Origin of the sequence: Agromyces binzhouensis (assembly GCF_004135055.1) — a bacterium.
Lineage (GTDB): Bacteria > Actinomycetota > Actinomycetes > Actinomycetales > Microbacteriaceae > Agromyces > Agromyces binzhouensis.
Map to the genome: position 1 here is coordinate 1 of NZ_SDPL01000003.1, position 47014 is coordinate 47014.

Genomic DNA, 47014 nt, shown 5'->3' on the forward strand with positions numbered 1-47014 from the left:
CGCGACCCCGCGTCGCGGGCGAGTCGTCGACCGTCGTCGCCGCGGCGATGCGGCGATGACCTGCGGCGAGCAGCCGCTCCACCGCCGTGACGGCCACCCCCACCTCGTCGGGCGCGATGGCCGGCACCCGCCAGCCGGGCTCGGGGACGGCGTCGACGAGGACCACCGGGACCCCGGCGACATCGTGCGGTTCGGCGACCGACTGGTGGAACATCCGGGCGAGCAGGATGCCGTCGACCCGCTGATCGACGAAGGACCGGAGCAGCCTCGACTCGTGCTCACCGTCACCGCCGGAGTCGGCGACGACCAGCAGGAGCCCGTGCTCACGGGCGACATCCTGCGCGCCCTCGATGATGCGTCCGGCGAACGGCGTCGTCGCGATCCGGTCGCTCGCCAGGCCGATCACCCCAGTGCGCCGGAGTCGGAGCCCACGCGCCTCGCGGTTGGGCGCGTAGCCCAGGATGGCCGCCGCACGGAGCACGCGCTCGCGGGTCTCGGGCGCCACGGTCCGGGTGCCGGAGAACGCGTGCGACACCGTGGTGGGCGACACGCCCGCGGCTCGCGCCACGGCCGCGATGCCCGGTCTGGGGCGCGTGAGGTCGCGCTCGTCTCCGGATCCGCTCAGCGTCAGGCCTCCTGCTCCGTCCCGCTTCCCTCCCGACGGTAGATCATGGCCGACCATGCCACGAATCCGACCGCGCCCCAGCGACCGCCGTGCCTCAGCCGCGGCCGTGACGCCGCAACGGGAACACGCCGAGCGTGCCCGTGGAGGCGCTGACCTGCAGCGCATCACCGGTCGGATGGAGCGTCGCAGCGAACAGGCCCGCCGGAGACGAGAGCTCGAGCACGGTCCCGTCGATGATGATGCGAAGCCGATCCGAAGCGGGCACGGTCCACTCGTCGTCGCCGATCGTCACGACCGCGGACCCGGCGGCGCGGACGACCCGGAGCAGGCGATCCGACCCGCATGAGACGCTCAGGTCGCCGTCGGCGGCATCCCATTCGACGTCGGCGGCGAGTCCTGCGACCCGGCCGTCGACGGCCGGGTCGCCGCGGTGTGCGGCCACGTCCGGGTGGGGCGCCGCCACGAGGGCACCGTTCGACGCCGAGAGCCGGTAGGGAACGCTGTGCGCCCCCGCCCAACCTGCCTGCTCGTCCGCGACGCCGCGGATCCAGAACGAGAGGCACGGCCGGCCCTGCGCGTCGAAGAAGAGGGATGGCGCGTAGAAGCCCTCGCCGTAGGTCATGCGCCCCCAACCCGCGACGTCGAAGCGCCCGTCCCGGTACGCGCCGACCGCGTAGCCGGCGTAGTGCAGCACGTCGGCATCCCACACCGACGAGACCATCACGTCTACCCCATCGACCTGGAAGAACTGCGGGCATTCCCAGAGCGCGCCCATCCAGACCGGCTCGCGCTCGCTCGTCGAACGAGCGAGCGCCACCCCGTCGTACGTCCACGATCGCAGGTCCGGCGACGTCCAGGCCAGCGCCATCGCGGTGCCGTCACGGTGGGCGGCGCCGACGAACATGCGCCAGCCGGATGCTTCGCGCCGGACGAAGGGGTCGCGGAACGCGATGAGGTCGAGCCCGTCGGGAGCCTCGACCACGACGTCGCCCTTCCGCCACTCGAGCCAGTCCGCGTCGACCGGATGGGCCGCGCGGATGCGGCCGATCCCGAAGTCCGGAACCGACGTCGCGGTGTAGAAGATCACCGTCTCATCGCCGTCGACCACGAGGCATCCGGTCCAGATGCCGTCATCGCCGTCGCCCGGCGCGATCGCCACCGACGTCTCCGTCAGCGACAGCAGGTCGGGTCCGGTCGCGTGGCCCCAGTGGCAGTTCGGCGACCACGACGTGCGGTCGGGCACGTACTGGAAGAACGCGTGGTATTCGCCGTCGCGATAGGTGATCCCGTGCGGGTCGTTGATCCAGCCGCTCCGTGCGGTGAAGTGGAGGTTCGGTCTCATCTCGGGCTCACGTCGTGCCGAAGCGGCGGAGGATTGCATGCAGCAGTCAGACGGACGAGCGGATCACCGGCGGACACGCGACGGCGAGCCTGCCGCCATCCGGCACGGGCTCGAGGCCGAGCAGCAGGCGAACCCCGAGCACGCCGAGCTCGTAGTGCGGAAGCGCGACCGTCGTGAGCGGCGGGCGCAGGTGGGCCGCGATGACCTCCTGGTTGTCGAAGCCGACGACCGCGACATCCGACGGGATCGAGAGGCCGCGGTCTCGCAGGCCGTCGTAGAGCCCCATGGCGACGCGGTCGTTGTGGCAGAAGACGGCGGTCGCGCCCGTGGCGAGGACGGCCCCGGTCACGTCGTAGCCGCCCTCCTGCTCCGGGCGAGCGTCGAAGACGAGCGTCTCGTCGAAGGGAATGCCCGCGGCGTCGAGCGCCTCACGGTACCCCCGGAGCCGACCGTCGTGCGCCGGAGACGGCGTGGTCGTGTTGACGATGGCGATGCGCCGATGGCCGGCGTCCAGCAGCAGCCGCGTCGCGGAACGCCCGCCCTCCACCTCATCCGGCACGACGGCGGGCGCCTCGCCCGCTTCGGAGAAGCAGTCCACCAGCACGACGTCGGTCTCGAGCAGTGCCCGAGGGATCTCGGCAGCCCGGTGGTACCAGGTCGAGTAGAGGATGCCGCGGACCTTGTGTTCGAGCATCATCCCGATCGCCTCGTCCTCGGCGGCGCGGTTTCCCTCGGTGTTCGCGACGAGCAGCACGTAGCCGTGCTTCCAGGCCTCGTCCTGCGCGCCATGGATGATCTGGCCGGCGAAGGGAGTGGTCGCGATCGCATCGGCGACGAGGCCGATGAACTTCGAGTGGCCGCTCACCAGGTTCTTCGCGAGTGCGTTCGGCCGGTACCCGAGCTCGTCGATGGCCCTGCGCACGCGCTCGCGGGCGGCCTCGCCGATCCGGGCGTTGGGATTGTCGTTCACCACGTGCGAGACCGTCGCCACCGAGACGCCGGCGACCTTCGCGACATCCCGCATCGTCACCGGATGGGACGACCGCCCGTTCTCGGCCGTCATCGGCCGCTCCGCCTTCGGATTCGCATCCGTCATCCCTTCGTGGCCCCGCTCTCCAGACCGTAGATCATCGCCTTGTTCAACACGAGGAAGACGAGCAGCAACGGCGTGATCGTGACGCAGACGGCGGCGAACGTCGCCGTCCAGTCGACGTTGCCCATCGCGCCGATGTAGTTCTGCAGCCCCAGCGGGATCGTCTTCAGGCCGTCGGAGAGCACGAACGTGTTGGCGAAGATGAAGTCGTTCCAGATGAAGATGCTGTTGACGAGCACGACCGTCACGATGGTGTTCACCGACAGCGGGAAGGTGATCTGGCCGAAGATCCGGTACGGCCCGGCACCGTCGATCGACGCCGCCTCATATGTCTCGCGCGGGATGTACTCGTAGAACGACGAGAACAGGTAGATCGACATCGGCAACGAGAACGCCGCCAGCGGGATGATCATCGACTGGTAGGTGTCGAGCAGGTCGACGGAGGAGTAGTCGATGAACAGCGGCACGAGGGCGATCTGCACCGGCACGATGATGCCGATGAGGAACAGCGCGCGCACGAACCGGCTCAGCCGGAATCCGAGGACCTGGAGCGCATACGCGGCCATCATGCCGAGGAGCACGATGAGCAGGTTCGACCCCAGCGTGACGATGAGGCTGTTCAGGATGTTGAGGCCGAGGTTCCCCGTCTCGAACGCGCGAACGTAGTTGTCGAAGGTGATCTCGGTCGGCAGGGCGAACGGGTTGCCGCTCGCGAAGTCCTGCTCGGTGCGGATGCTGGTGATGAACAGCCATGCGAGCGGGTAGACCTGCACGACCACGATGAGCCAGATGACGACGCTCGCGAGCGTGCGGTGCACGTTCAGGCGTTGACGACGCCGTGGCGACGCCGGTCGCGACGACTCGGGCGTCGTCGACGGCCCGGATGCCGGGGAGAGAACGGTGGCGGTCATGCGTCGGCCTTCCGTCGGAGCAGGAGGATGATGAGCCCGACCGCGATGAGGCACTCCACGACGATGAACACCGAGATGGTGCTGGCGTACCCGTAGTCGGTGTGCGTGAACGCGGTCTTGTACATGTAGGTGGTGAGCAGCTCGGACGCCTGCCCGGGGCCGCCGTTGGTGAGCAGGTAGGGGATGTCGAAGCCGCGCAGCGCGTACGTGCTCGCCATGATCGTGGTGGTGATCCAGACCGGGCGGATGTAGGGGAAGCGGATCTTGGTGAACACCTGCCACCAGTTCGCGCCGTCGAGGCGGGCGGCCTCCTCGAGCTCCTGCGGCACGGCGAGGAGTGCGGCGTAGATGATCAGCATGTACAGCCCCGTGAATCGCCATCCCTCCGGGATGGAGACCGCGGCGAGCACGGTGTCGACGTCGGACAGCCACGCCTGCTGCAGCCCTTCGAGGCCGACCCAGGCGAGCAGCTGGTTGAGCAGCCCGACCGGCTCGAGCGAGTAGATCCGCTGGAACAGGAACGCGATGGCGACCGTCGAGATGACCGCCGGGAGCAGGTAGAGGGTCTTCACGACCTCTCGGCCGCGCCGCAGCGATATGAGCAGGCTCGCGACGACGAGCGCGCCGCCGAGCTGCAGGATCAGGCAGATCGCGAGGTAGCCGAGCGAGTTGGAGAACGCCGTCCAGAAGACGTCGTCGCCGACGAACATGCGGGCGTAGTTGTCGAACCCGACGAAGCGCAGCGAGGTGATGCCGTCCCAGTCGAAGAAGCTGAGGAACAGCGACTGCAGGATCGGCAGCAGCACGGCCACGCCGTAGAGCAGCAGCGGCGGGATCAGGAAGACGAGGACGGAGGTCTTCGACCGGCTGGGGAGCATCGAGGTGCTCATGGGTGCCTCTCACTCGGATGGGTGGTCGGGATGGATGCGGTGGGGGCCGGGTGGGGGCCGCCCTCGCCCCCACCGCATCGGTTCACTCGAATGCGGCGGGACCGTTGCGCGCGATCGTGGCGTCCATCGTCTCGATGAACTCGTCGGGCGTGATCTCGCCCTGCACGAGGAGGGTCAGCTCCTGCTGCAGTCGCGTGTTGGACGCGGGGTCGAGCTGCGTGTCCCACGGCATCGCGATCTTCTCGCCGACGCCGTCCGCCTGCTCGACCGCGCGCTGGTACAGGGGCGTCGCGTTGTCGGGGATGGTGGTCTCGACGTTCGACGTGGGCGACAGCGCGCCGGTCGTGGCGTAGACCTCGGGGTAGCGCTCGAGGGCGAAGGCGAGGAAGTCGCGCACGAGCGGGTCGAACGTCTTCGCGCTGACCGCCATGCCGATGCCCGACGGGGTCACGTACTCGTTCTCCGCGGTCACCGCATCCGGGGTCATCGGCAGCGTGAAGTAGTCGATGTCGTCGCGCACGCCCGCGTCGAGGTTCTCGGTGGCGAGGTTCGCGAGCTCCCAGGTGCCGATGTTGTACACGGCGGCCTTGCCCGACGTAAAGAGGGCCTGCGCGTCGGCGTACCCCGTCGAGGAGAAGCCCTCGGCGAAGCATCCGGCCTCGCCCAGTGAGTGGAGCCACTCGACCGCGGCCTCGCCGTCGGGGTCGGCGAACGCCGCGTCGCCTCGCTTCAGCTCCTGCACGTACTCAGGGCCGGCGGTGCGGAACGGGTGGTACGCCATGTAGCGCTCGAGCGGCCACTGGTCCTGCCCGTCGAGGGCGATCGGCGTGACGCCCGAGGCGCGGAGCGCCTCGCACATCGCCGGGAAGTCGTCGAGCGACTCGGGGACCTCGACGCCGGCCTCCTCGAACAGGGCCGTGTTGTACCAGAAGAACTCGAGTTGGAACTCGAACGGGATCATGTACAGCGAGCCGTCGTCGAACCGCTGGTAGTTCAGCGCTGCCGGGCGGTAGTCGTCGTACAGGTCGAGGTCCTTCAGGAGCGCCTCGGCGTCGATCATGCGGCCCTGGTCGGCCAGCTTCTTCGCGAACGGCGTCGCGTCGGTGTCGAAGAGCTCGGGCAGCTTGTTCGCCGCCGCGAGGGTCTCGTACTTCTGGATGTAGGAGGGCCGGTCGGGCGTGGTGATGAGGTTCAGCGAGAAGCCCGGGTGCTCCTCGGCGTACTCGTCGGCGATCTGCTGCATGGCCGTGATCACGCCGCCGTCGGCCGGTCGCGAGAGCAGCCACGAGATCTCGCGCGGCTGGATCTCGCCCTCGGGGTCGATCTCGCCGGTCGCTGCGGGGGCGCCGCCGGAGCAGCCGCTGAGCACGAGGGCGACGGATGCCGCGGCGGCTACCGCCGCGGCCCTGATGCGGATGTGCGTCATGTCGTTCATCTCCATTGATTGAAGCCGGAATCGGGGGGAATGTGTTCAGTTGTCGGGTGGTGCGTCGTTCAGGTCGTGGCCGCCGCGACGAACGCGGCGGTACCGGACTCGTCGACCTCGGGCTCCGGGTCGGGACGGGTGCCGACGCGGCATCCCGTCACGACCGCGGAGCCCTCGCCGACGAACAGTCCCAGCCGACCTGCAGGGCGGTCGTAGAGCCGGGTACTGAGGCTGACCCGGCCGTCGAGCACCGCGACGCAGAGGTCGCCGTCGACGACGACCTCCACCGTGTGCTCGCCGGGCGGAAGGTGGCACGGCCGCTCGAGCTCGATGACGTGCGGCACGTCTCCGGAGACCTCCCACTGGCCGTCCCCGGTGCGTCGCCGGGGCCAGCGGTCGAAGACCATCCGGCCGCGCTTGGGCTCGAGGCGCAGCACGTAGCTCTCGTCGCCATCGGCACTCGCACGCAGGAGGATCCCGCACTCGGTGGTTCCGGGGGCGATGTCGAACGTGGCGGCCGCGTGGAAGGCGCTCGGAAGGTCTTCTCGCGAGATCACGGCCCGATAGCCGTCGTGAGCGTGGAGCGCGATGGGAGCCCCGGCGGACGCCTCGCCCGACCATTCGTCGCGGTCGACCCCGTCGAACTCGAGCACGTGCTCGTCGCCGAACGTCCGGGTGAGCTCGTTCGGCAGCCCGAACGCCAGGGTGCCGTCGGGATTCTGCCGGGCCTCGAGCACCGAGAGCGTGCCGGCCCACAGCCACGGGCCGTCGTCGCGCGCTCCGTCGCGGCTCGCGATCCAGCCGAAGAAGAACCTGCGCCCGTCGCGTTCGGCCGACTTCGCGGCGTAGTACGCACGGCCGTCGAGCGAGTCGTGCTCGGGGACCTGCCACGGCCCGTGGAGGCTGCGCGCCATCCGGTACCTCGTGGTGAACGACTCGGAGAACTCGGAGTAGACGAGGTACCACCAGTCTCCCCACTGGAAGACCTCGGGGCACTCGTGGGTGATGTAGCGGCGCGGGTCCCAGAAGGGCTCGACCGCTTGCCATGCGACGAGGTCGCGCGAGACGCACTGCGCGATCACGCCGCGGCGTCGCTCGGGACCGCCGACATGGCGCGCGGCGATGAGCATGCGCCAGAGACCGGCCTCCTCGTCGCGGAAGACGAAGGGGTCTCGCCAGTCGGCCGTCTCGTACCCGATCGGCGCGCCGAACGTGTGCTCGGGATGGCGCTGCCACGTCGCCATGCCGTCGACGCTGGTCGCGTGCATGACCAGCTGGAGCGGCAGCCCGTCGTCGCCGAGGTGGCGCGGGTTCTGCCCCGTGTAGAAGAGGTGGTGCACGCCGCCGGCGTCGCGGACGATGCTGCCGGTGTAGGCGTTGAAGTCCGAATCGTCGGCCTCGCCGGCTGCGAGCGCGACGCCCCGGTCGTCGAACCGAACGAGGTCGGTCGTGGTGATGAGGTTCCACGGGGTGCCCGGCTTCGGGGTGCGGCGAACCTCGTGCAGGTAGAAGAGGTGGAAGACACCGTCCTCCTGCCAGGGGATGACGTCTCCGACCCAGGCGTCGGTCGGGCGGAAGAAGACGGGCTCAGTCATCGGCGGTGATGTCCTTTGGTTAAGCGTTTGACCAAGACGATAACACGGCCTGAGCGCCTTGGTCAATCGTTTGATCACGCTTCCGGACTGATGCGATGCGGTGCGGACGGCGAGCGGGCACGCGCCACTGCGCGCGGCCGAGCCATCCGCACCGCCCCTGGGTCTCGTCAGGCCCGCTCGACCGGCAACCACAGTTCGGTGGTCGCGGTGCTGAAGTCCTCGGCACGCTCGAGCACGGCGACCATCGACGGGCCGGGTCGGAGCCGCCACGGGTTCGACGGGAACCAGTCGGCGGCGGTCGCCGCCCACGTGGCCTGAAGCGCGGCGGGGTACGGCCCCGACGTGCGGAACACCGCCCAGGTTCCGGCCGGGACCTCGATCGCGTCCAGGCCCTCGGGCGAGTCCGTGCCCTCGGAGACGGCGACGCCGTGGAGGTAGGTCAGTTCGCTGCCCTCGGCGTAGTCGGGGTCGACGTCGTCGCTGACCTGCAGCAGCCCCGTCGGGTCGGTGTCGCCGAGCGCCTTGAGCCGCCCGTGCTCCTCCGGCGGCAGGGAGGCGATGTGCGCCTGGATGTGCGGGTTCGGTCCGTCGTGGATGAGCGGCACGCGCGCGGCGTGGCCCACGAGTCGGAAGGCCGGTCGGTCGACGATGCGAGTGTCCATGGTGGTGTTCCCTTCGATGGTCAGGCGGAACCTGAGCTGCGGTTGACTGCGAAGGGGGCCGCCGTCTCGGCGCACGTCACCGGGGCCGACGCCGTGCACCGCGCGGAACGCGCGAGTGAAGGCCTCGGTCGACCCGTACCCGAAGCGCACCGCGACATCCAGCAGGTCGCGGCCCTCGAGCACGTCGGATGCCGCGACGGTCATCCGCCGCCGCCGGATGTACTCCGACAACGGCATGCCGGCGAGCGACGAGAACATCCGGCGCAGGTGGTACTCCGTCGTGCCGACGTCGCTCGCCACGCCGCCGAGGTCGATCTCGCCGGCGAGGTGCTCCTCGACGACCTCGACGAGCCGGTTCAACGCTCCGATCACGGCGACCCCCTTTCGACCTCCAGCCTGCTCATCGCGCAGGGAACGGACCCGACTATCGTGGTCCGATTCGATCGCGCCCGCCGACCCCACGACGGAATGCCTCGCCGCGCCCAGCGTTGGATCCCTGTATGAAGCGCATCGGTTTCCTCTCGTTCGGCCACTGGTCGAACTCCCCCGGTTCGAAGACGCGATCGGCGTCCGACGTGCTGCTGCAGTCGATCGACCTGGCGGTCGCGGCCGAGGAGGTCGGCGCCGACGGCGCGTACTTCCGCGTGCACCACTACGCGAACCAGCTCGCCAGCCCGTTCCCCTTGCTCGCGGCGGCGGGAGCGAAGACGAGTCGCATCGAGCTCGGCACGGGCGTGATCGACATGCGCTACGAGAACCCGCTGTACATGGCCGAGGATGCCGCCGCCGCCGACCTCATCGCGGGCGGCCGGCTGCAGCTCGGCGTCTCGCGGGGGTCACCCGAGCAGGTCATCGACGGCTACCGCTACTTCGGCTACGAGGCGCCCGAGGGATCGACCATGGCCGACGTCGCACGCAACAACACCGGGGTGTTCCTCAAGGTCATCGACGGTGCACGGTTCGCCGAGCCGAACCCGCGCCCCATGTTCCCGAACCCGCACCCGGGGCCGCTCGGCATCCAGCCGCAGTCGCCCGGCCTGCGCGACCGCATCTGGTGGGGCGCCGGCTCCGACTCGACCGCCGTGTGGGCAGCCGAGCAGGGCATGAACCTCATGAGCTCGACGCTCAAGGAGGACGAGTCGGGCGAGCCCTTCCACGTGCAGCAGCGCAAGCAGATCGAGGCGTACCGCGCCGCCTGGGCCGAGGCCGGGCACGAGCGCGAGCCGCGCGTCTCGGTGAGCCGCTCGATCTTCGCCATCGTGAACGACATGGACCGCGCCTACTTCGGCGGCGGCCAGCGCGACGAGTCCGACCAGTTCGGCGTGATCGACGACTTCCGCGCCGTCTTCGGCCGCAGCTACGCCGCCGAACCCGATGTGCTCATCGAGCAGCTGCGCGAGGACGAGGCGATCGCCGCCGCCGACACCCTGCTGCTCACCGTGCCCAACCAGCTCGGCGTCGACTACAACGCGCACGTGCTCGAGTCGCTCCTCACGCACGTGGCGCCGGCGCTCGGGTGGCGGTGAGCGGCGGCCGTCAGGGAACCTGATCGGCGGCGGCGTCCCCGCGCTGCCGGGTCGAGCCGCGCTCGTGGTACGCGAGGTCGAACGTCTCGACGATGGTCGCCACTGCACCCGCCTCCGCCGCGGGCGGGGGCCCTTCGAGCAGCGAGACCAGCAGGTCACCGGCGCGGCGACCGGCCTCGCGGGGCCGCAGGTCCAGGGCGCTGATGGGCGGCTGCACGATCGGCAGCGTCGCGCCGTCGACGTAGGAGACGATCTGGATGTCGTCCGGCACGGCGTGGCCGAGTTCCTGCAGGGTCGAGAGGATGCCGACGCCGAGGCCATCGGGCACGCAGACGATGGCGTCGACGTCGGGTCGGGCCGCCATGAGCCCGTCGACGATGCGGCGCAGCTCGGTCGCGCTCGGCACGCCGACGAGGGGCAGGAACGAGAGCTCGATCGCCTGCTCCTGGGACCAGGCGGCTGCGGCCTCGTGCACGGCCTGCACCCACATCTGGTCGATGTCGGGGATGAGGACCACGATCTTGGCGACGCCGCCGTCGCGCAGCCGGTCGAGGAGCAGTCGGGTCGCGGCGGCGTGGTCGGCCATCACCGAGGCGGTCGGTTCCGGCATGCCCGGCGGCACGAGCTCCGAGGTGACGACCGGCTTCCCGGTGGTGAGGATGGCCCGGGCGAGCGTGTCCTCGCTGTCGACGTCGGCCATCACGAAGCCGTCGACGTGCAGGCTGCGTGCCCTCTCGGGTGGGAAGTCCCCGGGGATCAGCGAGACGGTGAGCTCGCGGTCGTTGGTCGCCTCGACCACGCCGAAGGTGAAGTTCATGTAGTAGTCCATGAAGCGCAGGCCCTGCGGCAGCCAGAGGCCGATCGAGCCGGCGCGCGCGCGGCGGAGGTTCCTCGCGCCGCTGTTCGTGGTGAAGTTCAGCTCCGCGGCCACCGCGGCGACTCGAGCACGCGTCTCAGCCGAGACGCGACCCCCGCCGGAGAGCGCCCGCGAGGCGGTTCCCCGGGAGACTCCCGAGCGGTCGGCGACATCCTGCAGCGTCGGCGGGCGTGTGGCGACCATCGGATGCCTCCCCTCCTCGGTCGATCCTAACGATCGATCCCACGGCGAGGACAGATTTGCACAATCGATTGTGCATTTGCCGGAAGTGATGCAGACTCGGCTCATTCACCCCGCATCGTCCCGACGCGTTCGGGTCGGCATTCAACGAAGGAGTTGCTCGTGACGCTGGATTCGTCCCTCCTCGACGACACCCCCAAGGCCGGCGGGCTCAAGGCCGCCGCACTCGGAACATGGGGCGTCGTCTTCCTCGTCATCTCGGCCGCCGCGCCGCTCAGCGTGCTCGCGGGCGTCGGACCGCTCGCCGTGCTCATCGGCGGCGTCTCCGCGCCGCTCGTCTACGCGATCGCCGGCGTGGTCCTCGCCGTGTTCTCGATCGGCTTCCTCTTCACCGCCCGCAACCTCAAGCCCATGGGCGGCTTCTACACCTACATCGCGGTCGGCCTCGGCAAGATCGTCGGCCTCGGCGCCGGGTTCCTCGCGTGGGCGTCGTACAACCTGCTGCAGATCGGGTTGTGGGGCCTCTTCGGCGTCATGGCCGAGGGCATGCTGGCGCAGGTCTTCGGCATCCAGATGCCTTGGTACGTCGTCGCGGTCATCGGCGCGGTGCTGGTGTTCGGCCTCGCGGCCGCAGGGGTGGATGTCGGTGCCCGGGTGCTCGGCGTCCTGCTGGTGCTCGAGACGATCCTGCTCGCGATCCTGGCCTTCGGGATCCTGAGCCAGCGCGCCGGGGACCTCGGGTTCGCGACCTTCGCGCCGGAGAACGTGTTCACGCCGAGCATGTTCGCCATCCTCGGCTTCGGGTTCGCCGCCTTCATGGGCTTCGAGTCGACCGTGCTGTATCGCAACGAGACCCGCAACCCCACCCGCACCATCCCGCGCGCGACGTACATCGCGGTGGCGTTCCTGGCGCTGTTCTACACCGGCACGCTGTGGCTCGTCATCCAGGCCTTCGGCGACGCTGCGGTGCAGGGCGTCATCGCCGAAGACCCTGCCGCCTTCTTCTTCATCGCCATGGGACAGTACGTGGGCGAGTGGGGCGTCGCGGTGATGTTCGTGCTGATCGTGTCGAGCATCTTCGCCGGGCAGCTCGCCTTCCACAATGCGATCAACCGGTACAGCTTCGCGCTCTCGCGCGACGGCATCCTGCCGCCCCTGTTCAAGCGCACGAACCGCACGGGTTCGCCCTGGGTCGCTGGCCTGATCCAGTCCGTCGTCGCGATCGCGGTCGTGATCGCGTTCGGAGCAGCCGGCCTCGACCCGCTCACCCAGCTGCTCATCCTCGTGAACTCGCCCGGCGTGTACGGCATCATCACGCTGCAGCTGCTGGCCTCCGTCGCGGTGCTGATCTTCATCCTGAAGAACCGCCAGTTGGAGCGGAAGTGGTACGTGCTTCCGGCGGCGATCTTCTCGATCGTGTCGATGACCGGGCTGCTCGCCGTGCTCGTGGCGACGATCGACTACCTCACCGCGGCGGGCCCCGCCATCAACGCGATCATCCTCGCGGTCGTGCCGCTCATCCTCGTCGGGGGCGCCGTCTACGCCATGGTGCTCCGGTCGAACCGTCCGGACGTCTACGCCCGCATCGGCGGCGCGGAACAGCCGGTCGGCGAGCCGGCCGGTGCCGACGAAGCCGGCGCGCAGCCGGTCGGCAGCGAGCACGTCGAGGCGCGATGAGCACCGCCACGACCGCAGACCTCGTCATCCTGGGCGGCCGCGTCATCACCATGACCGGCGAGCCCCCCGCGCCCGAGGAGACGAGCGGCGTCGCGGTCGCCGATGGCCGGGTCACCGGCATCGACGGCCGCGAGAGCCTCGAGCGTTTCATCGGCGAGACCACGACGGTGATCGAACTGCCCGGTGGGGTCATCATGCCGGGCTTCGTCGACAGCCACATCCACCCCGTGCTCGGCCTGGACCTCACGCGCGGCGCGGACCTCTCCGGATGCCGCACGCTCGACGACATCCGGGCCCGCCTCGCCGCCGAGCTCGACACGCTCCGCGACGGCGACTGGCTCCTCGGCTGGGGGCTCGACCCGAATGCGTTCGAGGGTCGCGAGATCACGGGCCGCGTGCTCGACGAGATCGCGGGCGACCGCCCCGCGTTCATCCGGATGTTCGACGCGCACGCCGCCGTGGCATCCGCTCGGGCCCTCGAGCTGGCCGGCGTCGACGGCGGCGAGCGGTTCACCGACGGTTCGCGGGTCGTGACGGATGCCGCGGGCCGGCCGACCGGGTACCTGCTCGAGATGCAGGCGCTCGGGCTGGTCCTGCCGCTGATCCCCGAGCTCACCTTCGAGCAGAAGGCCGACGAGCTCTACGAGGTGCTCGCGCGGATGGCGCGTGCCGGGTTCACGTCAGGTCAGGTGCAGGATCTCGCGCCCGACGCGATCGAGCTGCTGCAGCACCTCGAGCGGACTCGCGAGCTGCCGATCCGCCTGCGGATGTCGCCGTGGTTCGAGCCCGGCACCGCGGTCGAGGAGGTCGACCGGCTCGCAGCGCTCCAGGGTCGCCGCGGGCGCCGGTGGGTCGTCGAGGGCGTGAAGCTCATGATCGACGGCACCGTCGACAACGGCACGGCGTGGTTGCACGAGCCCGACTGCTTCGGCGAGTCGACGGCATCCCTGTGGCTCGAGCCCGAGCAGTACCGCGAGGCGCTCACCGAGCTCGACCGCCGCGGCATCCCGACCACCACGCACGCGATCGGCGACGCCGGCATCGACTTCGTCGCGCGCGCGATCGCGAGGCTGCCCCACCGCAACGCGACGCACCGCATCGAGCACATCGAGACCATGACGGATGACACGCTCGAGCTCTTCCGTTCGGCCGGCATCATGGCGAGCATGCAGCCGACCCACTGCACGCTCTTCACGAAGGCCGACGGCAGCGACAACTGGTCCATCCGGCTCGGCGAGGAGCGCGCGGGTCGCGGGTTCCGCACCGCTGACCTCGTTCGGGCCGGGGTGCCGCTCGCACTCGGGTCGGACTGGCCGGTCGCGCCGTGCGACGCGGTCGGCATACTCGCCGACGCCGTGCTTCGGCGTCCGCACGACGACCCTGCCGCGACGCCCGTGCGCCCGGACCAGGCGCTCGACGCGGTCGACGCGCTGCGCGGATTCACCACCCATCCGTACACGACCGTCGGGCAGCGCGGCGGGGTGCTCGAGGTCGGCGCCGTCGCCGACCTCACCGTCCTCGACGTCGACCCGCTCACCGTCGATGCCGACGAGCTCGGGCGCGCACGGGTGCTCCTGACGCTCGTCGACGGTCTGGTCGTCGCGGATGCCGCGGTGGAGGCGCACTGATCCGTCTCATGTCGCGCCGACGGTGTCGCTTGACCCTCACACTGTGTCATGGTCGAACGTGGTCTCCACCATGTACACCATCGGAGAATTCGCCGCATTCGGACGCGTGAGCGTGCGGATGCTGCGCCATTACGACGCGATCGGGCTGCTCGAGCCGGCGCACGTCGACGAGCACAGCGGGTACCGCCGGTACTCGAGTGCCCAGCTGCAGCGGTTGCTGCGGATCGTCGAACTGCGCGGCTACGGGATCAGCCTCGACCGCATCGCGGTGGCGCTCGCCGGCGACGAGGTCGGGGGTCTGCACGACGCTCTGGCCGAGCGTCGCGCCGAGCTCGCGGCATCCGTCGCCGACGAAACCGCACGGCTCGCACGACTGGAGCGGCGACTCCGACTCCTCGAAGGAACAGAGACCATGAGCGACACCATCGAATACCGCACCGTCGAGCCCGTCACCGTCTACGCGACCAGCACGGTCGCGCACGGGATGGGTCCCGAGAACGTCGGTCCCGTCGTGGGCCCCGCGATCGCCCGGCTCGACGACGCGCTGACCTCCGCCGGCCGGCCCCTCATCGAGCCGGGCATCTTCTGGTACGAACCGATCGAGGGCAGCGACGACCTCACGGTGCACGTGTCGTACACGGCCGAGCCCGAACCGCAGCCGGGCGAGGGCTACGACGTCGTGACGCTGCCCGCCATCGCGACGATGGCCACGTTGATCCACCGCGGCGACATGACCGGCATCGGGCAATCGTGGAGCACGCTGGTGGACGGCATCGTCGCCGAGGGGTACCGGATCACCGGGCCCACTCGCGAGGTCTACGTCGTGGCCGACGGGCACGAGCCCAGCCCCGACTGGGTGACCGAGCTGCAGGCACCAGTCGAGCGCGAGGCCTGAGCCCCGCCCGCGTTCGGTTCCCATTCCCGGCCAGGGCTGGCATCATCGTGGCATGGCACCGTGGCCGAGGCAGATGAGATGACCTCACCGTTGCCGCTGGTCGGTCGGGACGCGGAACGCGCGCAACTCGACCGGCTGCTGCAACCGGACGGCCCATTCGTGGTCAACGTCACCGGGTCGGAGGGTGTCGGCAAGTCGGCGCTGGTCGAGCGCGTGCTCCAGCGCACCACAGGTCGCTTCGCCGACGTCCAGCACCTCGAACTGCGAACCGAGGGCATCGGCGACGTGATGCCGGCGGTCCGGAGCTTCACGGCCCGCATGCCGTTGTCGCTCCCCGGCGGGAACCGTGATCGGTCGTTGCTGGTGATCCATCGAGGCGATCCGCTCGCGTCGCAGGCCGAGTCGCTCGTGCGGCTCGCCGCACAGGACGGCGCCCTCACCATACTCGTCGAATCGGTGCCGGAACTCCGTGCGCCGGGCTGCGCCCCCGTGCTCGTCGGTCCGCTCGAGGCGGATGCCGCTGCGCAGCTGTTCCGTCAGGCCGCCGCGAGCGTCGGGGTCGACGTCGGCGACGGACCGGAGGTCGACGACCGCATCCGTCGGATCTGCTCGTCCGTCGACGGCAACCCGCTCGCGATCGAACTCGCCGCCTGCAGGCTGCCGTTCATTCCCCTGACCCACCTCGATCCGCTCCTGTCGGATCCCCGCCGTGCCCTCGACGTGCTCACCGCCCCGATCGGTGCGGGCGATCGCGCGCGCGGGGTGCGTGATGCGGTCCTGACGACCCACGAGATGTCCTCCGCCGCGGCGCAGCGGTTGCTGGAACTGCTCTCGGTGTTCGCCGGTCCGTTCGCCATCGAGGCCGTCGAAGCGGTCTGCGAGGGCCTGGTCGCATCGTGCTACAACCCCCTCGGCGAGCTCCTCGACCTGCGATTGGCCGAGCTGGATTCGGCGACGACGCTCGGCCGGTACCGGCTCAGTCGACTCGTCCAGGGTTTCGCACGCGAGCGGCTCGAGGCGTCCGGGCACGCCTCCGAAGCGCGCGATCGCCACGCCCGCCACTTCTCAGACCGGGCCCGTCGTGCGGCGGAGGCGGTCGAGGACGCCGACGAGGACGCCGCACTCGCGATCATGGGCGAGGACTTCCCGGAGTGCCTGCACGCGCTCCACTGGCTCATCGAGCACGATGCTGCGAGGGCGCTCCGCCTCGCGGCGGACCTCGGCTGGGAGGCGCAACGGCGCGGAACAGGCGATCGAGTGCTGCACCTGCTGCGGCATCTTCTCGATGCGCCGGGCGCCGGCGATCCGAGCGCGCGGCGCGACGCGCTCATCTGGTCGGCGCAGCTCGAGAGCCTGACGCCCGATGCCCAGGACAAGGCCGGGGTCATCGCGGCTCGGGTGGCCGAGGCGCTCGTCCTCGCCCGTGACTCGGGCGCCCCGCTTCCACTCCTCATGGCGCTGCGCACCCAGTTCCTGGCGGTGTCCGCCACCCGCGACGTGCCGGCGGCCTTCGCGGCCTGCGCCGAGGGGATGCGCCTCGCCGGGGAGCTCGGGCATACGCGGTGGACGGGTCGATTCGAGGTCTCGGCGAGTTCGATGTACGGCAATCTCCGCCGGTACGACGAGGCTGCCGGGCTCGCGACCTCGGGGCTCGCACGGGCCATCCGCTCCGACGACCGGCGCACGGTGGTCTTCGCGGCCTTGGTGCTGCACTCCCTCCCGACGGGGACCCTGCCCGATCAGGACGGCCGCCTTCGCCTCGAGGACGTGCTCGAGATCGCCCGCGATCTCGACGACACGCCGCGCGAGCTGCACGTGCTCGCCGCGCTCGCCCTTTCGGCGGTCGACCGCGGCGACGCCGCGGCGGCCGCGTCCTGGCTCACCATGCGTCAGTCCGCCCTGCGCCGGGTCGACCTCCTGAACGGCCCGACGGTCTCGGTCATGCTCGCCGCGCTCATCGCCGACATCCGCGGCGACCACCGCGTCGGAGCGCGGCTGCACGGCGCCATCGCATCGCACGTCGATGCGGTGCTGGCGCTGGCAGCACCGGAGCACGGCGAGCGGTACCGGGCGGCCGTCGACCGGTTCCGCGCGACGCTCGGCCCGGCCGGATTCGCCGCGGCCGTCGCGGGCGGGCAGGTTCTCGATCGCGAGCAGACGCTGGGAGAACTTGGGGCGTACCTGCGGCAGATCGCGGACGTGCCGACGCCGGCCGAGAGCGCAGCCTCTCCGACCACTGCGATCGCGCCGCTGACGGCGCGCGAACTGCAGGTGCTCGAACTGCTGACGCGCGGTCTCCGAAACAAGGAAATCGCCGTCGAGCTGCGCATCACCCCGAAGTCGGTCATGCACCACACGAGCGCCGTGTATCGCAAGCTCGGCGTCCGCACTCGTGCCGAGGCCGCCACGAAGGCAGCGACGAGCGGGCTGGTGCGATTCGACTGAGCCCGTCGATCGGGGGTGCTCGACGGGTCCTGAACGAGGCGGGCAAATGCCCGATGCCGTCGCCGACGGCACCTCCTATCGTGACGGCGTTCGACATGCGCGTCGTCGACGCGGCGGCGCCTGGCCCGGGAGGTTCACGATGAAAACGCTCGCAACCCACGTGGCCGCCGCGGCGGTCGTCGCCATGGCGCTGGCGGCCGGAGTGACGCCCGCGGTGGCGGCCGACGGGGTCCCGGAGATGATCCTCTTCGACGATCCGTACTACTCGGCGCCGGTCGGCGAGGAGTTCGCCGGCCCCATCCGGGCGGTCGTCACCGACGACGCCGGGCAGCCGGTGGTCGGCGTCGAGGTGACGCTCTCCGTCGTCCCGGACACGTGGCAGGGCGCCACGGTCGCGCTGGACACGTACTCGGCGATCACGGGCGCCGATGGTGCGATCGTGGTGCACGCGACCGCCGGCGACATCGGCGGACGCGCCGTGCTGCGCGCCGATGTCGGTGACGACGTTCGAACCGGCGCGTGGATGTTCATGCGACCGCCGGGCTTCCGGCCGGGCGAACAGCTCGCCGGCATCGACGCCGAGGGCGAGGACGGCGCTCGCCACAACCTCCGCGACACCGTGCAGAAGGGCACGTACACCATCGTCGACGTCTGCGCCGCATGGTGCGGACCATGCCGCTTCTACGCGCCGATGCTGCGCGATGCGAGTGCGAAGCTCGCGACCGACTACAAGGTCGACCTCGCGATCGTGACCGTGCTCCAGCAGGGCGCGAACGCCGGCGAACCGAGCACGCGATCGGACGCCGTCGCCTGGGAGGAGTCCCTCGAACTGACGAACACCGTGCTGCACGCGGAGGGCGACTCCGATTCCGATCTCGCGCGGGCCGCTGAGTTCTTCCTGCTGGACGACGACGCCGGCGTGGGCCAGGCGGTTCCCACGAGCCTGCTCATCGGCCCCGACGGCACGATCCTCGACCGTGTGGTCGGAGCCCAGGCGAGCGTCGAGGAGATCATCCAGCGCGTCCTCGACAGCGGGGCGAAGGCCCACCGGCCGAAGGCGCCCAAGCCGGACAAGTCGCTCACCGGTGAACGGGTGACCGCCACCCTCGACGGGGATTCCGCGTCGGTCGTCTTCGACCCCTCGGGCACCCAGCAGTACGAGCAGACGCCACTCGGCATCCTCGGACATCGGTCGGACGACACCGATCCGTCGATCGCCGTCCGGAACTTCTCGTTCTACGAACCGTCCGGTCTCCCATCGTCCGGCGAGCTGACACTCTCGCTCGAGCGCCTCGATCGCACGGACGCGAAGGAACCGCTCACGTCGAGCACGCTCTACGTGTGGGTGACCGGACTCCTCACGCCGGGGGACTTCGACCGCCAGGCCGGCGCCTGGGTCGAGTTGCCCGCGACGTCCGTGAAGGGCGTCACCACGGTCGACATCGACCTGGCCGCGCTGCGCATCCCGTACGAGCAGGCGTTGCGTTCGGGCGAGTACGAGGACTACGGCACGATCGGCGAACTGACCGACGCGGACATCGACGCCCTGGTGGCGAACATCGCCGGGGTCGAGGTGGAGGCCGTGTTCGCTCGGAAGTGACGGCTGCTCCGGCCGTGGGCGGTGCGTGATCGCGCATCGCCCACGACTGAGCCACCGTCCGCAATGTCGCATCCGCTCGCACGAGCGGATGGCGCGCAACGAACGCCTGCTCCTCGTGCAGCACTTCGAGGCCGACATCCTGCACCTCGGTGATGATGCGCCCGGACCCGGTGAGCTCCTGTCGGGGACGACATCGGCATCCGCCTCGAGTTCATGCACAGCCCGCCGCGGGTGCCCACGGTTCCCGTCGAAGACTCAACGGCGCGAGAGAGGGAGCGGCGCGCACACGGGCAGTCCCGTGCGCGCGCCGTCTCCTCCTCGCGCAGCAGCTGGGCTACTGCTGGATGAACGCGAGGATGTCGGAGTTGAGGACGTCCGCCTGCGTGGTGAGCATCCCGTGCGGGAAGCCCTCGTAGATCTTGAGGGTCGAGTTGCTGAGGAGCTCGTGCTGCTTGAGCGCGGCCTGCTGGTAGGGCACGATCTGGTCGTCGTCGCCCTGGAGGACGAGGACGGGCACCGAGATCGCCTCGAGGTCCTCGGTCTGGTCGGTCTCCGAGAATGCCTTGATGCCCTCGTAGTGCGCGAGCGCGCTGCCCATCATGCCCTGACGCCACCAGTTGGCGACGACGGGCTCCGATACGGTCGCACCCTCGCGGTTGAAGCCGTAGAACGGGCCCGACGCGACGGCCTGGAAGAACTCGGCTCGGTTGGCGGCCAGCGCGCTGCGGAACCCGTCGAAGACCGAGATCGGCAGCCCTCCGGGGTTCGCGTCGGTCTGGAGCATGAGCGGGGGAACCGCCGCGACGAGCACGGCCTTGGCGACGCGGCCCTGGGGTTCGCCGTGTTTCGCGACGTAGCGGGCGACCTGGCCGCCGCCGGTCGAGTGGCCGACGTGGATCGCGTTGCGCAGGTCCAGGTGCTCCACGACCGCCGACGCATCGCTGGCGTAGTGGTCCATGTCGTGGCCGGTGGCGATCTGCGACGAACGGCCGTGACCGCGCCGGTCACTGGCGATGACCCGATACCCCTTCCCGAGGAAGTAGAGCATCTGGGCGTCCCAGTCATCCGAAGACAACGGCCACCCGTGGTGGAACATGATGGGCTGGGCGTCGCGGTCGCCCCAGTCCTTGAAGTAGATCTCCGCACCGTCGTCCGTGGTCACAAAGGACATGACCGACCTCCAGGTTCATCTTCGGCCGGGCATCTGCCCGGCGATCTTGCGTTGGATGCTGCGCCGGATCGGCGAGGCATGTTCGACGCAACGGTTGCGGGTCCCCGATCCTTTCCCGCGTTTCCGCACGTCGCGCCAGTGGCGCCGTCGTCGGTTGCCGACGGGCCCTTGATTTCTGCAGGCGACCACCATCTCCGATCGAAGGGCACGCCGCTACCCCCTTGCGGCGACGTCTGAGGTACCGGTTCCGGGCGCTCTCCGACTACGCCGTCCACCACGGCCGCAGCGGCAGGTCGCCGACACCCCCACGCTCGTCCGGCTTCACCGCGAGGACCTGGTGCAGCTGGATGCCGCCCCGCTCGAACTGGAGCCGCGACCCGGCCATGTAGAGGCCCCACACCTTCGCGGTCGGCAGGCCGACCTCGTCGACCGCTTCATCCCAGTGCTCGACGAGGTTGGCGCACCAGTCGCGCAGGGTCAGCGCGTAGTGCGGGCGCAGGTTCTCCTCGTGCAGCACCTCGAGGCCGACATCCTGCGCTTCGGTGATGATGCGCCCGGACCCGGTGAGCTCGCCGTCGGGGAAGACGTAGCGGTCGATGAAGCCGTGCGTCGATGGTTCGGACCGGTTGTCGGGGCGGGTGATGCAGTGGTTGAGCAGCAGCCCGCCGGGGCGCAGCCGCGACTGCAGGAAGCGGAAGTACTTCGCGTAGTTGCGCACGCCGATGTGCTCGAGCAGCCCGATCGACGACACCGCGTCGAAACCGGTGTCGGCGATGTCGCGGTAGTCGCCGTGACGCACCTCGGCGAGCTCGCCCAGGCCCTCCTCGGCGATGGCGCGCTGCGCCCACGTGGCCTGCTCCTCCGACAGCGTGACGCCGATGACACGGATGCCTCGGCGCGCCGCGTAGCGCACCATGCCGCCCCAGCCGCAGCCCACGTCGAGCAGCCGGTCGCCCGGGCTCAGCCGCAGCTTCTCGAAGACGAGCCGGTACTTGTTCTCCTGGGCTTCGTCGAGGGATGCCTCGGGGCGCGGGTAGCACGCGCAGGTGTAGGTCATCGACGGCCCGAGCACCCACTCGTAGAAGGTGTTCGAGACGTCGTAGTGGTGGTGGATGGCTTCAGCGTCCCGCGCCTTGCTGTGCCGGCGCCCCGTCGCGACCCGACGCCAGCGGGGCGGCGCCTCGCCCGGCGGCGGCGCGATCGGCCGCAGGTGCTCAACGCCGATCGAACGGAGGATCTGCGCCATCGCTCGTGGCGGCGGCATCCGGAACACCAGTTCGTCGGCGAGCGCCCGGAGCAGTTCGTAGGGGTCGCCCGGGTGCACGCCATGGATCTCGAGGTCGCCGGCGATGTAGGCGCGTGCGAGACCGAGGTCGCCTCGACCGGTGGCGAGGTACGTCGTGCCCCGCGGCGTCTTCAGTTCGATGCCGAGCGGGGCGTCGGGCGGGCCCGCCGAGCTGCCGTCGTACGCGGTGAACCGCAGCGGGAGTTGCCCGCCGGCGACGAGCTCCAGGATCTCGGCGAGGGTGAGCTTGCCCGAGGCATCCGGCTTCGTGGCGGCATCCGCCTGCGTGGCATCCGTCGTCGTCGCCGCGGGCGACCTCTGCTCCTTGGACGTCGTCATCGTCGTTGCACCGCCTTCGCAGAGAGGTCGAGGACCCGGGCCCGCGCATCGGTGGCATCAGACGCGTCGGTCGCCGGACCGGACACCCTCACGCTAGTCCGCGGGACCCGGTGCCCGCATGGTTCCTCCCGCATTCGGCACGGCGCGCGCTGGCGGATCGGTGCGTTCACGCCCGGGCCGACGCGGGCCACGAGCGTCAGCCGAGGGTCTCGATCAGCCGGTCGCACATCGCCTCACGGGGCGATGATCAGCCTCGCGATCCTGTCCTGGTCGAGGCTGAACCGATAGCGCAGGTCGACGACGCCGCCGGGGAAGTCGCCCTCGAGGTGCGCGAAGACGATCCACTGATCGGGACCCTCCTGGCGCTGGCCGGTGAGCGTCGACGCGTAAGTGTACTCGCTGCCGGTCTTGTCGAGCCAGGCGCGGATGCCGTCCCGGCCGTCGTAGTCGATTCCCTCGTCGGTGACGCGGGCGTCCGCGGTGAAGGTCTCGACGACCGTCTGCCGCTGCGCGTCGTCACCGTGGGCGCTCAGGTACCGGACGACGACCGGCGGCAGGGTCGCGGTGTCGTAGGCGTCGAATGCGTCGGTGTGAGACATGGGTGTGCTCCAGTTCCTCGAGTTCCGTTGATCGACATGCACGAGCTCCGGGCCGCCGACCACCGCCGAGGTCGAGCCCCGTGGTTCGTGCATGGCTCCACGCTCCCGCTTCCCCTGAGGGGAAGGTCAAGCCGTCTCGTTCGCCCTCAGCGGAGCACCCGGAAGATCGGCCATCCGATCTCGGTGACGGTGTGTGCGTCGATGCCCGGGAACCCTTCCAGGTAGACCTCGCGGACGGGCGCATCCGTGGCGAGCTCGTGACGTGCGACGTAGTCGCCGAGTGCTGCGTAGACCTCCGGGATCGTCTCGTCGGGCCCGTCGTGGAGTGCGACGGCGAGCTCGACCGCGGACAGCTCGACGGATGTCGCGACCCCGTCGATGGCGCGTTCATCGAAGTCGTCACCGACCGTGAGGAAGACGGTGGCGAGTCCCCGCCCGTCGGCGAACAGCTCGTTGGGCCAGATGCCGCCGTAGTGGCCGGTCGACGCCGGGTCGGATGCTTCGGCGATGTGCCGGAGCATCCCCGTCGAACGACGGAACCAGCCTCCGAGGTCAGGGAGGTCGATGACCTCGCTGACCGCCACGGCCCGGGTCTCCGGGACGCTTCGGTGGACGATCTCGACCGGCGCCGGAGTGGGCGCGAGCATGTCTCGGAGGTTCTGCACGGCGATCCGCGTGTCGTCGAGCTGTCGCTCCATCCGCTGGAGGTGCTGCGCGAGCAATTCCGTGCGCGCTGCAACGTCCGGAGCGGCGAGCACGTCTCGGATGGACTGGACCGGCACGTGGAGCTCCCGCAGGGTCCTGACGATCCGGGCATCCGCGATCTGGTCGGCGGCGTACAGCCGGTAGCCGTTGCGGTCGTCGACGAGCGCCGGGGTGAGGATGCCGTTCCGGTGGTAGAACCGCAGGGCCTTCGCGGTCATGCGCACCGCACGCGAGAAGTCGCCGATGGTCATGAGGGAACGCTCATGCGACGTCATGTGGTCGAGGTGCACGGTGCGATTCTTCCTCAGCTCGGCTTCGGGGACCTGGGTCGTGGCCGGGTCAGGGCCCGTTGCTCGGGGAACCTCCAGCCGAGGAGGACGGCGATCAGGCGAACCACGGTCGTCACGCCGACGCAGATCAGGCCGGCGATGGGCACCGGAGTGCCGAACTCGGTCAGGAACACGAGCACGCCCACCCCGGACCCTGCGGCGACAGCGTAGAGCGTCCCGATCTGGAGGAACGAGACCGGCAGGCCCAGGAAGACATCCCGCAGCAGTCCCCCGCCGATCGCGCCGATGACGCCGACGACGAGCGCGCCGACCTCGCCGACGCCGAGCGACAACGCCTTGGAGGCGCCGATCGCGCCGAACAGTCCCATCACGACGGCATCGAGCACGGTGATGACCCAGCCGACGTGAGCGAGCAGGTGCTGGAGGATCATTCCGAGGATGGCCGAGCCGCCGGCGACGACCAGGTACCAGTTCATCCAGATGACGACGGGCGGCTGGTCGAGGACGATGTCGCGCAGCAGGCTGCCCCCGAGCGCGACCACCAGCCCGATGACGAGGACGCCGAGCACGTCGATGCGACGGTTCCTGTGTTCAGCCGCGAAGAGGGCGCCCTGGAGGCCGCCCAGACCCGCGGCGAGCAGCTCCACCCACAGCGAGACCTGGAACGGTGCGAGGTTCATCCGGATACGCCCCCTTGGTCGCCCGGGGTCGGCTCGCTCCGGGTGAGCGAACCGACCCCGGAGGTCAGCGACGACGTCAGCGCGCCGCGCTGCGCTCGGCTGCGGTGACGATGACGTCGGCGACCACCTCGGCCTGGGAGATGAACGCCGCGTGGCTGCCCGGGACGTCGGTGATGTCGGCGCCGATGCGCGTGGCCATGTGCTGGAGCATGGCCTGGTCGAACGCCTTGTCCTCGGTCGCGATCACGGCCCAGCTCGGCTTGTCCCGCCACGCGGCCACGGTCACCGGGGTCCCGAACACAGCCATGTCGACGGGCACCTGGCTGTCGGCGAGGAAGGCGGCCTCGGCCTCGCTGAGGTCTGCGGCGAAGCCGGCGTGGAACGCGTCGCGGTTGAGGTAGCCGTACCCGTCGTCGCCGACGTCGATGACGAACTCGGGCGTGGGCGCGAACCCCTCGTACTGCTGAGCGGAGGTCTCGCCGGCGTCGGGCGCCAGCGCGGACACGTACACCAGGCCGGCGACCTTGGGATGGACGCCCGCCTCGGTGATGACGGTGCCGCCCCACGAGTGGCCCACGAGGATCGTCGGCCCGTCCTGGAGGTCGAGCACCCGGTTGGTCGCCGCCACGTCGGCCTCGAGCGAGGTGAGCGGATTCTGCACGATCGACACCCGGTAGCCGCGAGCGGTCAGCAGATCGTAGACGTGGCGCCATCCGGATCCATCGGCGAACGCCCCATGCACGAGGACGACGTTGGTGATGTCGTGTTCGGTGTTCATGTCTCTTCCTTCGGTAGCGGCCGTTCGGCCGGTGGGATGCGGTCATGCGATGTAACAGCGGCGATGTGCAATATATTGCATGTTGCCGATGACCGCGTCAACCGGCGAAGCGGACTTGCAACCCGGGCCTGGAGTGTGGGCAATATATTGCATGCCGATTCCCCGGAGTGTCCCCGGTGTCGACCGCTCGCTGCTGCGCGACGACGTGTTCCGGCGGCTCCGGGACGCCATCGTCGACGGCACGTTCCTGCCCGGCGAACAGCTGAAGGACGCAGACCTCGCGGAGTGGCTCGGCGTCAGCCGAACTCCGGTTCGCGAAGCACTCCTTCGTCTCGGCGCGAGCGGACTCGTGGTCGCGGTTCCCGGACGATCCACCACGGTCAGCGCCATCGACCCGAAGGCCGTCAGAGACGCACGCGACGTGGTCGCCGCCATGCACGTGCTGGTCGCACGAGAGATGGCGGGCAACCTGTCCGATGCCGACGTGGCGCGCATGCGCGAAGCGAACGACCGCTTCGCCCGGGCCGTGAGCGCCGGCGACACCGCCGCCGCGCTCGACGCCGACGACGAGTTGCACGCGATCCCGGTGTCGGTCCTCGGGAATCGCGCCATCGAGTCGGTGCTCGACCAGTTCGGCCCCGTCGTGCGTCGAGCGGAACGCGAACGCTTCGCGGCAGGCGGGCAGGACACGATCGAACGGCATGAGCGGCTGATCCAGCTCCTCGCCGGCGGCGACGCCGAGCGGGCGTCGGAGCTCACCTTCGAGATCTGGCACAGCCTGCCGGCGGAGCGCACCACTCCCCCTGGGTGACCGCTTCGCCCAGCGTCAGGTCAGGTCGACCGCGCCCTACCCGAACCTGGCTGCGCGTCGTGCGTCGCGCGTCGCGCGCTCGATCAGTTCACGAATCTGGGGAACGAGCTCGCGAACGTCGTCATCGTCGTTGCACCGCCTTCGCGTAGAGGTCGAGGAACCGCGAGTCGGGGTCGTAACGCCGCTTCGCGGCGCGATAGGCATCGCCGCCGTAGAGCTCGTCGAACTCGTCGCGCGGGTAGAAGGAGTCGGAGTACAGCGACTTGTGTCCGTCGAGCTCGCTCACCTTGTGCTCGATCAGCCGGTTCGTCGCGCCCTCGGTCGCGCCGACGGGCACGGTCGACCAGAAGCCGACGTTGACGTAGGTGCGGTGCGGCTCGAGCGGGTACAGCGGCCAGTCGGCGTCGTCGCGCGGTCGCAGCGGGCACAGCCAGATCGGCTCGATCGGCACCTCGGCGAGGAACCAGTCGAGGAACTCCGCGGTCCGCTCGATCGGGATCTCGACGTCCTGGATGACCCGCTCACGCGGCGGACGGCCCCGGAGCCGTTCGATGCGGTTGCCGATGTCGAACCGCCGTTCGAGCTTCATGAGCTTCCAGTACGCGCTGCTGCGCCGGTAGCGCCGCGGCCAGAGCCGGCGAACGAGCGGATGCTGCGCGCCGAACGCCTGCGAGCACCAGAACCAGTCGGCGTCCCACCGCCACAGGTAGTCGTGGATCGTGAGCCGGTCGTGCGTCGCGCCATCCGCATGCTGGATGGAGCGGTAGAAGACGCGCTGGCCGGTGTAGTCGCTGGTGGGGCCGGATGCCTCGGTCTGCACGCCCACGCAGAGGTAGCTCTCGTCGGCGCTGAAGACGACCCCGTCGAGGTAGTCGACGCGGGTGCCGTCGTCGAGGGTGCCGGTCTCGACGATGCGGTCCATCGTGTCGATGAGGTCGGCGAGGGCATGGAACCGCAGGTGCGTGAGCGCGACGAACGGCTCGACGGGCTCCAACTCGATGCGCAGGCGCACGGCGTAGCCGAGCGTGCCGTAGGAATTCGGGAACGCGCGGAACAGGTCGGCGTGCTCCGACGGCGATGCGGTCACGACCTCGCCGGCGCCGGTGAGGATGTCGAGCTCCAGGACCGACTCGTGCGGCAACCCGCTGCGGAACGACGTCGACTCGATCCCGAGTCCCGTCACCGCGCCGCCGAGCGTGATGGTCTTCAACTGCGGCACCACCAGCGGGGCCAACCCGTGGGGCAGCGTCGCCGCGACGAGATCCTCGTACGTGCACATGCCGGCCACGTCGGCCGTCCGCGCCTCCACGTCGACTGCGATGACCTGCGTCAGCCCCGACGTGTCCAGGCCCCGCGCCTCGACCCGGTCGCGCGACCGGAACAGGTTCGACGTGGGCTTGGCCAGCCGCACCGTCGCCGTGGCGGGCACGGCCCGGTAGCTCGCCAACAGGCGCTCCACGCCATCGGCGTGAGCGGCCCGTGCGTCAATCGCGTCGGTCGCAGGAGCGGACACACCCTCACGTTAGACCCGAGGGCGGACTGCCCGCATGGTTCCTCCAACACTCGACACGGCCCTCCCACCCCACCCCGCGCAAGACATTCCGGCCGTGGTAGATGCGCAACGAGGAGGACCAGTTCGACATACGCCATGGCTTCCTCGTCTTCGGCTGGTTTGAGTCGCCTAGCCTGAAGCCCTCACCGATCGGCTGCGCGAAGTCGAGGCGATCGTCGCCGTCGGACACCTTCTGCTCGCCGCGCCGGACCGGTTCGGCGCGGACTACGACGCACGCGTGCTCGAGTCGCGCCAGATGCAGGTCGCAGCGGCGGTGGACTTGCCATGAGCGATGGCCAAATCAGTTGGCGCGGCGCTCGCGGGCATGCTCCGCGACGACTCAAGCGAGCGAAAGTCGAGCGCCAGACCTCCCTCTCTCACGCTGATCCGATGGAATCGTGACCGGGGTCAGCTATTCGAGGCGCCGACCGAATCCTCCGCGGCCACCGTTACCGAAGCCTCAGTGTCCGCCGCTCCCAACACATCACTACTCCGATCAGGCGCCGCTGAGGACAGCGGATGGCTGAGCAGCTGACGCCGAAGGGCACGCCGAGTGTTGCTATTGCCGACGCCCCGCAACAGGCTTACAAACCGCTCGTTGTTCGCGAGCGCGGGGTAGGACGCCGGCAGGGCTTCCTCGACCGAAGCGAGGTCGATGGTGACGTTGATGCCGGCAGCTCGTCGAGGAGGGGCCAGGCCCCGTCCGCGAAACAAGCGCCCGGCAATGCTCCACCAACGATCGTCGACTTCCGGCGTGTCTGAGGCCAGCTTTTTCACAGCCGCGTAATCGAGGAAGTCCCCGATCGGATCCTCACCAGAGGCATCGTTCACGAGCACATCGTAGAATGTGGGGTAGATATGCTGGACCAGAGTCGATGTGAAAACATGGCTGTGGTCGAGTGGCGCATCGTGCCATCTCGGATTGAGATTTGTCTCTAGAACAAAGCTATTGATGATTCGTTTGATTCGTCGTGGATTTCGAAGAGTATGCTCGGCCAACACTTCCATGATGTTCTCATCCACCAATTGCGAGGTGGCCGACTCCTCTGCGTAGCCACGAATAAGTTGTCGAGTAGTCTCCATGCTGGGCGGGGGGACGCGATAAGTCACTTGTACGATCTTCTCTAGATAGGCCCTCCCAATCTGAGATTCAGCGGCAACACCACTCGCAACGGCCTCGGCCACCCGCGACATGTCACAGGCGATAACAAAGACCAGGCCCGGCACATCGAGATACAGCTTCATCGCCTCACAGACCCCGACCACAGACAAGTCAGAACATCGATCGAGATCGTCTACAAAAACAACCATCGCACGATTAGCTTGTCCACCCTTCGCGTCCGCCTCCACCCAATCCTCAAGCAGGCCTCCGATCGTCTGCCGCAATTCGTTGCGCAACTCGGGATTTACGCCAGCTTGGTCCCAAAGATTGTCAACCATGCGCCCGACGCCAAAGAAGTTGCCGAGGATGGCGCTGAAGATTCGAACAATCAAGGAAACGTGACCCTTTCGGGCAAGTTCACGAGTCCAGCGACGAAGAAGGAAGGGGTCCATCTTCACGAGAACCGATTTTACAAGGCTCTCAAGAGAGTTGGCCCCCGATGCGGTCCAAGCGTTGTATTCGACAGTGACAGTTCGTTCATCGCGAACATGCTCTTGTATCTGCCGAAGAAGGGTGCTCTTGCCAACACCCCAATTCCCGTCGATGGCTAGAACGAACGGGGCGGAAGCTCGCGATGTGCTCAATATCGCTGCCAGCCGGGTCGCGATATCCCCGCTGCCGAGCAAGTCGCTCGTCCCAGCCGGTACGGGTTGATCGTTCAGGATCCTATACGCGTCCACTCCGGTCTTCCACTCGCCACGAGCCAGCCCCATGTGACGCTCCATCGCAACTTGCAGCCTTCGCTGCGCGATGCCTGTTCGCTCGGCAACGAGTTCGATGATGATTTGCTCATCCACGACAGCGTTTGCGATTCCCGAATCACCCCGGCGCCAGCGCTCCTCAGCCTCCTTCCGCGACGCGATCATCGCACGCTCCTCGTCCCGATAGGCCGCTGCCTGCGAAAAGTCCTGGTCTTGGATCGCCCTCTCCTTCTGCTCTCTCAGATCGGAAATACGAGCCTCCAGGTCACGCAAGTCGCGCGGCATACCAGATCGCCGAAAGTCGACGATTGCGCACGCGCTATCAATTAGTCCGGCCACGGCGTCCAGCAGGTCCAGATCGCCCATAAACTGCTCGCCCAGAATGGCGGCGACTAGAACCGCGTTATCGGAGATGCTGACGTGGTTGTGAGCCTCATACTGGTCTCTCTGCGACTTGATATAGCCGACTGCATCGTCCACCGATGCCTCATCCATGGGCATCGACTCGAACCGGCGTCCGATGGCGTCCCCACGAACGTACTCGCGGTAGTCCTCCTCAGTCATTGCGGTTACGACTTGTACCGAGCCATCCATCAGACCCTCGCGAAGGCTCTTGGCCAGTTCCTTCAGCACCCCGTCTTGGCTCGTAAACAGGTGCACGAAGTCCGGAACGTGAAGAACTAATCCACCGCTCGTTCGCGCCGTCTCTATTGCATGGAGCAACTCGCCCTGACTCTGCGAGATCAGCGAGTGCGGCATTAGCTGATACAGGCCCCGTGCTGAAACCTCTCTCGGCACCTCGCCTTTCGCGATCATATCTGCCAATGCCATTGCCATCGAATTCGAGTCGACGCGATTTTCTGCAATGAGCACAGCACTGTTTCGATCCCTGCGGCTGAGTATCGAGGCGATCTTCCTCACCACCCGAGCCTGGGTTCTCGGATACCACCCTTGCTCTGGCGAGCGCACTGTCGCAATTAGGTCAATCAGAGGTCCGCCGGCACTTCCCGGGGGCGGTGGTGCGCTGATTGAGTTCGCCAATAGAGCCTTCACAGCGCCCCGCGCTTCAACGAGGTCGACATCAAAGTGGCGCAGCACGCGCGCACCCGAGCTTTCATCCTCGCGCATCAGCCCCAATAGGATGTGCTCGGTCCCGATATAATTGTGTCCGAGATACAACGCTTCCCGGAGCGCAAGTTCGAGCGTCTTCTTCGCGCGCTTCGTGAAAGGCACCTGGTCGGGCGTTGGAGCTTCTCCAGGCGGGACCATTTCTCGTATCGCCGATCTTGCAGACTCGAGCGCGACCCCGAGATCGTTGAGCACCCGGGCCGCGACTCCTTGTCGTTCGTCAATGAGTCCCAGAAGAATGTGTTCTGTCCCAATATAGGGATGGTGCATCATTCTGGATTCTTCTTGAGCCAGTACGATGACGCGGCGAGCCCGGTCAGTGAATCGCTCGAACAAGAAACCGCCTCCTCTTCTCGACGCACGCTTCGTCGCCCTGGGCTGATGGGAGAGTCGTCGCTGGATCTATTCTGGAAGGTGCGTTCCGTTCTACTAGCGCATTGACGAGGCGATTTGAAGGAATGTTCCCTTGGCTCCGAGCCGCTCCGATGCTTGCCCGGTACTGCGTTCGCCGGCAGCGCGCCTCATTCGCGAACGCGCTTCGCGGCGCCCTCACGTCGTTCGCACGCTTTCGAGCTACTCAACGCGCATCTGCCCGAAATTCAACCGTCGTCGACAAGCCCGGCATTCTGCGAAGACTCGTTGCGGACGGATCGCCCGTTGGAGCGTAGGAAACGTGGCCCCCTCGTCCGCGCGGGCATGCATCGGCCGCCGCTAGCCAGGGCTCGCTCAAGACCAGGCTGGCCTCAAACAAGCGTTTCGTACGCCCGGCCCTCACCAGAGCCGAGACCGGATATGCGCCGCTAGGTCGCCAACGCGGGATAGCGCTGCACTCGCACGGTCGGGGTCGCCACCGAAAAGACCGTGAAGCAGTGGAGTCCATCCAGCGCCCTGCGCCTTGACCTCCTCCAACATGGCCACCTCGGGGGCAATGTCACTATTCCGGTGCCGCCACGTGTACCGGCCGTAACCACCGTGCGGTCCGTAATACTCGCCCTGGGCGCGAGCGTCCTCCGATATCGCGTCGAGAAGGATCTCGACACGATCGAAAGCATCGGCGAAGTCAGCATCGCTCGCGAAATGCTGGCGGTAGATCGGTGCCATGACGGTGAAGAGGTGATCCGAAATAGGGGTGTGCCTGCGCCCGCCACGGGTTGAAACCATGGACTCGATCTGCTCGGCTGTGAGCGAACCACCGTCATCCTCGACACAAAGGAGCGTGCCGAGGGCACTCCACGTATCGATACCGATCACGCTCTGGCTCCCCGAGGTGAGAACGAACGGTATCTGCCTGGCGCTTGTCGTCGCGACCCGGACATCGGAAGTCGCCGCACGGAGCATCGAGTAGTTCTGCTTCGCCACGGACCCGACGGCAGCCACGAATGTCGCCACGAGAGCGGGATACTCATGGGCCGACCTGAAGACTTGCGTCCCAGCTGACTGTGTGGACTCCTGTCCGAGGACACGTAACGTCTGCGTGAACTCCTGCTCATGCGGCTGCGATCCATACATGGAGATCAGCTTCAATGGGATCAGCGCCGGAGCGAGGATGTCGTCATAGTCCCGAATTCGGCGGACCCACTCCCGGGCGAACTCCGCGTTCAGTTTGGTTCCCTCGGCGACCGTCAAGGGAAACCGTTCGCGGTCGCCGAGTGCCCGCTGGATCGGTTCCCGCAGATCGGACAGAAACTCGTCATAGTCCATGACCAGTGTCGGGTTCCTCATCAGTCCACGTACGTGCTCAACTATGTCGCTCTGCGCGCGACCAGCATCTGCTGCCGCCAGGGAGACAGACTCCGGTGGGATCCCGGGGGCCGTACCGATGGCACGCTGGATGGCGACGATCAGGCGGCTCATCTGGGCAGTCTTCTGCGGCCCGAATAGATCGGCACGATGGATCGAACGGCCGAGGGTGCGTCCCGCTCCAAGATCGAACTCGGGAATCTCGCACTCGTCAAGGCGAGCCGTCATGAGCCACGCCGCTCCAGGAGGTCTCTGACGGTACTCCTCGGCGGCCAGCGTGAGCTCCTCAAACTGGTACGACTTCTCCCTTTTTGCGAGGTTAGACGAGAAGCAAGCTAGGAAGACGAAGGAGCCGCTGCGAATGGCGTTCCGAATCTCAGTCTGCCAATCATCGCCCGGCCAAAGCTTGTCCTTATCACGCCAGACGATGAACTCAGCCGCCTCAAGCGCATCCTGCAACTCGTCGATCTGTTCGCTGTCCTCGGTGATGTACGAGATGAATACGTGGTCCCCTGACACGACGCCTAACCTATCGCGTAGGCGGCCAAGGGGGTGGTGAAACGGAGTTAGAGTTCAGCGGTTCGCCCATTGCGCGGCAAGCGCGACTCGCTGTGACTAGCCCAAGGCGCGCGTCTGACAATTGAGGGCGCCCTGCGTGCCGGAGCTTCGGTGCTGAACGAACTACGACGTTCCCCTCTTTGCATTCGAGCGACCTTCTTCGGCGGCAGCATGCACGAAACGCGATCACCCTCAGCAGACAGGTGCAGGTACTCCTCAAGACGGAGCGCTGGATAGCCAGGGGCTTCGTGCGGGCCGAAGTAGTGGCAGAGATCCCACTGCTCCACCGCATCGATCATGACGAACGCCGTGTTGTAAGCCTCAAAGCTTGAAGCGAAGTAGCTCTTGGGTTCTCAGTTAGTCATGCTCTTAGAGTCTCGGCATGAGCGCACTCGCCATTAGGGAGCGAGGTCTTCACGTCATGCGCGAGCGACTAACGTGCACCCTTCAAAGCCTCTCTAGCTTCCTCGAAGTCCTCAGCGATCTTCTTGGATCGCTTTGTCAGCTTCAGTTGGCCCTTCGAGTCTCGATCCGTCCAGTAGCCGCCTTCCAGTCGCTTCACAGGAGAGCCGGTAACTGCCAGCACGGCTGACCCATGGTGGATTGGGCTGCGCCCTCGGATTTCCAGACGCGGTTCGTTCGTGTAGACATAATGAAGAAGCCACGAACCGTCTTCCTTCACAACGCGCGCCAAAGAGGATTTTGACTTGGACTCGTTAGATATGAGTGTTACGGAGGCCGTCGAACTGGTCTGACGGATCACAAGATACACAGTCTTCGGTGCGGGCGACTTACCGGAGTTCGGGTCAATCCAGAATGATTCGAGGCGCGCTTGCCATGTTCCGCTGAGGTCTCGACTTACACCTGGGATTGCCTGCGCTACCTTCCACTTCCAGACCCACCGGTCCCATGTCAAGAGCAGGATCGTGCACGCGAGAACCGCGATCGAGAACAAGCTGAGCAGACTCGTATTGGGCGCGCCGGTAGTAACCCACGAACCTATTACAAACACCGCCGAGACGATGACGACAATCGCACGGACGAGGATGCCGCTGATCATTCGAACCCCATGTAGTCCCAAGCGTCGCCTGCAAACTTGTGGACCTGAGCTCGAGTCCATTTCTGAGCGTGGTGAAACAGGTACTTTGCTCCGTTTGCCTCCAGCCAGCGATCCGAGTCCGGCTCAGCCCGCATGGTGTAGTTGTAGATGTCTGCGAGGCACCCCTGCATCGTTGCTCGCCAAGTACTAAGCGAGAAGTACTCTTCCCGGCAGTTGTACACCAAGCATTCGAGTAGATAGGACGGGATCTCTTCAGTGAGTCCCTTCGACACAAGCTCGTTCTCCAAGCGCTTCAAGATGCGAACAGTCTTCTTGTACAGGCCGTTCGTGCGCACGTTCTTGGCCTTGCCGAGTTCGAGCTGAAGCTTCGGGTAGTTCACGATGGACGTTCCGTCCTTCTTGAAAACCTTGGTCCCCTGGCGGTATGTGCCGTCGGAAAAGTAGAGCTTATAAGCGAAGGAGGGCACTACGTCGGCGTTGACGCGTGCCGAGCTCGCATCAACTTCGAAAGCCGTCGACCCTGCGGTGACGGAACCAGGAAACTTCTTCTCGAGAGCAGCGGCGATCTCCTCCCTGAGCTTCTCGGGCGTCCACGGACCGGTGTAGGGAGTGCTTCCGGAAGGGCGTCCGCTCTTCGCGGGATCGTGTTCTTCCCAGTACAAGGCGTCCGAGCACTCGACGACGATGTCAACGTCGCTGTCCGACTTGACGTTCGTGTTATTGGCGTATGAACCCTTGGCGTAGATTGAGAAGTCGCTTCTGTAACCGTCGAATCCATCGTGCTCGTCTATGGCTTCGCGAATCATGCGCTCAGTGCGTTCCTGCTTTTCTTGCTCAGTTGCGCTTGAGGGCCCGGTCCACCCGGCCAACTTCTCTTCAGTAACCATGCGACTCCTTTGCACTGATCATCCTCGTTCAGCACGAACGGACAGACAACCTCGCTGGCCGGATCCGGCGACGCGACATCCGGCCAAGATGGTGTCGGTTGATTCGGCTTATCCCAAGGAATCCGTGCCATCTAGGCCGTCTCCTAGCGACCAGGTGTGAATCCCAGTGTTCCCGTGGCCAAGCACCTCGATCTGGGTCAAGACACGGAATCGGGTCAACTTCGATGTGTCCGAGGGTCACTACCGTGACGTTTCCCGGGAGATCAGAAGTCCCAGTCCTCGTCCTCCGTGTTGACCGCCTTGCCGATCACGTACGACGAGCCCGAACCCGAGAAGAAGTCGTGGTTCTCGTCGGCGTTCGGCGAGAGCGAGGCGAGGATCGCCGGGTTCACGTCGGTGACCGAGGAGGGGAACATCGACTCGTAGCCGAGGTTCATGAGGGCCTTGTTGGCGTTGTAGTGCAGGAACTTCTTGACGTCCTCGGTGAGGCCGAGACCGTCGTAGAGGCTCTGCGTGTACTGCACCTCGTTGTCGTAGAGCTCGTACAGCAGCGAGAACGTGTAGTCCTTGATCTCGTCGCGCTTGGCCTGGTCGACGAGCTCGAGTCCGCGCTGGAACTTGTAGCCGATGTAGTAGCCGTGCACGGCCTCGTCGCGGATGATGAGGCGAATGAGGTCCGCCGTGTTGGTGAGCTTCGCCCGGCTGGACCAGTACATGGGCAGGTAGAAGCCCGAGTAGAAGAGGAACGACTCGAGCAGCGTCGAGGCGACCTTGCGCTTCAGTGGCTCGTCACCGCGGTAGTACTCCATGACGATGGAGGCCTTCTTCTGCAGGTGCTCGTTCTCGACCGACCAGCGGAACGCATCGTCGATGTCCTTCGTCGAGCACAGCGTCGAGAAGATCGACGAGTAGCTCTTCGCGTGCACCGACTCCATGAACGCGATGTTGGTGTACACCGCCTCTTCATGAGGAGTCAGCGAGTCGGGGATGAGCGAGACCGCGCCGACCGTGCCCTGGATGGTGTCGAGCAGCGTGAGGCCGGTGAACACCCGCATCGTGGTCTGCTGCTCATCGGGCGTCAGCTGGTTCCACGACTGCACGTCGTTCGACAGCGGCACCTTCTCGGGCAGCCAGAAGTTGTTCACCAGGCGGTTCCAGACCTCGAGATCCTTGTCGTCCTGGATGCGGTTCCAGTTGATGGCGTTGACGTGGCTGACCAGCTTGACCGGCGCCGCGTGGGCCGGGTCGTTGGTGGCCGAGTTCACCGGGTCGGTGAGAGTCATCCGTTCAATCCTCTTCTCAAGTCATCCGTAATCTGAGCAATGCTCACAAAGTGCAGCTGACGCACATCTCCAGCTCTGTGCCCTCAAGGGCCTGCTGACGCAGACGGATGTAGTAGATCGTCTTGATGCCCTTGCGCCAGGCGTAGATCTGGGCCTTGTTGATGTCGCGGGTCGTCGCGGTGTCCTTGAAGAACAGCGTGAGCGACAGGCCCTGGTCGACGTGCTGCGTCGCCGCGGCGTAGGTGTCGATGACCTTCTCGTAGCCGATCTCGTACGCGTCCTCGTAGTACTCGAGGTTGTCGTTCGTCATGAACGGCGCCGGGTAGTAGACGCGACCGAGCTTGCCTTCCTTGCGGATCTCGATCTTCGACGCGATCGGGTGGATCGACGACGTCGAGTTGTTGATGTACGAGATCGAGCCGGTCGGCGGCACCGCCTGCAGGTTCTGGTTGTAGATGCCGTGCTCCTGGATGGAGGCCTTCAGCTCCTGCCAGTCGTGCTGCGTCGGGATGTGCACGCCGGCGTCGGCGAACAGCTCGATGACCCGAGCGGTCTGCGGCACCCACGCGGCATCCGTGTACTTGTCGAAGAACTCACCCGACGCGTACTTCGAGTCGGCGAACCCGTCGAAGGCCTCGCCGCGCTCGATCGCAATCTGGTTCGACGCGCGCAGCGCGTGGAACAGCACCGTGTAGAAGTAGATGTTCGTGAAGTCGATGCCCTCCTCGCTGCCGTAGTGGATGTGCTCGCGGGCGAGGTAGCCGTGCAGGTTCATCTGGCCGAGGCCGATGGCGTGCGACTTGTCATTGCCGTCTTCGACGGAGCGCACCGACGAGATGTGCGACATGTTCGAGACGGCGGTGAGGCCGCGGATGGCGGTCTCCACCGTCTTGCCGAGGTCGGGCGAGTCCATCGCGAGCGCGATGTTCAGCGACCCGAGGTTGCACGAGATGTCCTTGCCGATCTGGTTGTACGACAGGTCTTCGTTGTAGGTCGTCGGAGTGTTGACCTGCAGGATCTCGGAGCACAGGTTCGACATGTTGATCCGGCCCTTGATCGGGTTGGCCTTGTTCACCGTGTCCTCGAACACGATGTAGGGGTAGCCCGATTCGAACTGGATCTCGGCGATCGTCTGGAAGAACTCGCGCGCGTTGATCTTCGTCTTCTTGATGCGCGGGTCGTCGACCATGGCGCGGTAGTTCTCGGTGATCGGCACGTCGCCGAACGGCTTGCCGTAGACGCGCTCGACGTCGTACGGCGAGAAGAGGTACATGTCCTCGTTGTTCTTCGCGAGCTCGAACGTGATGTCGGGCACGACGACGCCGAGGGAGAGCGTCTTGATGCGGATCTTCTCGTCGGCGTTCTCGCGCTTGGTGTCGAGGAACCGCATGATGTCGGGGTGGTGCGCCGACAGGTACACCGCACCGGCGCCCTGGCGTGCGCCGAGCTGGTTGGCGTAGCTGAACGAGTCCTCGAGCAGCTTCATCACGGGGATGATGCCCGACGACTGGTTCTCGATCTGCTTGATCGGCGCACCCGCCTCGCGGATGTTGGAGAGCAGGAGCGCCACGCCGCCGCCGCGCTTCGACAGCTGCAGCGACGAGTTGATGCCGCGGGAGATCGACTCCATGTTGTCTTCGATGCGGAGCAGGAAGCACGAGACGAGCTCGCCGCGCTGCGCCTTGCCCGTGTTGAGGAAGGTCGGGGTCGCGGGCTGGAAGCGGCCGGCGATGATCTCTTCCACGAGGTCGGTCGCGAGCTGCTCGTCGCCCTGGGCGAGGCCGAGCGCGGTCATGACGACCCGGTCTTCGAAGCGCTCGAGGTACCGCTTGCCGTCGAAGGTCTTCAGCGTGTAGCTCGTGTAGTACTTGAACGCGCCGAGGAAGGTCTCGAAGCGGAACTTCTTCGAGTACGCCAGGTCGTTGAGCTTCTGGATGAACTCGAACGAGTACATACCGAGCGTCTCGGGCTCGTAGTACTCCTTCTCGACGAGGTAGTCGAGCCGCTCCTTCAGCGAGTGGAAGAAGACCGTGTTCTGGTTGACGTGCTGCAGGAAGTACTCCCGCGCCGCCTCCCGGTCCTTCTCGAACTGGATCTTCCCGTCGGCGCTGTAGAGGTTCAGCATCGCGTTCAGGGCGTGGTAGTCCATCCCCGAGTTGCCCGAGCGCGGTGCGTCGATGACCGCTACGCCACTGTCGCCTGCGGCGCCTGCTGCTGCGTTGACCAAAATGCGTCCAATCCCTCGTCGACGGCGCGAACGTCGTCTGGTGTTCCGAATACTTCGAAGCGGTAGAGGTGCGGCACATGGCACTTGGCGGCGACGATGTCGCCGGCGAGGCCGTAGGCCGCACCGAAGTTGGTGTTTCCGGCAGCGATAACGCCGCGGATGAGTGCGCGGTTGTGCGGGTCGTTCAGGAACCTGATGACCTGCTTGGGCACGGCGCCCTTGCCGTCCCCACCCCCGTAGGTCGGAACCACGAGGACGTATGGCTCGTCGGCGACGACCGCGGCATCCTTCGCATGGAGCGGGATGCGCGTCGCCGGCCGTCCGAGCTTCTCGACGAAGCGTGCGGTGTTGCCCGACACGCTCGAGAAGTAGATGAGGTTCGTCATGACTGCTCCAGGTCGTGCATCTCGACCCCCCGGTCGATGCGCCCGGGAGCCGTTACGCGAGCCGAGAGGCCAGCTCGTCGATCTTGTCGGGGCGGAAGCCCGACCAGTGACCTTCGTCGGTGATGACGACCGGGGCCTGCAGGTAGCCGAGCTCCTTGACCGCGGCGAGGGCGGACTCGTCCTGCGACAGGTCGAGCACCTCGTACTCGATGCCCTTGCTGTCGAGGGCGCGGTACGTGGCGTTGCACTGGACGCAGGAAGGCTTGGTGTAGACCGTGACCGTCATCTCTGTGACCCCTCTTTCTCAGGCTCCTGGAGGAGCCGTTCCCCCGGTGTTGCTTCGACTCATCGATACTACATCTTGTGTCTGGGCAATTGCACGACCACAAGATGATGTAGTTACATCCGTGTAGTTTTCCACCGCGTTCTCCACCGTTCATCAACAGGTCGATGCCGGTCTGATCGGCGGATTCTCGCGGTTCGCGATCGGGTTCTCCACAGGCCTGCTCATCTGTGCATGATCGGCCTGTGAGTGGATGCCGGGCGTGTCGTCGGCGTGTCGCGCACGCACCACGCCGGCACGAGGCATCCGCACCGCCCTGGCGACGACGCGACGACCACCGCTGGCGACGGCTTCACGCGACATACCGGCTCCCCCGACCCGACATCTGGCCCTCATCGGCCCGCCGACCACAACATCTGGTGGCGTCCGCTGGTAATGCTGCCACCACCCACCGACATTCCCGCGACGGAAGCCACGGCGCGTCGCGGCATCCGTCGCCCCCACTTCGCGGGGAGGCCCTCGCCCGCACGGCGGGGCCCTACCGGCATGCGGCCACGCGGGTTAGCCTGACGACGGACTCGACCGACGCACCGGCGGTGCCACGCGCCGATGCACGACAGACCGACGGCAGACCAGACCGACGCAGCCCACCACCGACGCAGGGCCGGCCCTGCGAGGGAGGACCGCATGTCCCACACCGTGATCTCGCACGACGGCGCCTCGATCGCCTACGACCGCGAGGGCGAGGGCCCGCCCGTCGTCCTGGTCGGCGGCGCGTTCCAGTTCCGCGCGTTCGACCCGGCCACGAAGCAGCTCGCGACCCTCCTCGCCAAGCGCGGCTACACGGTCGTGAACTACGACCGGCGCGGGCGTGGCGAGAGCGCGCACGACGTGCCGATGGGCCTCCACGAGACCCTCGCCGACCTCCGCGCGATCGTCGCCGAGCTGCAGCGCATCCACGAACTCGGCGAGGGCGTCGCCCTCTTCGGCAACTCCTCCGGCGGGGCCATCGCGCTCGCGGCCGCGGCGCACGGGCTGCCCGTCACGGCGATCGTCGCGTTCGAGGTGCCGATCGGTGCCGAGCAGGGGCCCGAGGGCGCGGAGTTCCTCGCCGGCATCCGCGAGCGCGTCGCGGGCGACGACCCCGACGCGGTCGTCGAGTACTTCATGAAGGACATGCCGCCCGAGTGGCTCGAGCAGGCCAAGAGCACCCCGGCCTGGCCCCTGATGGTGCGCATCGGCCCGAGCCTCGAAGCGGATGCCGAGTCCCTCGCCTGGGCGCAGTCCGCGCCGCACGCCGAGCTGCTCGGGCCGATCCAGGCGCCCACGCTCGTGCTCGTCGGCGAGGAGGAGGCGCCGAACGGGATGGCGCCGGCCGCCGACGCGATCGTCGGGGCGATGCGGCACGCCGAGCGCGGCACCGTGCCCGCCGTGCAGCACTCGTGGCAGCCCGAGAGCATGGCCGGCGCGATCGCCGACTTCCTCGACGCGCACGTGGAGCGCTGACGCGCGGAGCGGCGCCGGGAGCCGGCACCGTCCGCCGTCGTCTGGCGCCGGGCTACGCCGCCTGCGCGAGCTCTCCCGCCTCGCGCACCGAGCGAAGGGCGAGCGCCCACGGTACGACCTGGTCGAGCTGCGTCGCGAGCATGCCGGCGTGGTACTCGGCCGGCGTGAAGGTCGTGTAGTTCTCGAAGTCGGTCATGAGCGAGAACGACACCTGCTGGCGCACGTCGGCGACCTGCAGCTCGCCGAGGATGAGGCGGAGGTGCTCGGCCGCTCGCGTGCCGCCCGCCGAGCCGTAGCTCACGAGCCCGGCCGCCTTGTTGTTCCACTCCGCGTAGACGAAGTCGATCGCGTTCTTCAGGGCGCCGGAGGTCGAGTGGTTGTACTCGGGGGTGACGAAGATGTAGCCGTCGAACGAGTCGACCTTCTCGGCCCACGCCTTCGTGTGCGGGTGGGCGTACTGGCCCATCGCCGCGGGCATCGCCTCGTCGAGGTGGGGCAGGGCGAAGTCGGCGAGGTCGACGAGCTCGAACTCGGCGTCGGTGCGCGAGCGGGCCTGCTCGAGCACCCAACGGGCGACCTGCTCGCCGACGCGACCCGGTCGGGTGCTGCCGATGATGATGCCGATCCTGACTGCGGACATGTGCGTCGTCCTCTCGTGGGGAAGTAGTTGACACGTCATCATAACCGAATTAGATGACACGTCAACCAAAACCCGGTAGGATGGCGGCATGCCCACCTCCGAGGTCTCCGAAGTCGACGACGCCGAGTGGGCGCTCTTCGACGGCTTCTCCCTCATGCACGCCGAGCTCGCGCGTGAACTCGACCGACGACTCCAGCGCGACGCGGCCATCTCGCAGGCCGACTACGGGCTGCTCCTCGAGCTGTTCCGCGGCCCCGACGAGGGCCTGCGCCCCGGCACGCTCGGCGACCTCATCGGCTGGGAGAAGAGCCGCGTCTCGCACCAGCTCACCCGCATGGTCGGTCGCGGGCTCGTCGAGCGCGTCGAATGCGACACCGACGCGCGGGGCTCGATGATCGTGCTCACGCGCGATGGCCGCCGAGCGCTGCTCCGGGCCATGCGCGATCACGCCCGTGCCATCCGCGAGCTCTTCCTCGACCGGCTCGAGCCCGACGAGAAGCGCGCGATCGCCGCGGCATCCGCCCGCGTGCGGGCCGGCCTCTCGGCATCCGCCGCAGCACGCTGACGACGAGCGCCGACGCGAGAGGGCGCCGCCCGCCGAAGCGAGCGGCGCCCCCGATCAGGTGAGCGGATGACCTGGCGTCAGCCGGTCGCGCAGAGGTCGCCGTTCATCGTGAACGCGCTCGGCGCCGTGTTGTCACCCCCGTTCACGCGGCCGTTGAAGCCGACCTCGATGCTCGTGCCGGGCTCGATGCGCCCGTTCCACGGCAGGTTCGTCGCGGTCACCGACGAGCCGTCCTGCGACCAGAACGCATCGCGGCCGTTGCGCACCGTCTGCGCGTCGTCGAAGGCGAAGCCGAGCTCCCACCCGTCGATCGGCTCGTCGCCGATGTTCGAGATCGTGAGCGTCGCGTCGAACGCCTTCTTCGAGTTGCCCTCGACGACGTAGTCGACCTCGCACGTCGGCACGTACTCGGCGAGCGTGAGGAACGTGATCGAGTACGCCGGGAAGTCGTAGGTGAACTCGTTCGCTCCGCCGTCCCATGCCCGCTCGACCGGCACCAGGTGCTCCGGCTCGGCCTTCGTGTTCATGTCGCCCGGCGCGCCGACCATCTCGGTGACGCCCACCTCGTCGTCGACGACCATGCCGCCGGTCACCGACACCGCCGTGCGCGCGGTGGCGCCCGTCGGGTTGACGACCTTGAGCACGGTGTCACCGGTCTCCTCGTCGTGCGTGACGACCTGGTAGAGGCCCTTCGCACTCGGCTGGGTGTAGCTGAGCTGCAGCTCGCCGTCGAGGTAGAGCTCGATCGTCGAGCCCTGCACGACCACCTTCACGCGGTAGTCGCGGCCCGTCTCCACGCCCGCGTTCTCGAGCGCGACGACCTCGCCGGCACCGCCGCCGGCCGCCTGCTGGAGCACCGAGCGGGTGTTGTTCCAGCCGCCGAGGTTCCACCAGTAGTAGTCGTTCGCGCCACCGGCCGCGAAGCCGATGAGGAATCCCTCCGACCCGGCGAGCTTGCGCGCGTCGAGCTCGAGCGTGTAGTTCGACCAGTCCTGCGCGTACGCGTCGGGCATGAGCGACCGGGCATCCGTCACGGAGGTGGACGACTGCACGTACTCGCCGCCCTGCACGGCCCAGCTGCCCGCGACGGGCGACCAGTCCGAGCCCGCGTCGAACGACTGCTCGTAGAGCGCCTCGCCCGTCGCGTTCGAGGTGACCCGCACATCGTCGTACGCCGCGCTCGTGGCCCACGTCGACAGGAACACCCCGCCGTCGAGGTCGCTCGCGGCATCTGCCTCGGTGTGGGTCGACGGAACCACCTCGTCGCCGACGTTCGTCATGAACATCCGCTGCGTGTAGTAGTTCACCGAGCCCCACGACTCGTCGTTGTCGAACCACATCATGTCGGGCGCCCACTGAACGTAGTCCTCGTTCGCGAACATCGGCGCGTACGACGCGAGCTCGACGAGGTCGGAGTTGCGCTCCAGGCCCGTCATGTAGGCGGCCTCGGCGAGCGCGTTGCCGAACGTGTTGCCCCGCGAGGCGTACTCGCCGAGGAACACGTGCGGACCCTCGCGGTCGTACGCGTCGTAGCGCTCCGAGTTCTGGAGGAACCACGACGGGTCGTTGTAGTAGTGCTCGTCGACCATGTCGACGCCCTGCGCCCGGTTGAACTCCCACAGCTCGTCGAAGCGCGTGCCGGCGTCGTCCGGACCCGAGTTCGAGATGATCGTGATGTCCGGGTAGACGGCCTCGATCGCGTCGCGGAACCTCGGGAAGTTCGCCTCGAACGTCTTCGTGTTCTCCTCGTTGCCGAGGCCGATGTACCGCAGGTCGAACGGCTCCGGGTGGCCGAGCTCGGCGCGCTTCGCGCCCCACTCGGTCGTCTCGGCGTCGCCGATCGCGAACTCGATGAGGTCCACCGTGTCCTGCACCCATCGGTCGATGCGCGCGTCATCCGTCATCTCGGGGATGCTGCTGCCGCAGCCGTTGGCCCCGACCGACACCACCGGGAGCGGCGTCGCACCGAGGTCCTCGGCCCACTCCATGTACTCGAGGTAGCCGATGCCGTACGACTGGTTGTAGCCCCAGAAGTTCCAGTTGGTCGGGCGCTCCTCGACCGGTCCGATGGTCTCCTTCCACTGGTAGGTCCGCTGGCGGTCCTGCCCGTCGGACTCGAGGTAGGTGTCGAACGTGCCGACGTTGGTGACGCATCCGCCGGGGAAGCGGAGGAAGCTCGGGTCGAGCTCCGCCACCTTCTCGGCGAGGTCCTTCCGGAGCGGGCTCCTGCCGTTGACCGGACCGACCCACGTGTCGACCGGGAACAGCGACACCATGTCGAGCTGCACCGACCCCGCGGCGCCGGTGAGCACGACCAGCCGGCCGGCATCCGTCGTCGCGTTCGCCGTGAGCCGCACCTCGAGCTTGCGCCAGGTGTCGTCGCCGGCGACCGAGACGGTGCCGAGCGCGAACTGCTCGGTGCCGTCCGCGTCCTCGACCGCGACGGTCAGCTCCTGCGCCGTCGCCGACCGCGCCCAGACCGAGAAGTCGTACGACTCCCCCTCCTCGACGTGGATGCCGCGGTTGAAGCCGGCGTTGCGCACGCCGACGCCGGGACCGTCGCCCGTGACGGTGAGCGACGCGCGGTTCGAGTCGTTCAGCCACCGGTCGCGGTCGCTGCCGACCGCGATCGACCCGGTCGCGCCGCGCTCGACCTCGTCCCATGCCGTGAGGGCGGTGAACGACCCGTTGTCGGCGGTCGAGAACTCGAACGACCGGTTCCGGACGAGCTCGGCGTAGATCCCGCCGTCCGCGGCGTAGTTGATGTCCTCGTAGAAGATGCCGTAGAGGTCGTCGCTCATGTCGGTCCGCTCGGCCGCCGTGTCGATGGCGATCGAGTGCTCGGCGATCTCGACGGGCACGATCTCGAGCCGCGCGGCATCCGCCTCGCTGCCGATCACGAGCGCGCCGTCCTCGCCGAGGCCGGCGAACCCGCCGTCCGTCGTGCGCAGCGCGACCTTGCCGCCGCCCACGTCGGTCAGGCGGAACGCCGTGGGCTCGTCGCCCTCGGCGCCAAAGGCGACCATGCCGTCGCGCACGACGAGCGGGCGGTCGCCGCCCTGCTCGGTGAGGGCGATGGGGCGGGCGGATGCCTCGGCGGCGAGCTCCTCGGCCGTGAACCCCAGCTGGGCGAACGGGCGCTCCGAGCCGAAGCGGATCACGCCGTCGTCGCCCTCGGCGAGGTACGACGCGTCGCCGTCGCGGCCGAGCGTGAACGCCGCCTCGGGTACGACGTCGGCGCCCTCGGGCTCGATGAGCGCGAAGTAGTCGAACTGCGCCTCGTGGCTCGGTGCGGCGCCCGCGGCGAGCGCGTAGAGGCCGATGCGGGTGACGTCGAAGCCCACGGTCGCCCGCCCGGCTTCGGCCCACTCGAAGCCGGTCCAGTAGCTCGTGACGATCTCGTCGCCCGTGCGCTGCATGCGCAGGTACTCCTGCGTCGATCCCGGACGGGAGGTGAACGTCGAGCGGTAGACCGCGCCCTCCTCCACGCCGTTCTCGATGACGGTCGGTCCGCCGGGCGCGAAGCTCACGTTGGTGAGGCCCGCGCGAGCGTAGTCGTCGAGGCCGGCCATCGCGATGAGGCCCGCACCCTGGAAGTCGCGCGACACGGCACCGCTCACCGAGGTGAAGGCCGTGAAGTCGCCGACGGGCACGTCGACGAGGAACACGTTGTCGGCCGTGTTGTCGCCCTGGTAGGTGTCACCGCGCTGGGACTGGATCGTCAGCGCACCCGGGTTCTCGGCCAGCGACCAGGCGCTGGGGATCTCGGAGAGGATGCTCCACCGTTCGCCGAGCGCGTCGGCGTCGAACTCGTCGACCCACGCCTCGGCGGGAAGCTCCGGCGCCCCCGGCGTCGCGACCTCGACGGTCGCGTCGGCGGACGTGCCGCGCGTCGAGCTCGCGGTGATCGTCGCGGTGCCGTCGCCGGTCGCGGTGACGAGGCCGTTCGCGTCGACCGTGGCCACGGCGTCGTCGCTCGACGACCACGTGACGCTGCGGTCCTCAGCGGTGACGGGCATGACGGATGCCTCGAGCTGACGCGTGTCGCCCGGAGCGAGGCTCAGCTCTGCGGGCGTGACCGTCACGCCCTCGACGAGCGCGTCGGGCTGGTAGGTCTCGAGGAGCGCCTGGTACTCGGTCGCGGTGACGGGGATGACGGTGCCGTGGCGCGGGCTCTCGGGGAGCTCGGCATCGGGCACCGCGGTCCACGCGGCGCTCGCGAGGTCGTCGGTCTCGAAGAGCATGTAGCCCTGGCCGCCGTGGTACGACGGCTGGTCCTGCAGCAGGTACCAGGTGTCATCCGTGTTGCTGCGGAAGATCGACGGCCCCTCGCCGCCGGTGAACTCGCCGCCCCACGGGTTGGGCTCGCCGAAGCCGACGCGCTCGGCCATGAGCTCCCAGCCGTCGCCCTCGGTGACGCCCTGCGTCAGGCGCAGGTCGGTCGAGCGCTCCTGGCGCATGCCCATGTACGACTCGTCCTTCGTGAGCCGGTAGTAGGTGTCGCCGACCTGCGCGACCGTGGAGTCGATCATGCCCCGGCCCGCGCCCTGCGGCTCGTCGATCCAGACCTGCGCCTCGGAGAAGGTCACGAAGTCGCGGGTCGTGGCGTACATCATCCGCTGGTAGCTCGTGGCGATGTCGCGCTGGTCCGCGGGCAGCTCCGGCGGGTACAGCGCGGACGCCCAGTAGACGACGTACTCGCCGGCCGCGGCATCCCAGAACGCCTCGGGCGCCCAGGTGTTGCCCGCGTTCTCGGGGGCGACGACGACCTCGCGCTGCTCGGACCAGGTGACGAGGTCGGTCGACTCCCACACCATGATCGAGCGGCTGCCGGTCTCCTGTGCGTCGCCGAAGTTGCCGCCGCCGAAGATCTTCAGGTCGGTCGCGATGAGGAAGAAGCGGTCGCCCTCGGGGCTGCGGATGATGAACGGGTCGCGGAGGCCCTGCTCGCCGAGCGTGGAGGCCAGCACGGACTGGCCGTCGTTGAGGCCCATCCATTCCTCGGGGTCGTTGCCGACGCTCGCGGCGAAGTAGATCTCCTCGCCGTCGTCGGTCGACTCGCCCACGAAGTGCGGGAAGAAGTACGCGGAGTACGGCTCGAGCTCCGGCAGGGGCAGCACGGTCGCCGCGTAGTCGTGCGTGGCCGTCTCGCCGTCGAGGGTCGCGGTCGCGGTGAGCGTGACCGCGACCGGGTCGTCGCCCGTGGCCGGGCGCGTCACGACGCCGTCGGTCGTGATCACCGCCGGGTCGCTCGTGGCCCAGTCGAGCTCGGCGCCGCCCTCGCCCGCCTCCGGCAGGGCCAGGTT

The 47014-nt window shown here is 67.9% G+C and carries 35 protein-coding genes; 9 read left to right on the top strand and 26 right to left on the bottom strand.

Going from position 1 to position 47014, the window contains the following annotated elements:
• The 8 genes from ESO86_RS00550 to ESO86_RS00585 form a co-directional block, all read right to left on the bottom strand.
• Window positions 1–550 (bottom strand): LacI family DNA-binding transcriptional regulator (locus tag ESO86_RS00550; protein ID WP_165307183.1); only part of this gene is annotated, 550 nt, incomplete at its 3' end.
• Window positions 551–719: 169 nt separating this feature from the next.
• Window positions 720–1967 carry a glycoside hydrolase family 32 protein gene (locus ESO86_RS00555; protein WP_129232954.1) on the bottom strand — a complete coding sequence of 416 codons (1248 nt, stop codon included), beginning with the start codon at window positions 1965–1967 and terminating at the stop codon, window positions 720–722.
• Window positions 1968–2013: 46 nt separating this feature from the next.
• Entirely contained in the window at window positions 2014–3030 is a 1017-nt protein-coding gene (locus ESO86_RS00560) for a LacI family DNA-binding transcriptional regulator (protein ID WP_129232955.1), read from the bottom strand.
• Between the two features lie 29 nt (window positions 3031–3059).
• Window positions 3060–3971 (bottom strand): carbohydrate ABC transporter permease, encoded by a 912-nt coding sequence (locus ESO86_RS00565; RefSeq protein WP_129232956.1) that lies wholly within the window; start codon window positions 3969–3971, stop codon window positions 3060–3062.
• Window positions 3968–4849: a carbohydrate ABC transporter permease gene (locus ESO86_RS00570; protein WP_129232986.1), complete on the bottom strand. Its 882-nt coding sequence runs from the start codon at window positions 4847–4849 to the stop codon at window positions 3968–3970. The genes ESO86_RS00565 and ESO86_RS00570 overlap by 4 nt, the downstream gene beginning before the upstream one ends.
• Before the next feature lie 94 nt (window positions 4850–4943).
• Window positions 4944–6296 carry an ABC transporter substrate-binding protein gene (locus ESO86_RS00575; RefSeq protein WP_422836462.1) on the bottom strand — a complete coding sequence of 451 codons (1353 nt, stop codon included), beginning with the start codon at window positions 6294–6296 and terminating at the stop codon, window positions 4944–4946.
• Between the two features lie 59 nt (window positions 6297–6355).
• Window positions 6356–7882, bottom strand: a complete 1527-nt coding sequence (locus ESO86_RS00580; RefSeq protein ID WP_129232958.1) for a glycoside hydrolase family 32 protein — start codon at window positions 7880–7882, stop codon at window positions 6356–6358.
• A 167-nt stretch (window positions 7883–8049) separates the two neighbouring features.
• Window positions 8050–8916 carry an AraC family transcriptional regulator gene (locus tag ESO86_RS00585; protein WP_129232959.1) on the bottom strand — a complete coding sequence of 289 codons (867 nt, stop codon included), beginning with the start codon at window positions 8914–8916 and terminating at the stop codon, window positions 8050–8052.
• A 128-nt stretch (window positions 8917–9044) separates the two neighbouring features.
• On the opposite strand from ESO86_RS00585, the gene ESO86_RS00590 reads away from it, so the two are divergent.
• Window positions 9045–10070 (top strand): LLM class flavin-dependent oxidoreductase, encoded by a 1026-nt coding sequence (locus tag ESO86_RS00590; RefSeq protein WP_129232960.1) that lies wholly within the window; start codon window positions 9045–9047, stop codon window positions 10068–10070.
• 10 nt (window positions 10071–10080) lie between these two features.
• On the opposite strand, the gene ESO86_RS00595 is transcribed toward ESO86_RS00590, so the two are convergent.
• A complete protein-coding gene (locus ESO86_RS00595) occupies window positions 10081–11130 on the bottom strand; it encodes a LacI family DNA-binding transcriptional regulator (protein WP_165307177.1) in 1050 nt (349 codons plus the stop codon).
• 159 nt (window positions 11131–11289) lie between these two features.
• On the opposite strand from ESO86_RS00595, the gene ESO86_RS00600 reads away from it, so the two are divergent.
• The 5 genes from ESO86_RS00600 (at window position 11290) to ESO86_RS00620 (ending at window position 19372) form a co-directional block, all read left to right on the top strand.
• The gene (locus ESO86_RS00600) at window positions 11290–12804 is read left to right on the top strand and encodes an APC family permease (RefSeq protein WP_165307179.1); all 1515 of its coding nucleotides are present in this window, start codon (window positions 11290–11292) and stop codon (window positions 12802–12804) included.
• Window positions 12801–14432 carry an amidohydrolase gene (locus ESO86_RS00605; protein WP_129232963.1) on the top strand — a complete coding sequence of 544 codons (1632 nt, stop codon included), beginning with the start codon at window positions 12801–12803 and terminating at the stop codon, window positions 14430–14432. The genes ESO86_RS00600 and ESO86_RS00605 overlap by 4 nt, the downstream gene beginning before the upstream one ends.
• A 43-nt stretch (window positions 14433–14475) precedes the next feature.
• A complete protein-coding gene (locus ESO86_RS00610; RefSeq protein WP_242492130.1) occupies window positions 14476–15327 on the top strand; it encodes a MerR family transcriptional regulator in 852 nt (283 codons plus the stop codon).
• Window positions 15328–15405: 78 nt separating this feature from the next.
• A complete protein-coding gene (locus ESO86_RS00615; RefSeq protein ID WP_129232964.1) occupies window positions 15406–17772 on the top strand; it encodes a LuxR C-terminal-related transcriptional regulator in 2367 nt (788 codons plus the stop codon).
• A 139-nt stretch (window positions 17773–17911) separates the two neighbouring features.
• A complete protein-coding gene (locus ESO86_RS00620; RefSeq protein WP_129232965.1) occupies window positions 17912–19372 on the top strand; it encodes a thioredoxin domain-containing protein in 1461 nt (486 codons plus the stop codon).
• Window positions 19373–19706: 334 nt separating this feature from the next.
• Here ESO86_RS00620 and ESO86_RS00625 read toward each other — a convergent pair whose 3' ends face one another.
• The 6 genes from ESO86_RS00625 to ESO86_RS00650 all read right to left on the bottom strand — a co-directional run bounded on the left by ESO86_RS00625 (window position 19707) and on the right by ESO86_RS00650 (window position 25219).
• Window positions 19707–20543, bottom strand: coding sequence for an alpha/beta fold hydrolase (locus ESO86_RS00625; RefSeq protein WP_129232966.1), 837 nt, complete (start codon window positions 20541–20543; stop codon window positions 19707–19709).
• Between the two features lie 262 nt (window positions 20544–20805).
• A complete protein-coding gene (locus ESO86_RS00630; RefSeq protein WP_129232967.1) occupies window positions 20806–22167 on the bottom strand; it encodes a class I SAM-dependent methyltransferase in 1362 nt (453 codons plus the stop codon).
• Between the two features lie 233 nt (window positions 22168–22400).
• The gene (locus ESO86_RS00635) at window positions 22401–22766 is read right to left on the bottom strand and encodes a nuclear transport factor 2 family protein (protein WP_129232968.1); all 366 of its coding nucleotides are present in this window, start codon (window positions 22764–22766) and stop codon (window positions 22401–22403) included.
• Between the two features lie 146 nt (window positions 22767–22912).
• On the bottom strand, window positions 22913–23761 hold the full coding sequence (locus tag ESO86_RS00640; protein ID WP_129232969.1) for a MerR family transcriptional regulator: 849 nt from the start codon (window positions 23759–23761) through the stop codon (window positions 22913–22915).
• Window positions 23762–23775: 14 nt separating this feature from the next.
• Window positions 23776–24441 carry a trimeric intracellular cation channel family protein gene (locus ESO86_RS00645; RefSeq protein ID WP_129232970.1) on the bottom strand — a complete coding sequence of 222 codons (666 nt, stop codon included), beginning with the start codon at window positions 24439–24441 and terminating at the stop codon, window positions 23776–23778.
• 76 nt (window positions 24442–24517) lie between these two features.
• Window positions 24518–25219, bottom strand: a complete 702-nt coding sequence (locus ESO86_RS00650; protein ID WP_129232971.1) for an alpha/beta fold hydrolase — start codon at window positions 25217–25219, stop codon at window positions 24518–24520.
• 151 nt (window positions 25220–25370) lie between these two features.
• On the opposite strand from ESO86_RS00650, the gene ESO86_RS00655 reads away from it, so the two are divergent.
• The gene (locus tag ESO86_RS00655) at window positions 25371–26030 is read left to right on the top strand and encodes a GntR family transcriptional regulator (RefSeq protein ID WP_129232972.1); all 660 of its coding nucleotides are present in this window, start codon (window positions 25371–25373) and stop codon (window positions 26028–26030) included.
• A gap of 121 nt (window positions 26031–26151) precedes the next feature.
• Here ESO86_RS00655 and ESO86_RS00660 read toward each other — a convergent pair whose 3' ends face one another.
• The 9 genes from ESO86_RS00660 to nrdH form a co-directional block, all read right to left on the bottom strand.
• Complete coding sequence (locus tag ESO86_RS00660; protein WP_242492131.1) at window positions 26152–27489, bottom strand: FAD-binding oxidoreductase; 1338 nt, start codon at window positions 27487–27489, stop codon at window positions 26152–26154.
• Between the two features lie 501 nt (window positions 27490–27990).
• Entirely contained in the window at window positions 27991–30909 is a 2919-nt protein-coding gene (locus ESO86_RS00665; RefSeq protein WP_129232974.1) for a P-loop NTPase fold protein, read from the bottom strand.
• A gap of 435 nt (window positions 30910–31344) precedes the next feature.
• Complete coding sequence (locus ESO86_RS00670) at window positions 31345–32832, bottom strand: toll/interleukin-1 receptor domain-containing protein (protein ID WP_129232975.1); 1488 nt, start codon at window positions 32830–32832, stop codon at window positions 31345–31347.
• A 472-nt stretch (window positions 32833–33304) separates the two neighbouring features.
• Window positions 33305–33931, bottom strand: coding sequence for a Cap15 family cyclic dinucleotide receptor domain-containing protein (locus ESO86_RS00675; RefSeq protein WP_129232976.1), 627 nt, complete (start codon window positions 33929–33931; stop codon window positions 33305–33307).
• Complete coding sequence (locus ESO86_RS00680; protein ID WP_129232977.1) at window positions 33928–34818, bottom strand: nucleotidyltransferase domain-containing protein; 891 nt, start codon at window positions 34816–34818, stop codon at window positions 33928–33930. Before ESO86_RS00680 ends, ESO86_RS00675 begins: the two co-directional genes overlap by 4 nt.
• Window positions 34819–35081: 263 nt before the next feature.
• Complete coding sequence (gene nrdF, locus ESO86_RS00685; protein WP_129232978.1) at window positions 35082–36101, bottom strand: class 1b ribonucleoside-diphosphate reductase subunit beta; 1020 nt, start codon at window positions 36099–36101, stop codon at window positions 35082–35084.
• 43 nt (window positions 36102–36144) lie between these two features.
• Window positions 36145–38250 carry a class 1b ribonucleoside-diphosphate reductase subunit alpha gene (gene nrdE, locus ESO86_RS00690; RefSeq protein WP_129232979.1) on the bottom strand — a complete coding sequence of 702 codons (2106 nt, stop codon included), beginning with the start codon at window positions 38248–38250 and terminating at the stop codon, window positions 36145–36147.
• 35 nt (window positions 38251–38285) lie between these two features.
• Complete coding sequence (gene nrdI / locus ESO86_RS00695) at window positions 38286–38714, bottom strand: class Ib ribonucleoside-diphosphate reductase assembly flavoprotein NrdI (protein WP_129232980.1); 429 nt, start codon at window positions 38712–38714, stop codon at window positions 38286–38288.
• Between the two features lie 52 nt (window positions 38715–38766).
• Window positions 38767–39000, bottom strand: coding sequence for a glutaredoxin-like protein NrdH (gene nrdH / locus ESO86_RS00700; protein ID WP_129232981.1), 234 nt, complete (start codon window positions 38998–39000; stop codon window positions 38767–38769).
• Between the two features lie 684 nt (window positions 39001–39684).
• Between nrdH and ESO86_RS00705 the strand changes: the two genes are divergently transcribed.
• Entirely contained in the window at window positions 39685–40503 is an 819-nt protein-coding gene (locus ESO86_RS00705) for an alpha/beta fold hydrolase (protein WP_165307181.1), read from the top strand.
• Window positions 40504–40555: 52 nt separating this feature from the next.
• On the opposite strand, the gene ESO86_RS00710 is transcribed toward ESO86_RS00705, so the two are convergent.
• Window positions 40556–41143, bottom strand: coding sequence for an NADPH-dependent FMN reductase (locus ESO86_RS00710; protein WP_129232983.1), 588 nt, complete (start codon window positions 41141–41143; stop codon window positions 40556–40558).
• Between the two features lie 88 nt (window positions 41144–41231).
• Between ESO86_RS00710 and ESO86_RS00715 the strand changes: the two genes are divergently transcribed.
• The gene (locus tag ESO86_RS00715; RefSeq protein WP_129232984.1) at window positions 41232–41708 is read left to right on the top strand and encodes a MarR family winged helix-turn-helix transcriptional regulator; all 477 of its coding nucleotides are present in this window, start codon (window positions 41232–41234) and stop codon (window positions 41706–41708) included.
• A gap of 77 nt (window positions 41709–41785) precedes the next feature.
• Here ESO86_RS00715 and ESO86_RS00720 read toward each other — a convergent pair.
• A partial coding sequence (locus tag ESO86_RS00720) for an alpha-L-arabinofuranosidase C-terminal domain-containing protein (RefSeq protein ID WP_129232985.1) occupies window positions 41786–47014 on the bottom strand: 5229 nt, incomplete at its 5' end.

Bases quoted from the DNA above. Each gene is read 5' to 3' on its own strand.
- ESO86_RS00565 (WP_129232956.1), bottom strand. From the start codon at position 3,971: ATGACCGCCACCGTTCTCTCCCCGGCATCCGGGCCGTCGACGACGCCC.
- ESO86_RS00675 (WP_129232976.1), bottom strand. From the start codon at position 33,931: ATGATCAGCGGCATCCTCGTCCGTGCGATTGTCGTCATCGTCTCGGCG.
- ESO86_RS00625 (WP_129232966.1), bottom strand. From the start codon at position 20,543: ATGTCCTTTGTGACCACGGACGACGGTGCGGAGATCTACTTCAAGGAC.
- nrdI (WP_129232980.1), bottom strand. From the start codon at position 38,714: ATGACGAACCTCATCTACTTCTCGAGCGTGTCGGGCAACACCGCACGC.
- ESO86_RS00630 (WP_129232967.1), bottom strand. From the start codon at position 22,167: ATGACGACGTCCAAGGAGCAGAGGTCGCCCGCGGCGACGACGACGGAT.
- ESO86_RS00705 (WP_165307181.1), top strand. From the start codon at position 39,685: ATGTCCCACACCGTGATCTCGCACGACGGCGCCTCGATCGCCTACGAC.
- ESO86_RS00605 (WP_129232963.1), top strand. From the start codon at position 12,801: ATGAGCACCGCCACGACCGCAGACCTCGTCATCCTGGGCGGCCGCGTC.
- ESO86_RS00645 (WP_129232970.1), bottom strand. From the start codon at position 24,441: ATGAACCTCGCACCGTTCCAGGTCTCGCTGTGGGTGGAGCTGCTCGCC.
- ESO86_RS00715 (WP_129232984.1), top strand. From the start codon at position 41,232: ATGCCCACCTCCGAGGTCTCCGAAGTCGACGACGCCGAGTGGGCGCTC.
- ESO86_RS00595 (WP_165307177.1), bottom strand. From the start codon at position 11,130: ATGGTCGCCACACGCCCGCCGACGCTGCAGGATGTCGCCGACCGCTCG.
- ESO86_RS00655 (WP_129232972.1), top strand. From the start codon at position 25,371: ATGCCGATTCCCCGGAGTGTCCCCGGTGTCGACCGCTCGCTGCTGCGC.
- nrdF (WP_129232978.1), bottom strand. From the start codon at position 36,101: ATGACTCTCACCGACCCGGTGAACTCGGCCACCAACGACCCGGCCCAC.
- ESO86_RS00615 (WP_129232964.1), top strand. From the start codon at position 15,406: ATGACCTCACCGTTGCCGCTGGTCGGTCGGGACGCGGAACGCGCGCAA.
- nrdE (WP_129232979.1), bottom strand. From the start codon at position 38,250: ATGGACTACCACGCCCTGAACGCGATGCTGAACCTCTACAGCGCCGAC.
- ESO86_RS00635 (WP_129232968.1), bottom strand. From the start codon at position 22,766: ATGTCTCACACCGACGCATTCGACGCCTACGACACCGCGACCCTGCCG.
- ESO86_RS00570 (WP_129232986.1), bottom strand. From the start codon at position 4,849: ATGCTCCCCAGCCGGTCGAAGACCTCCGTCCTCGTCTTCCTGATCCCG.
- ESO86_RS00620 (WP_129232965.1), top strand. From the start codon at position 17,912: ATGAAAACGCTCGCAACCCACGTGGCCGCCGCGGCGGTCGTCGCCATG.
- ESO86_RS00650 (WP_129232971.1), bottom strand. From the start codon at position 25,219: ATGAACACCGAACACGACATCACCAACGTCGTCCTCGTGCATGGGGCG.
- ESO86_RS00680 (WP_129232977.1), bottom strand. From the start codon at position 34,818: ATGGTTACTGAAGAGAAGTTGGCCGGGTGGACCGGGCCCTCAAGCGCA.
- ESO86_RS00590 (WP_129232960.1), top strand. From the start codon at position 9,045: ATGAAGCGCATCGGTTTCCTCTCGTTCGGCCACTGGTCGAACTCCCCC.
- ESO86_RS00575 (WP_422836462.1), bottom strand. From the start codon at position 6,296: ATGAACGACATGACGCACATCCGCATCAGGGCCGCGGCGGTAGCCGCC.
- ESO86_RS00580 (WP_129232958.1), bottom strand. From the start codon at position 7,882: ATGACTGAGCCCGTCTTCTTCCGCCCGACCGACGCCTGGGTCGGAGAC.
- ESO86_RS00710 (WP_129232983.1), bottom strand. From the start codon at position 41,143: ATGTCCGCAGTCAGGATCGGCATCATCATCGGCAGCACCCGACCGGGT.
- nrdH (WP_129232981.1), bottom strand. From the start codon at position 39,000: ATGACGGTCACGGTCTACACCAAGCCTTCCTGCGTCCAGTGCAACGCC.
- ESO86_RS00560 (WP_129232955.1), bottom strand. From the start codon at position 3,030: ATGACGGCCGAGAACGGGCGGTCGTCCCATCCGGTGACGATGCGGGAT.
- ESO86_RS00555 (WP_129232954.1), bottom strand. From the start codon at position 1,967: ATGAGACCGAACCTCCACTTCACCGCACGGAGCGGCTGGATCAACGAC.